Here is a 55,854-nt window from a genome sequence, read left to right on the forward strand (position 1 = left end):
GCTCAAGAACTCAACCGCACGCACTTCTAAGACCAATCAATTCAGAAAAGAAACCGAATCAGCAATCACTGCCGATGATAAACCTCGGCCCCTTTCTTAACGAACTCGATTGATTTTTCCTGCATTCCCTTTTGCAGCGCATCCTTCTCGCTGACACCCTGGGCAGCCGCATAATCACGGACGTCTTGCGTGATCTTCATGCTGCAGAAGTGCGGGCCGCACATCGAGCAGAAGTGGGCCACCTTCATCGAGTCCTTGGGCAGCGTCTCGTCGTGGAATTCCTTGGCCGTGTCCGGGTCCAGGCCCAGGTTGAACTGGTCGTCCCAGCGGAATTCGAAGCGTGCCTTGGACAGGGCGTTGTCGCGGATGGCCGCGCCGGGGTGGCCCTTGGCCAGGTCGGCGGCGTGGGCGGCGATCTTGTACGTGATGATGCCGTCCTTCACGTCCTTCTTGTTCGGCAGGCCCAGGTGTTCCTTGGGCGTCACATAACAGAGCATGGCCGTGCCGTACCAGCCGATCAGTGCCGCGCCGATGCCCGAGGTGATGTGGTCGTAGCCCGGGGCGATGTCCGTCGTCAGGGGGCCCAGCGTGTAGAACGGCGCCTCGTGGCAGTGTTCCAGCTGCAGCTCCATGTTTTCCTTGATCATCTGCATCGGCACGTGGCCGGGGCCTTCGATCATCACCTGCACGTCGTGCTTCCAGGCCACTTGCGTCAGTTCGCCCAGGGTCTTCAGTTCAGCGAACTGGGCTTCGTCGTTTGCGTCGTAGCCCGAACCCGGGCGCAGGCCGTCGCCGAGCGAGAAGCTGACGTCGTAGGCCTTCATGATTTCGCAGATTTCCTCGAAACGTTCGTAGAGGAAGCTCTCCTTGTGGTGCGCCAGACACCACTTGGCCATGATCGAACCGCCGCGCGAGACGATGCCGGTCATGCGGTCGGCCGTCATGGGGATGAAAGGCAGGCGCACGCCCGCGTGGATCGTGAAGTAGTCCACGCCTTGCTCGGCTTGTTCGATCAGCGTGTCGCGGAAGATTTCCCAAGTGAGTTCTTCGGCCTTGCCGTCGACCTTTTCCAGCGCCTGGTAGATCGGCACCGTGCCGATCGGCACCGGCGAGTTGCGGATGATCCATTCGCGGGTTTCGTGGATGTGCTTGCCCGTGGACAGGTCCATCACGGTGTCGCCGCCCCAGCGGATCGCCCAGGTCATCTTTTCGACTTCTTCGCCGATGCCGGAGCTGACGGCCGAGTTGCCGATGTTGGCGTTGATCTTCACCAGGAAGTTGCGGCCGATGGCCATCGGCTCGACTTCGGGATGGTTGATGTTCGCCGGGATGATCGCGCGGCCGCGGGCGATCTCGTCGCGCACGAATTCCGGGGTGATCGCGGCGGGGATGGCGGCGCCGAACGATTGGCCGGGATGCTGGCGCAGCAGGCGCTTGACCATCTTTTCGCCGTCCGGGCCGCTGTCGCGCAGCGTTTGCAGATAGTGTTCGCGGCGCAGGCTTTCGCGGATCGCCACGTATTCCATTTCCGGCGTGATGATGCCGCGGCGGGCGTAGTGCATCTGCGAGACGTTGGCGCCGGCCACCGCGCGGCGGGGCGGGCGTTGCAGGTCAAAGCGCATGGCCGTCAGCTTGGGATCGGTCAGGCGTTCCTTGCCGTAGTCGCTGGTGGGGCCGGACAGCACTTCCGTGTCGCCGCGCTCCTCGATCCAGGCGCGGCGCAGTTCGGGCAGGCCGCGGCGGATGTCGATCTTGACGTCGGGGTCGGTGTAGGGGCCGCTGCAATCGTAGACCGTCAGCGGTGGGTTCTTTTCACCGCCGAACATGGTGGGGGTGTCGTCTTGCTCGATCTCGCGAAAGGGCACGCGGATGTCGGGGCGGGAACCGACTTCGTAGACCCGGCGGGATTTGGGCAAGGGGGCGACCGCGGCCGCGTCGACTTCGGCGGTGGCGGCCAGGAATTTGGGATTGGCGTTCATGGAAAGCTCCAAGCGAATGGTTTGGAGCCGATCGGGAATGGACTCCCGCCATGCGGGCATGGCGGGAATACGGCTCCCAGCATCGGCATTATCCGTACTGGTACGAAGGGACTCTCTCAACACGTCGGACCATCAAGGCGCGACGAGTACCCCTGCGCGAAAGCGAAGTATAGAGCCTGCCAGGGCCGCAGGCGAATGGAGAGCGATGCTGCATCGCGGTAAGGCGGGCGTGGCCGGCAGGCGCCAAGCGCCGGGCCTTCCGGCGCAGGCCCGAGTACAGGCGCAGGACGCGAAGCAGGTGCGTGTCATGGCGCTGGCCGTAGTACCGGTTTACATTTGGAATCAGTCTGCGGAGACACTGCCATACATGTTCTGTACACTTTTTCCCGTCAGCCGGGGGTCAGTCCTTCGGCTCCAGTCCACTTAAGAAGGAATCGAGCATGCAACTGACCCTACGCAAATTGGCGCCTGCACTGGTCGTCATGACCCTTGCGCTTGCAGGTTGCAAGACCGCCCCGACCAAATCCGGCGCCGCCGCCACGCCCGACACGGCGGGCCAGCAGCAGCCTTCCGCCCAGCAACCGGCGACCGCGTCGATCGTCGAGTTCTACGTGGCGCAGAGCCAGCCGGGCGCCGGCCTGGTTGAACTGAACCTGCCTGACGGCAAGATCTATCTGCAACAGCAACCGGTGTTGACCCGCGCTGACCTGACCGAAGCCGCGGCCCTGGTCGACCGTCAAGGCGCCAACTTCGTCGGCCTGCGCTTCTCGGACGCCGGCACCCGTAAGCTCACCGAAGTCAGCACCCAGAACGTCGGCAACATGCTGGCGCTGGTGATCGATCGCGAGCTGATCGCTGCGCCCCGTATCGGCGAGCCCCTGAACCGCGGCGTGCTGGCCTTTGGCGTGCCTTCGGCGCAGGCCGCGTCCGACATCGCCGCGAAGATCCGTGGCGAGAGCGCGCCGGCTGCTGGCGCTGCGCCGGCACCCGCACCCGCCAAGCCCTGATCCCAGGCGCGCGCAAACAAGAAGCCCGGCAATGCCGGGCTTTTTTCATGCGGCCGGGTATTCGCCCGAGGGCATCAACTGATCTTGCGGCCGCGCGGCTTGATGCCGCGGCGCGCTTGCACCGTTTCAATGAAGGTCTGCGTCAGGGCTTCGAGCATGGCCCTGTCGTCCGGGGTCAGTGTGTCGAACTGCGCGGGAGCGATGTTGGGGAAAGGCCAGGGCGCCTGCGGACGAGGGCGACGGGCGGCCGGGCGCGGCAACGATTCGGACACGCCGGTGGACGGCGGCAGCGTATCGCTGAGATCGTAGCCTTCCATGGGCAGCTCCATGGGGCCTTTGCCGGTTTCAAGCCATTCGAGCTCGACCTTGAGAACCTGGGCCAGCTTGCGCAGTGAACGGCTGGAATGACGCAGCCCGCTTTCATAGCTGCCAATCGCGCTTTGCGAGAGGCGCGCCAGGCGTGCGACGGTCTTTTGCGTGTGGCCACGCAAAAGACGGGCGTGCTTCAGTCGGTCTGAAAATGTTTTCACGCGTCGATTGAAGCTTGCGCCTTCGGCACTTTGGTAGCTATAAATATTACTTACGTGATACGTTGGGGGAGACGATCGCATGCAGGAAGTAGGTCACGTCCTCGTCGTGCAACTTGATGGAATAGCGTGCAATAAGTTCGTGCTTACCTTACGCCAATTCCGCTGGCGGGTCAGCCTGTGCGAGTCGCCGGATCATCTGTTGGCACGTCTGGACGACGAGTCGGCTGACGCGATTGTGCTGTTTGGCGCAGGGCAGGGCCTGTCGGCACTGATCCTTTCGCTGCGCCTTGCGGCGCCTGCCACGCGGGTGGTCTGGCAGCCGTCTTCGGACTGTCCGCGGGCGCGGATTGCCGCGCTGGACGCCGGCGCGCACGCGTGCGTGCCGCCCAATGCGACGGACGAAGAATGGGATGCGGTGCTGCGCAACTTGATTCGCGGCGGTCGTCCAGCGCTTGCCTTGCGGCCGCGGTGGCGTGTCGATGCACGAGGCCGCATGCTCGCGGGGCCGGGCGGCGAACGCCTGCCACTGACGCACACCGAGCGTGCTTTTTTTGTCAGCCTGTTGAGCGCACCGGGGCAGTGCTTGCCGCGCGAAGGGTTTTTTCCCGATGCGGCGCGGGATCCCCAGGACGGTGCGCGGCGGGTGGACGTGCTGGTGTCACGCTTGCGCACCAAGGCGCGGCGGCGCAATTTCGAATTGCCGGTGCTGGCGGTGCGCGGGTGGGGCTACATGCTGCTGCCGCACGCTGCGGCAGGGCCGGGGTAGCAGAGGCCCGCAGGCCGGCGCAAGCCAGCCTGCGCGGCGGCTGGCTACAGTACGACCAGGTTGTCGCGGTGCATGAGCTCGGGGTCGGTCATGCTGCCCAGGATGCGGGCGATCTGCGATGAAGGCTGACGCAGGATGCGGCGGGTGTCGGCCGACGAATAGTTGATCAGGCCGCGGGCACATTCGCGGCCCTGGCTGTCGACGCAGGCGACGACGTCGCCGCGGCCGAATTCGCCTTCGACCTCGACGACGCCGATCGGCAGCAAGCTCTTGCCTTCGCGCAGCAGCGCTTGCACGGCGCCGTCGTCCAGCACCACGCGGCCCCGCAAGCGCAGGTGATCGGCCAGCCATTGCTTGCGGGCTGACCACACGGGCAGCACGGCACGCAATTCGCTGCCGATGCATTCGCCTTGCGCCAGACGGGTCAACACATTGGGTTCGCGGCCCGAGGCAATGATGGTGTGCGCGCCGCTGTGCGCGGCGCGCTTGGCGGCCAGCACCTTGGTCAGCATGCCGCCGGTGCCGATGCCGCTGCCGGCGCCGCCCGCCATGGCTTCCAGCGACGCATCGCCGGCCTGGGCGTGCGCCATGAACTTGGCGTCGGGATTCTTGCGGGGGTCCGAGTCGTACAGGCCGCGCTGGTCCGTCAGGATGATCAGCGTGTCGGCTTCGATCAGGTTGGTGACCAGGGCGCCCAGCGTGTCGTTGTCGCCCAGGCGGATTTCATCGGTGACGACCGTGTCGTTCTCGTTGACGATGGGCACTACGCCCAGGCGCAGCAGCGCGAAGATGGTGCTGCGCGCGTTCAGGTAGCGGTGGCGGTCGGCCAGGTCTTCGTGGGTCAGCAGGATCTGCGCGGTGCGCAGGCCGTATTCGGCGAAGGCGGCTTCATAGGCCTGGCACAGGCCCATCTGGCCGACCGCCGCGGCGGCCTGCAGCTCGTGCATGACCGACGGGCGCTTGCGCCAGCCCAGCCGCGCCATGCCTTCGGCGATGGCGCCGCTGGAAACCAGCACGATCTGCTTGCCCTGCTTGTGCAGGGAAGCGATCTGCGCGGCCCAGTGGGCGACGGCGGCGCGGTCCAGGCCGCGGCCTTCGTTGGTGACCAGCGACGAGCCGACTTTGGCGACCAGGCGCTGGGCGTGGGTGACGACGGAAACGGCGGGTGATTCAGCAGACATGTTGGGGCCCGGCTGCGGCGAGAAAAGACGTAATCGGAAGGACTGCGATTATGGCTTATTCGTCACCGCCACGCGGCGCCGCGGGCTTGTCGGCATCGGAACGCTTGTCGTCGAAGCGGGGGTCCGGCGCCACGTAGGTGCCGTCGGCCTGGTCTTGCGACACGTGTTCCTTTTCGCGCTCGGCGTCCAGGTAGTCTTGCAGTGCGTACAGCATGTCCTGCGTCCCTTCGCCCGTCAGGCCCGAAATGGCGAACACGGGGCCCTTCCAGTCGTAGAGTTCGAGGAAGCGGCGCTTGGTGTCTTCGGGGTCCGGCACCATGTCCAGCTTGTTCAGGACCAGCCAGCGGGGCTTTTCGGCCAGTTCCGGATCGTAGCGGCGCAGCTCTTCGACGATGGCGCGCGCGTCCTTGACCGCTTGCTCGACCGGATCGGCGTCCGGGTCGGGGGTGGATACGTCCACCAGGTGCAGCAGCACACGGGTACGCGCCAGGTGGCGCAGGAACAGGTGGCCCAGGCCCGCGCCTTCGGAGGCGCCTTCGATCAGGCCGGGAATGTCGGCCACGACGAAGCTGCGCGACGGCGACGTGCGCACGACGCCCAGGTTGGGGTGCAGCGTGGTGAAGGGGTAGTCCGCGATCTTCGGCTTGGCATTCGAGATGCGCGTGATCAGCGTGGACTTGCCTGCGTTGGGCAGGCCCAGCAGGCCCACGTCCGCCAGCACCTTCAGTTCCATGCGCAGGTAGCGATGTTCGCCTTCCTTGCCGGGCGTCCATTGGCGGGGCGCACGGTTCAGGCTGGACTTGAAGTGGATGTTGCCCATGCCGCCCTGGCCGCCGGCGGCCAGCACGACTTTCTGGTCGTGCGTGTTCAGGTCGAACAGGACTTCGCCGGTTTCGGCGTCGTGGATGACGGTACCGACGGGCACGCGCAGCGTGATGTCCGGGGCGGCGGCGCCATATTGGTCCGAGCCGCGGCCGTTTTCACCGCCCTTGGCGCGGTGCAGGCGCGCGTAGCGGAAGTCGATCAGCGTGTTGATGTTGCGGTCGGCGACCGCGTAAATCGTGCCGCCGCGTCCGCCGTCGCCGCCGTCCGGGCCGCCTTTGGGGATGAATTTTTCGCGGCGAAAGCTCGCCACGCCATTGCCGCCTTTGCCGGCGACGACTTCAATGGTGGCTTCGTCTACGAATTTCATGATGTCTGCGCGTGTATGAATTAAGAGGCCGCGCCGCGGTTGCGGTGGCCTGGAAGGAAAAAAGCCCTGCCGCGTGCGACAGGGCTTTTGCCGTTCTGGCGTGGGGCAGGTCGCCAGGGCGACCTTGCCGTTTGCCGGATCGTGCTGCGTCCGCCGCGTAGGCCGCGGACGCGATTGCCGATTACTCGGCGGCGACGATCGAAACGGTTTGCTTGTTCAACGCGCCCTTGAAGCCGAATTGAACCTTGCCGTCGATCAGCGCGAACAGGGTGTGGTCCTTGCCCATGCCGACGTTCACGCCAGCGTGGAAACGGGTACCGCGCTGACGCACGATGATCGAACCAGCGGGAATCAGTTCACCGCCGAAAGCCTTGACGCCCAGACGCTTCGATTCTGAGTCGCGTCCGTTTCGCGTAGAGCCGCCGCCCTTTTTCTGTGCCATTTTTAGCTCCTGCTAATGTGGTACCGAGTCGCTTCTCAAGCCGTGATGGCTTCGATGCGGATTTCGGTGTAGTTCTGACGGTGGCCCTGACGCTTCTGATAGTGCTTGCGACGGCGCATCTTGAAGATCTTGACCTTGTCGTGGCGGCCTTGCGCAAGAACCGTTGCCTTGATCACGGCGCCCGAGACGAGGGGCGTGCCAACTTTGAGTTGGTCGCCTTCGCCCACGGACAGCACTTGATCCAGGGTGATTTCTTGCCCAATGTCTGCCGGTATCTGTTCTATCTTGAGTTTTTCGCCAATGGCAACACGGTACTGCTTGCCACCGGTTTTTACGACCGCGTACATGGGGTATTCCTTAAATAGGTAAATGGGCTTATTCGCAGCCGGCCCTGCTGGGCTGGCGGTACTTGCCTGAAGCGGTTTTGTCTATTCTTGCCGGCCTGGGTGTTCTGGCGGGCTGCATAGACGCGCAAGACAAGTGCGTAATTCACCGACGTAATTCGGCCATCACTGACCGAATCCGGGATATTAGCGTGGGGCTGGGGAAAAGTCAAAAAGCGCTTGCAGGGTAAGGGTTTAGGTGTCGTACGGACGCCGCGCAAGAGGGGGGCTGCCGGGGAAAAACGGGGTCTGATCCCTGTTCCTGAGGGAGGCCGGGCGGCGTCCGGACCTTGGCCGCCGGGCGCCGCCCGGCCCGGCTACGGTTCGTGACACCCCGTATAATCGCTGGTCGAATCCCCCCCTGCCTTCCTGGCGGGCCCAGCGGTAAGAGCTGTTACACGCGGCTCGTTTCACACTCCGGATACGTCTTGAATCTCCCCGCGCTCATTGCCCCCATAGCTGACGATATGAAAGCCGTCGATGCGGTTATCCGCGAGCGGCTGAATTCCGAGGTGGTGCTGATCCGTACGATCGGCGACTACATCATCGGGGCGGGCGGCAAGCGCATGCGCCCGGCGATGGTACTGATGGTGGCGCGCGCCCTGGGCTATGAAGGGACGCATCACCAGCTGCTGGCCGCCGTGGTGGAATTCATCCATACCGCGACGCTGCTGCACGACGACGTGGTCGACGAATCCGACCTGCGTCGTGGCCGCGACACCGCCAACGCAGTGTTCGGCAACGCCGCCAGCGTGCTGGTGGGCGACTATCTCTATTCCCGCTCGTTCGAGATGATGGTCGAGGCCGACTCGATGCGCATCATGAGCATCCTGTCCGAGGCCACCACGGTGATCGCCGAGGGCGAGGTGCTGCAGCTCTTGAACGTGCACGACCCGGACGTGTCGCAGGAACGCTACCTGCAGGTGGTGCGCTACAAGACCGCCAAGCTGTTCGAGGCCGCCGCCCAGGTTGGCGCCGTGCTGGCGGGCGCCACGCCCGAGCAGGAAGCCGCCGCGGCCGCCTACGGCCGCCATGTGGGCACGGCCTTCCAGTTGGTGGACGACGTGCTGGACTACAGCGGCGACGCCACCGCGCTGGGCAAGAACGTGGGCGACGACCTGCGTGAAGGCAAACCCACGCTGCCGCTGATCCGCGTGATGGAAGTGGGTACGCCCGAACAGCAGCAACTGATCCGCGACGCCATCAAGACGGGCGACGCCGACTTCGCCGCCGTGGCCGCCGCCATCCAGGCCACCGACGCGCTGGACCACGCCCGCCAGGCCGCCGTGGCCGAGGCAGACCGGGCCCGCGAAGCGTTGTCGAACTACCCCGTTTCCCCTTTTCTAAATTCTCTGTTAGAATTCTGCGCTTTCGCGGTGAATAGAGATCGCTAACCGAAAGGCAGCGAAATAAGTTCACCAAAACCCGAGGATCTTGGAACCCCCAAGCCCTTTGGTGGAAAGCGAAAAATGATTTGGTTGCACTGAGCGCAACGAAGTCAGTAGTCGAAAGACTAGATGTAGTAAGACTCGGGGCGTAGCTCAGCCTGGTAGAGTACTGCGTTCGGGACGCAGGAGTCGGAGGTTCGAATCCTCTCGCCCCGACCACTTGATGTGGTCGAATTCTTGAAAGTGTTTCCCGACACTTTTGGCTGAAAGCCGGTATCGCGAAAGCGGGCCGGCTTTTTTGCGTTTGCGCGGCCCACAGGGCAGACCGGTGGCTGGCGTGGCGCGCGCCGGCTCGGCTCGCCCTGATGATGGCCCTTGATGATGCGCAGGAAAGGATGCGCAGAAAAGCCGGCAGAAAAGCGGGCAGAAAAGCGGGCAGAAAAGCGAGCGAAAAAAGGGCAGCCAAGAGCCAGGATCAGTCCGCCGCGGCGTCGGACGAGCCGTCGACCTGCAGATGCGATTCTCGCAACAGGCTTTTTGCCAGCAACCGCAAGACGCGTGCACAGGCGCTGGCGGCCTTGGACAGGTCGGCGTCGCGTCGATGGACGAGACCCAGGTCCATCGACGGAACGGATCCTGCCATCACCGTCCTGCGTATTCTTCCCCCGTCGTGGGACCACGGCCTGAAAACGAGGTCGGAAAGAATCGTGACGCCGACATTCTGCGCGACCAGGCTGCGCACCGCTTCGATCGACTTGGTACGGAATATGACGTTGGGCTTGAGTTTGCTGGCGCCCCAGTAGCGATTGACGGTTGCCACATGCTCGTCCATGTCCAGCAGGATGAACGGCTGGTCTGCCAGTTCGGACAACGCTACCGACGGGCGGCCGGCAAGGGGATGATCCAGCGACGTCCATAGCCGGCGCTCGGATTTCAGCAGTTTTTCCTGGTGAAAGTCCGCTGTGGGAGTCAGGTTTGAAACGAGGACGACGGCCAGGTCGAACGACCCGTTGCGTATGCCGTTTTCAATTTGAAGGCGGTTGCGTTCAACGGGTTCAAACGAGACGAGCGGCAGTTGCCGGCGCATCGCCCCGATGATCTTGGGCAGCACGTACTCCGACACCGTATCCGTGATGGCCAGTTTCACGCGGCCTTCGAGCGAGGAGATCGAATCCTTGGTCTCGGCGATGGCCGTTTCCAGCGATGCGAGCACGTGTTCCGCATGGCGCAGAAATCCTTCCCCCTGCAATGTCAGTCTCAAGCCCGCGGCGTGCCGCGTGAAGAGCGGAACGCCCAGGAGGGCCTCAAGATTCTTCAACGACGTCGTGAGCGACGGTTGGCTGACGTAGCAGCGTTGGGCCGCCCGGGACACCTGGCCGGTCATGGCGGCCGCCACAAAGTGTTCCAGCTGCTTGATCGTGACTTTCATAGATAAATTATATATTGCTGCATTCAATAAAAGAATTATGAATACTGCGTGACGATCAATAGCATGCACATTCGCGCGTCGTCGGATGTGTCTCGAGGAACGCCAACATTTCCGAGAAATGGAGACTCCCATGCAATCGTCATCGAGCATTCCTGCCCATCCTGCTGCGCCAGGCGACGCACCGCCCGGCACGCCGCCTGACATCGAACGCAGCACGGGCCTGCTCAGCCGCCTTGGCCTGCGTTTCACTGCGTGGGCGGAACGCTGGTTTCCCGACGCCTTTGTCTTCGCTGCCATCGCCGTGATCGTCGTCGCGGGCGCGGCAATGGCCAATGGGTCGACCCCCCAAGCCGTGGCCAGGGCGTTTGGCGATGGGTTCTGGAGTTTGATCGTCTTTACGATGCAGATGGCGGTCGTTGCCATTGGCGGTTACGTTGTGGCGACGTCGCCGCCTGCCGCTCGCCTTATCCAGCGATTGGCCGCGGTGCCCAGGTCCGGCAGGCAGGGGATTGCGTATGTGGCGCTGATCAGCATGATCCTGTCGCTTTTCAACTGGGGCGTCTCGCTGATCTTCAGCGCGCTCTATGCCCGAGCCTTGGCCCGCCGTGCCGACCTGCGGGTGGATTATCGGGCCGCTGGCGCCGCGGCGTACCTTGGCCTGGGCGCAACCTGGGCGTTGGGCTTGAGTTCGTCTGCCGCCCAGTTGCAGGCCAACCCAGGCAGCCTGCCAAAGAGCATCCTGGATATCACCGGCGTGATCCCGTTCAGCCAGACCATCTTTCTTTGGCAGTCCATGGTCATGGCCGCTGTGCTGATCGTCGTGTCGGTGGCGATCTGCTTTTTTTCGGCGCCTACCGGTGCCAATGCCGTCACGGCCCAGGATCTGGGTGTGGACCTTGCCGAGTTCAAGCCGGCTGCCCAGGATCCGGCCAAGCGTCGCCCCGGTGAATGGTTCGAGCGCAGCCCCTTGCTGACAATTCTTCTGTGTGCGCTTGGATTTGGCTGGTTGGCACAGGAATTCATGGCAAAAAGTCCGCTCGTGGCCATTTCAGGGCTCAATACGTACAACCTGCTGTTCCTGTTGCTCGGCTTGTTGCTGCATTGGCGTCCCCGGAATTTCCTCGATGCCGTGACGCGCGCGGTGCCTTCCACCGCGGGCGTCATCATTCAATTCCCCTTGTACGGCGCCATCGCGGCAATGCTGACGACCGCCAAGGGGCATGATGGCATTGCGTTGTCGGACCGCATCGCGCACCTGTTCGTCAGCATCTCCAACACCGACACCTTCGCGGTGATGATGGGTGCGTATTCCGCCGTCCTGGGCTTCTTCATTCCGTCGGGCGGCGGCAAGTGGATCATCGAGGCGCCTTACGTCATGCAGGCCGCCAACGCGCTCAAGGTGCACCTGGGTTGGGCAGTGCAGGTCTATAACGCCGCGGAAGCGCTTCCGAACCTGATCAATCCCTTCTGGATGCTGCCGCTGCTTGGCGTCCTGGCGCTGAAAGCACGCGACATCGTGGGCTTTACGTTCCTGCAATTGCTGGTCCACGCGCCGCTCGTGCTCTTCATGCTCTGGTTCCTGGGGCGTACGCTCGACTACGTTCCTCCGGTCATGCCCTGACCCTCGACGAGCACGCTTGATCGTGATGCCGACAGAATCCAAGCAGGGGTATTGCACGCTTTGCCGTTCGCGATGCGGTACGGTCAACGAGGTGCGCGGAGACATGTTGATTTCCGTTCGCCCGGATCCGTCGCATCCGACGGGCGAAGCGATGTGCATGAAGGGCAAATCAGCGCCTGAGCTGGTGCACAGCCCCCACCGCCCGCAATACCCTTTGCGTCGCACCAATCCGAAAGGAAGTCCCGATCCGGGCTGGGTGCGCATCAGTTGGGAAGAGGCGCTGGCCGAGACGGCGCGGCGGCTTGGCAGCATTCGCGCTGAAAGCGGTGCGGAGTCGGTCGTGTTCTCCGTCACGACGCCCAGCGGCACGCCGCTGAGCGACAGCATCGACTGGATCGAGCGCTTCGTTCGCCTGTTTGGCAGCCCCAATATCTGTTACGCGACGGAGGTCTGCAATTGGCACAAGGACTACGCGCATGCGTTCACCTTCGGCTGTGGCATGCCGCCTGCCGATTACGCCGAGGCCGACCTCATCGTCCTGTGGGGGCATAACCCTGCGAACACGTGGCTCGCGCAGGCATCGGCCATTGGCAAGGGCCGCATGCGTGGCGCAAAGATGGTCGTGGTCGATCCCCGGCCCACGGCACTCGCCCGCCAGGCCGACGTTTGGCTGCCGGTACGTCCGGGCACGGATGCGGCAGTGGCGTTGGGCCTGGTCCACCTGCTGATCGCGCAAGGCCGGTACGACGAGGCGTTCGTGCGCGATTGGACGAACGGCCCGCTGCTGGTGCGCAGCGACAACGGGCAGTTCCTGCGCGAGCAGGATGTCTGGCCTGATGCGGTGCGCAACCGCTTCCTGGTATGGAACGACGCACGCCATTGCGTCTGTCCATACGACACCGAGCAGGCTGCGCAGCCACAGCAGAGCGCGGATTTTCGCTTGCGCGGCGCGGTGACTGTCGATGTGTGCGGCGTCGCGGGGCTGGTCTGCCATCCTGCGTTTGAATTGCTTGCCCAGGCCAGTGCCCATTACGGGCCGAGGGAAGTCGAGAGCATTACCGGCGTGCCCGCGGCCTCGCTGCACGCGGCAGCGGCGCTTTTCGGTTCGCTCGGACGCATCGCGTACCACGCCTGGACAGGCATCGGCCAACACGCCAATGCCACGCAATCGGAGCGCGCGGTGGCCACGCTGTACGCGCTGACCGGCAGTTTTGACCGTATTGGCGGCAACCGCGTGCGCATCGGGCCGCCCATCAACGCGGTAAACGCGCTTTCCCTGTTGAGTGAAGCGCAGAGGATGAAGGCGCTTGGCATTGATGAGCGGCCTATCGGCCCGCCGGCCCATGGCTGGGTGACGGCACGCGACACCTATCGGGCGATTCTGGAAGGACAACCGTACAAGGTGCGCGCCATGGTGGCGTTCGGCACGAACCTGCCGGTTTCACAGGCGGATACCTCGCAGGCGCGCCAGGCGCTTTCCGAACTCGAGTTTCATGTGCATTGCGACCTGTTCGAGACCCCGGCGGCCAGGTACGCGGACATTTTTCTGCCCGTCAACACGCCCTGGGAGCGCGAGGGGCTGCGAGTCGGCTTCGAGATCAGCGACCGTGCCGCGGGATGGGTCCAGTTGCGCCAGCGAATGGTGCCGCCGCGCGGGGAATCTCGCTCGGACAACGACATCGTGTTCGATCTCGCATGTCGGCTCGGCTTGGGTGACGAATTCTTCGGCGGCAGTGTGCAAGCGGGGTGGGACCACATCCTGGAACCCTCGGGAATCTCGGTGGAACAGTTGCGTCAACGCCCGGAGGGCATCGCCTGCCCGGTCGACGCGGGCGAAAGGAAGTATGCGCGCCCGACAGCCACTGGCGTGCGTGGGTTCGCAACGCCCACGCGGCGCGTCGAGCTTTATTCGGAAAACCTGCTTCGGCACCGCCAGCCGCCATTGGCTGCATTTGTAGAGCCCGCCGATACGCCATGCGATCCGAACGCGACGCGCCAGGGCCGCTTTCCTTATGTGTTGAGCTCGGCCAAGAACGGCTTCTATTGCCACAGCCAGCATCGCAGCCTGACATCGCTGCGCAAAAGGGCGCCGGACCCCATCGCCGAACTCAGTCCCGTGCTTGCCAATGCAAAAGGCATTCTGGATGGGGATTGGATACGCATCCGCACGCGTGTTGGGCAGGCCCGGTTCGTCGCCCGCATTACCCCCCAACTGGCCGATGGTGTCGTCGTGGCGGAGTTCGGGTGGTGGCAAGGCTGCCCGGAACTCGATCGCGATGGCCTGTCCACAGAGGGCTTGGCCAACAGCAATTTCAATAGCTTGATCTCCGCGGACCACCACGACCCGGTCAGTGGATCCTCGCCGTTACGCTCGTTTCTGTGCGACGTCGAGTTGGACCCGCTCATCGAGGTGCGCCAGCGAAAGTGGCCGGGTTATCGCGACTTTCGCGTCAGCGAACTGCGTCGGGAAGCCGACGGCGTGCTGGGTATCCACTTTGAACCCCTGGATGACGTCGAATTGCCCGACTACCGCCCGGGACAGCATATCGAGATGAAACTGGACGGAGGGGACGGCATCCCGATCTCGCGTGCGTACTCGCTGACGGGCCCGGCCGTCGTGCCGCATCGGCGCCGTTACAGCATCGCGGTACGCCATCAAAAAGGGCAGTCAGCCGATGGCACGCCCTTTGAAGGGCGCATGTCAGGCTTCTTGCACCGCAGGCTGCGCGTGGGTGATGTCGTGTCGCTGCGATCTCCCTCAGGAGGTTGGGTCCTTCCGCGCCAATCGCCGCAGCCGCTTTTGTTGTTTGCCGGCGGCATAGGCATTACGCCGTTCTTGAGCCTGCTCGAGTCGTTGCCGGATGGCGCGGACGGGCCGGACATCTGGCTCTACTACGCGAACCAGAACAGCGGTACACACGCGTTTCGCGAGCGTATTGCCCATCACCGTGCTCGATTGCCTCGGCTGCACGTCTACGACTATTACGCAGCGCCGCTTCCAGGCGATCGGGAAGGCGTCGATTTCACGGCCAAGCGCTACGTCGATGCAAGCGTCGTTGACGATGCCCTGATCGCACGACGGGCTCGCGTTTACCTGTGTGGACCGCCCGCGATGATGGAGGCCGTGACCAACGGACTCGTGGCGCGCGGCGTTCCGCGTTTCGACATGTTCAGCGAGCTGTTCCGCTCTCCGTCCACGCCGCCCTCGGGCAACGAAGCCTTCAACGTGCGCTTTTCCCGTTCGGGGCGGGATTCAGTGAAATGGACGGCCGGGCAAGGCACGTTGCTGACGTTTGCGGAATCCCTGGGTGTGCAGATGGCAAGCGGCTGCCGCGTTGGGCAATGCGAGAGCTGCGCGGTGCGGTTGGTGTCCGGCAAGGTGCGCCATCTGCATGGCAGCGAGCCCGATGATCCGGGCGTTTGTCTGGCCTGTCAGGCCATCCCTGTCGAGGACGTCGTGCTGGATGCATGACCCGATGCAAGTTTCCATTCCAGGCTGAAAAGGACTAGTCATGAAAATCATCAATGCTGCGGATACGCAGCGGGCGCTGCCTTTCGAGCGTCTCATTCCGGCGCTCGAAGCCATGTTCATCTCTGGATGCGAGGTGCCCTTGCGGCATGTGCACGCCCTGCACGAGACGCCCGAGGCGTCTCCCATGACGGTGCTGATCATGCCGGCGTGGCAGCGTGACCGGTATTTGGGAATCAAGACCGTCAACATCTATCCCGCCAATGCCGCCCGCGGCCTGCCTGGCCTGTACTCAACCTATGTTCTCTATGACGCCAGGACGGGGGAGCCGCTGGCCCTGATTGACGGCAACGAAATCACATCGCGTCGCACCGCCGCAGCGTCCGCGCTCGCCGCGTCCTACCTGGCTCCGGCGACGGCAAGCCATTTGCTGGTGGTCGGCTGCGGGCGCGTGGGTAGCCTCATTCCCGAAGCGTATCGAGCGGTCCGGCCTATCGAGAAGGTCCAGGTATGGGACCGGAATGTCCAGGCGGCCAGAGCCCTTGCCGAAACGCTGCGAGCCCAGGACATTGACGCAAGCGTTGCGCCTGATCTGGCCGGTGCGGTTCGTGAGGCCGATATTGTCAGTTGCGCGACGCTCGCCACCGAACCGCTCATCCAGGGCTCGGCGCTGCGTGCATGCAGCCACCTTGATCTCATCGGCAGTTTCACGCCACAGATGCGAGAAGCTGACGATGCGTGCTTCAGCCATGCGCGCCTGTTCGTCGATACGCAAGAGGCGCTGCAAAAGAGTGGTGAGCTGCTCGGTCCGATGTCGCGGGGTGTCTTTTCTCGGGACGATATCGCCGGAGATTTGGCGGATCTGGCCAACGGGAGAATTGCAGGCCGCGGGGATTCATCGGGCCGCACGGTCTTCAAAGCCGTCGGTACCGCGCTGGAGGATCTGGCCGCGGCGATTCTGGTGTACGAGAGCGCCACGCAGTCAGAATCCTGAATCGCACGGATCCCTGCGCTCGCGGCGCGGGCGCAGAAGGTTGACGGTGGCGGTGGCCGTTATCTCAAGATCACCGTGTAGCGGCGCATCGGCGCTTTGAAAAAGACGTAGCCGATTTCGTTCACCCGGCCGCGCAGCACGATGTCCCTGGCTTGCGTGGCGACATCCTGGCCATCGCTGGCCTGGATGGTGGCTTCGATGCAGTCCCCGGGCCGATAGCCGGTCGTCTTGATGACCACGTCCAGGTCGACGTAGTGGTCGACCTCGTCGGTGTTGACGCGTGCGTGGTAGGGGCCGTTGGTCCAGTAGATTTCCTCGACCTTGCCGCTGCGCCTGGCCGTTGTGACGTCGCAGGGCGCGGACGGGGCAAGGATCCGGATAGGCGCTTGCGCACCGGAAGCCGGCGACGGCGTTTCTGCCATGGCCGAAGACGCCATGACGCTGAGGGCAATTGCGAGAAGCTGGCTTGAAAACGGCATGGTCCGTCGGGAGCAGGAATGCAGCGCCGGCAGGGGCAGGCGCCTTGTTCGCGCAGTTGTAGCCTAATCTGCGCCGATCCGCATGACCGCCTTGCCGATCTGCTGGCGCGATTCGATCCGCGCATGGATCCGTTGCACATCGTCCATGGCGTAGCGGCCTTCGATGTCGATGCGCAGCGAGCCTTCCAGAATGGCGCCGAAGACGGCGTCTGCACGGCGCTGCACGGTGGCGCCGTCCTGCAAGTGGTCGGCCAGGCGCGGACGGGTCAGGAAGAGCGAGCCGGCTTCGCCGAGTTCGATGGGGTCCAGGTCGGTGACCGAGCCCGAGACGTTGCCGTAGTTGATGACCAGGCCGCGAGCGCGGCAGGCGCGCAGGCTGTGGCGCAAGGTGGCCCTGCCCACCGAGTCGAATACGACGTCGACGCCCTGGCCGCCGGTGGCCTCGCGGATGCGGTCGGCAAAGCCGCCGTTGTCATACGGCAAGGCGTGGTCGGCGCCGCGTTGCAGGGCGATGGCGCATTTTTGCGCGGTGCTGCCCGTGACGAAGACCGTGGCGCCGCGGCGTTTGGCCATCTGCACCAGCAGTTGGCCGATGCTGCCCGAGGCGGCGTGGATGAGGCAGCTGCTGCCGGGTTGGAGCCGGGCGATGTCTTCGACCAGGTAATGGGCGGTGGCCCCCTGGAAGATCGCTGCGGCGGCCAGGTCGAAAGGAATGGCATCGGGAATTTTGGCGACTTTGGACACCGGCACGCTGGCGTATTCGGCATAGCTGCCCCAGGCGATGCACCAGGCCACGCGGTCGCCCGGGGCCAGGTGCGTGACGTCCGCAGCGACCTGGACGACCTCGCCTGCGCCTTCCATGCCCAAGGTGCAGGGCAGGCGCACGGGGTAGGTGACGGACGTGGCGTATTTGCCCTGGCGCGTGTGCACGTCCATGAAATTGATGCCGGCGTAGGCAACCTTGACCAGGACGTGGCCGGGGGCGGCGGCGGGCCTGGGCAGGTCGGTGCGCAGTTGCACCACGTCGGGGCCGCCGTAGCTTTCGATGAAGAGGGCTTTCATGGCTGAGAAGATCCTGAGGTTGCCTGTCGGGTCGCGGTGGGCAAGCACCGGCTGTGAGAAGTCGGGGAAGAATCTGGACTGACCGCATGGTAAAAGGGCCAGAAAGGTTAGAAAATTCCCCAATAATTCACCTTATCCGTTCGAAAACAACCCGATGTTCGATTGGCAAGACCTGTATTGCTTCACCGTGCTGGCGCGCACCGGTTCGCTGTCGGCGGCGGCCCGCGAATTGCAGGTCGAGCATGCGACGGTCGGGCGGCGCATCGATGCGCTGGAAAAGTCGCTGGGCCTGCGCCTGGTGGACCGCCTGCCTCGCAGCCGGCCATTGACCGAGGATGGCCTGGCGCTGGCCCGGCTGGCCAGCGGCATGCAGGACATCGGCCATGGCATCGGGCAGTTGGCGCGCGTGGCGTCCATCGAGGTGGCCGGCACGGTCAAGGTGAGTGCGCCGCCGTCGCTGGCCAGTCATTGCATTGCACCGCGCATGGCCGCGCTGCGCGAGCCGTACCCCAAGCTCAATGTCGTGCTGCTGCCATCGCTGTCGCTGGTGGCGCTGGATCGGGGCGAGGCCGATATCGCCCTGCGTACGGTGCGGCCCGAGGCGGCGGCGTTGATGCGCCGGCGCATCGGCGCGGTGCGATTCGGCCTGTACGCCAACGCGGCGATGAGCGAGCTGCCGCCCGAACAGTGGCGCTTCATTGCCTATGACGAAAGCGTCGACCATCTGCCGCAGCAGGCCTGGCTGCACCAGATCCGTCGGCACCGGCCGGTGGTGTTCACGGCCAGCGACCTGACGGCGCAGCAGATGGCGGCCCGGGCCGGCGTGGGGGCGGTGGTGTTGCCGACGATCGTGGGCGACGACGATGCGGCCTTGCGGCGCCTGCCGGTGGACCGCGCGGCGCCGGTGCGCGATATCTGGCTGACCGTCTACCCGGACCTGCGGCGTTCGCCGTCGGTCAAGGCGGTGATGGATTTCCTGGTGGCGTGCGTGCAGCAGGAGCCGCGTTTGCAGGCGTGACCGGCCGGGCGGGTCGTCGCCTTGGACGGCTTGTGGATCGCCGTGCGGCCAGGGCTACTTTGGCGCCGTCGACGCGCCTTCTGCCAACATTTGCCGCAGGCGTGCGCGGCGCCGTTCAAGTTCGGCGATCTGTCGTTCGACCGACGCGAGGCGCTGGCGCTGGGCGGCCGAGGTTTCGGAGCAGGCGGCGGCCCCGTCGATCATGCGCATGCAATCTGGAAAGCCGCGGATCTCGGCCAGGCTGAAGCCGGTGGCGATCAGGCGCTGGATCTGCCGTACCTGCGTCACCGCGACGGCCGAAAAGGTGCGATAGCCGTTGTCGGCGCGGGCCGAGGCCAGCAGGCCGTGGTCGTCATAGTGACGGATCGAGCGCAGGCTGGCGCCGGTCGCTCGGGCAAGCGCACCGATCGACATCGCCGGTGACGTCGCGTCTGGCTGGGGGGCTGGCTTGGACTTCATGGCGGGCAGGGCGGGCGACGCCCGACGTGGCAATAGGTGGCTTGACTCTAACACTGGTGTGAGGGTCGAGACTGGAAACCCCTTACGGAATCCAGGAGTCAGCCTTGATGCTGCATCACCCCTCATTTCATGGTTTGCGTCCCACGCTGGCGGCATTGGCCTTGACCGTCGCCGCGGCGGCCGGCCTGGCGCCGGCCGGCGCCCATGCGGCGCCGACGCAGGCCGAAGCCAAGCCCGCCGTCGCGACGTCGCCCGCCCTGAGCAGGCAGTACCGCGTCACCGCACCCGACGGCGTCACGCTGGCGGTGCAGGAATCCGGCAACCCCGACGGTCCGCCCGTGATCTTCGTCCACGGCTTGCTGGGCAGTCGCCTCAGCTGGGATGCCCAGGTGGCCAGTGCGCGGCTGCAGCGCTACCGCCTGATCACGTATGACCTGCGCGGCCACGGCTTATCGGGCAAGCCCGTGGCGGCAGAGGCCTATACCGATGGCCGCCGCTGGGCAGACGACCTGGCAGCGGTGATGGCCGCATCGGGGGCGCGCGATCCGGTGCTGGTGGGTTGGTCGTTGGGCGCGGCCGTCGTGACGAATTACCTGGCCGCCTACGGCGACGGGCGTATTGCTGGCGCCGTCTATGTCGGGGGCGTGATCGAGCTGGCGCCGACGCAGATCGCGCCCCATCCCGACGTGTATCGCGACCTGGCGTCGACCGACTTGAGGACGCAGCTGGACGCCGAGCGGGCCTTCCTGGCGCTGTGCTTCCAGACCGAGCCCGAGGCGGTTACGTTTCAGCGCCTGCTCGCCAACGCAGCGCTGGCATCGTCCGAGATGGTGGCCGCCGTGCCGTCGATGTCGATCGCTGCCCGGGAGGGGTTGGGAGAAATGCGCAAGCCGCTGCTATTGGTCTATGGCGCGCGTGACGCGCTGGTGCAGGCCGGGCCGTCGATGGAACGCGCCAAGCACCTGAATCGGCGGCTGCGCGGCATCGTGTACGACGGCGCGGGCCATGCGCCGTTTCTCGAAGAGCCGGATCGCTTCAACGGCGATCTGGCTGCGTTCATCGAGGATGCGATCCGGCGCTGAGCCCGGCAGCCGCCGGCCGCCCATCTGTCGCGCATCGTCGTCTCACGCGGTGAGCACGGCGCGCACGGCGTCGGGCGTGAAGGGGGCGGCATAGAAGCGCCGGCCGGTGGCGTCGAACAGCGCGTTGGCGATGGCGGCGGGCCCCGGGACCGAGGCGGATTCGCCGGCGCCCATCGGCGGCTCGTCCTGGCGCGGCATCAGCAGCACGTCGATGGGCGGCAGGTCCTTGAAACCGATGATCGGATAGCCGCCCCATTCGCGGCTGGCCACGCCGGCGTCGTTGAAATCGACCTTTTCCAGCAGGCACCGGCTGAGCGTCTGGTTGATGTTGCCGTGGATCTGGTGGCGCACGCCGGCGGGGTTGACCACCATGCCGGTGTCCTGGCCGACGACGAGACGGTCGATGCGGATGCGGCCGCTGTCGGGGTGCACGCTGAGGTCGATGACCCAGGCGGCCCAGGCGGCGCCGAAGCCGGGAAACTTGCTGTGTACATAGCGGGCGTAGGCCACGCCGCGGCCATGCAGCAAGCCGTCGGCGCCAGGCTGGCCGCGGCTGCCGGGCGACAGGCGGCGCCAGCCGGCGCGGGCGGCGGTGGCCTCGATGAGCTCGACGGCGCGGCGGTCGTCCAGGTGGCGGGTGCGGTAGTCGACGGGATCTTCGCCAGCCGCGTGGGCCAGTTCGTCAATCATGCCGTCGTGCGCAAACGAGTTCGGCAGCGCGGACACGCCGCGCAGCCAGGACGCGCGCATGATCGGCGCCATGTCGTGGCAGACGATGCGCCGATGCGCGTAGCGGTAGGGCGGGGCGGCGGTGCGGTCGCCCATTTCCAGGGTGCGCGGTTCGCCGGACACGCCGCCGGTCAGCAGCAGCGCGAGCAGCGGGGCGTCGTTGGACGGGTAGCGCACGCCGAAATCGTAGGTGAGCAGATTGCCATCGGCATCGATGGCGGCGGTCACGTCCATGAGCTGGCCCGTGCCCTTGGGTTCCCACTGGTGTTCCTGTTCGCGGGTCAGTTGCACGCGTACCGGCGTGCCCGTTGCGATGGCCAGCAGGGCCGCGTCCGCGCAGACGTCGTCGGCGCAGTTGCGGCCGTAGCAGCCGGCGGCTTCCAGGCGGACGATATCGATGTTGCCTTCGCCCAGTTTCACCAGGCGGTCCAGGTCGGTACGCAGCATGTGCGGGTTCTGGGTGCCGGCCCAGACCGTCAGCCGGCCCTCGCGGCAGTCGGCCACGGCGCACGACGGGCCGATGGACGCATGCATCTGGTACGGCCAGACGTAGGTGCGTTGAAGATGCCGGGCCGCGCCGGCACAGGCGTCGTCCAGGCCCGCGTCGTCGATCAGCACGCGGGCGCGGGCCGGGTTGGCGCGGATGGCCCGTGACAGGTCGCTCAGGTCGGGGGCGGGCGGCACGGGGTGCCAACGGACCTTCAGCGCACGCATGGCAGCGATGGCCTGTTCTTCGCGGTCGGCCACCACGCCGACAAAATCGCCCTGCACCACCACGTAGACGTGGCCGGGCAGGTGGGCGACCGAGTCGCGGTCTACGTCGATGAGGCAATGGCCGATGAAGTCGCCCGCGTCGCGGCCCGGATGTGGCGGGCGGATGACCCGGCCGTGGCGCATGCCCGGCACGCGCACGTCGTGCACGAAGCTGAGTTCGCCGGTGGCCTTGGCGGGGATGTCCACGCGGGCAGCCCCCTGGCCGACGAGGCGGTATTCGGCGGCGGGTTTGAGCTTGACGGGCTGGTCGGGCGCGGCCAGTTCCAGCCGGACGTGCTGGCCGCGCAGCAATGCGCCGTAGGGCAGCGTGCGCGGGTCGTTGCCGTTCGCGAAGTGCACGACGCCGTCGCGCACGCGCAGCACATCGGCGCTGACGCCCCAATGCCTGGCCGCGCGCGTCAGCAGATGTTCACGCGCCTGGGCCGCGGCGCGGCGCAGCGGCACGGCGGATATCTGGATGCTGGCGCTGGCGATGGTCGGGCCCTGATTGGGGACGGCGCTGGTGTGCCCCAGCACCATATCCAGTTGCTCAAGCGGCACCTCCAGTTCTTCGGCCACGATCTGGGCCAGCGACGTGCGTATGCCCGTGCCCAGGTCCACATGGCCGTTGAAGGCGGCGGCGCGCCAGCCCGGCGGCGCTTCCTGGGCGACCAGGGCCACGAAGATCTCGGGCGTGGCCTGGACGTAGTCGGAGGCCGTCCCCGGTTGCCCGGGGGCGGGCTTGGGCGGGGCCGAGGGCTGGCGCACGACCAGCAATGCCTCGGGATGGTCGAGCAAGGCGGCGTGCAGCGCGTGGGGCTGGGGCAGGTTCATGGGGCGGCGACGTTCCGGGCCAGGGGCTGATTATGCCGACAATTGCGGGCGCCAGAATCGGGGTCAACCCGCCACGGCGCGCGTGTCGGCCAGGGCCTGGGCCAGCGGCATGACCGCGGCGTATTTCTGCGCCATGTCGAACAGATTGCTTTCGTGCGGGCCCAGGGCGCGGTCGCCGCAGCAGTCGGACACGACCAGCGGCCGGAATCCGGACTGCATGGCGTCGACCACGCTGGCGCGGACGCAGCCGCTCGTGACGCAGCCGGCGACCAGCAGGGTCTGCACGCCGCGCTGGGCCAGCCACGGCGCCAGCATGGTGCCGAAGAACGCGGAAGGCGTGCTCTTGCGCACCACGTATTCGCCGGCGGCAGGCGTCAGCTCGGGCACGATGGCGCTGTGGGGGCTGTCTTCCTTGAGCGTGAGCATGCCGGGCACTTTCAGGCAGAAGATGTTGCTGTCGGCGTCGTCATCCGAAAACACGATGCGGCTGTGTGCCACCGGCCAGCCTTGTTCGCGTGCGTGGGCCAGCAGGTGGCGGGTCTGGGCGATGGCCGGGGCAATGTTGCCGCCACCGAATACGGCGGGGTCGGCAAACCCGTTGACGAAGTCAATGATAAGCAGCCCGAAGGGCGCCTTCAGCGGCAACGGCGTGCCGAAGCCCTGGCGGGCATAGGCCGAGATGTCACCGGCTACGCCGTCGGCGGGGATGGTCTGGGTCGAGGAGGTCATAGGGTTTCCTTGCGGCGGGCGGCGCGCGCGAGGCCGGCTTCGTCCTGGACGACGCCGTCGATGACGACGGGGCGGCCATCGAGCGCGACACTGCAATGGCGCATCGGGATGTCGATATGGCAGGCGGTGGTGCGGTGGCCGCCGGCCTCGTTGTTGGGGCCCATGGACCACAGGAAGTTGCCTTCGAAGGCGCGCGCGTCCATGCCGATGTGGGTCTCTTTGTTGTAGTGGGCCAGCATCGACCAGTGCGCGCGGGGTTGCAGGCCCCAGCCGATGTGCGAGACCGCATAGGCCTCGGGGTCCTCGTAGGACGCCATGTATTCCTTGAGCAGGTCGGCCTGCAGGCCGCCTTCGATGCGGACCACGTAGCCGTTTTCGATGGTGAGCGTGATGGGGTCGGTGACGTAGTCCTTCATGGGCAGCAGGATGTCGCCGCGGTCGAGCACGACGCGGCCCTGGCTCGCGCCTTCGTCGGGCCAGGTCAGCACGAAGCCGCTGGGCCAGTGGTCCCAGCGGCCAGGCTGGTCGACAAAGCCGTATTCGCTGATCGCCGGAAAGCTGCCCAGGCGGCACACCAGGTCGGTGCCGGCGCGGGACGTGATGCGCATCTGGCTGGCTGCTTCGATCTGCTTGGCAGCGGCCTGCACCCGGGCCCGGTCCGCCTCGGTGGGCACCAGCCGGCACAGCACTTCCGGCGGTTCGATGGCCAGCAGGATCCTGGTGCCGGTCTGCAGGATTTCATGCTGTTCGGGCGAGAACAGCAGCGTCATCAGGTCCAGCACCAGGTCGCTGGCCTTGAGTGCGGCGATGGCGGCCGGGTTGCCGGTCAGTGGCGTGGTGCCCAGGTAGGCCAGCGAGTCGCGGCTGAGCGACTTCTCGGCGTTGACGGGCGGCAGGTCGAGCCGGTTGACGCGGGCCTGCATGTCGCTGGCGGCGGCGATGGCGCAGCGCAGGGTCTGCGGGTGCGTGTCCGCGCCGGTCAGCACGGTGACGATCTGGCCGGGCTCGAGCCGGGAAAGGGACAGTACCTGCTTCCAGGCGTGGATCAGGTCGGTATCGCTGACGGACATGGCGGGCTCCTTGGGTCGCGAAGAAATGGGGGGCGGTGCGGCGTCAGGCCACCTTGGCGCCCAGGAAGTCGCCCAGGGCGGCATGAAAGCCCGCTTCGTTGTCCCAGGGAATCATGTGGCCGGCATCGGGCACCCGGACGTGCCGGGTCTGCGGCGCCAGTTCCTGCCATTCGGCCACGTCATCGTCGCCGACCACGCCGCCGCGCTCGGCGGTCATGAGCAGCAGTGGCACCGTGACGCCGGGCAGGTTGGCGTGGATGTCGTCGCGGCCGAAGTCTTCGAAGCTCTGGACGATGGCCGGTTCGAAGCAGGTGTGCAGCCATTGGGCCCGCAGGGCGCGCTGTTCGTCGGTCCAGGTGGGGCAGAACGCGCGCATGTCCTCGGCGCTCATGCCGTGCGTGGCCTGGCGGATGGAATCCACGTACCAGGCCAGGTTGGCGGGGTAGGCGCGCCGGCCGGGGCCGGATACCGGCGGGTCGACGATGACCAGGCGCGTCAGCCCCTGCGGCGCCTGGCTGGCGGCGCGCACCGCGATGCGCCCGCCCATGGAATGGCCGACCAGCGCATAGCGCGCCAGGCCCAGGGCGTCGGCCAGTGCGACCACGTCGGCCGCCTGCGCGTCCAGGCCGTAGTCGAGGTCGGGGCCGGATGAGGACAACCCCCGGCCGCGCACGTCCAGTACATAGGTGTCGAACTGGCGGCCCAGGCGTTCGGCGACGAAGCCCCAGGTGGCGGCGGGGCTGGTGATGCCGGGAATGACGATGACCGCGTCGCGGCCCGCGCGTTCGCCGCCGTAGCGCAGATAGTGCTGGCGGATGCCGTTGGCGTGGACGTGGGCGCCGTAGAGATAGGTGCTGGTGGGCGGATTCATGGAAGGCCTCGGTAAGCGGGCTAGGGTTTTCGATTAATTGAAAAACAGCGTATACGCTCTATTCTTGCAGGCATCGAATCGAATCGCCAACATGAGTTTCATCATGGTTTTCACCTAATTCGCCCTTTATTGGTGCAAATTTGGAAGGGTAAACACTATGTGGGCACGATTAACCTGGTTCTCTGCCTGACCCGAAAATTAAAGCGTGTACGGGCTAATTTTCAAAACGCTACAAGGAGATATCCGTGTCCAAATTCCCTCGAATCGCTGTCGTCGGCGCCGGCCTTGGCGGCGCGGCCACCGCGTCGCTGCTGCTCCAGCAAGGCCTGAACGTTCGCGTCTATGAGCAGGCGCCGGGCTTTTCGCGCCTGGGGGCCGGCATCCACGTGGGCCCCAACGTCATGAAGATCCTGCGCCGCATCGGCGTCGAAGACGCGCTGAATGCGCAGGGCTCGCATCCGGATTACTGGTACAGCCGTCACTGGGAAACGGGCGACGTGCTGGCGCAGATTCCCTTGGGGGACTACGCGGTCAAGCACTACGGTGCCTCGTATCTCACCGTGCACCGCGGTGACTTCCATGCGCTGTTGATCGATGCGCTGCCGTCCAGCGTGATGGCCTATGGCAAACAGCTGACTCGGGTTGAGGACCGCGGTGACGTCGTGGTGATGCACTTCGCGGACGGCACCTCGGAAGAGGCCGACATCGTCATCGGCGCCGATGGCGTGAATTCGTGCATTCGCGAAGCGCTGCTGGGGCCGGAGTTGCCCAAGTACGCGGGCTACCTGGCACATCGCGCGGTGTTCCCGACCCCGCAGGTCAAGGCCGGCATGCTGCCGTTCGACGACTGCGTGAAATGGTGGAGCGACGACCGCCACATGATGGTCTACTTCGTCACCAGCAAACGCGACGAGCTCTATTACGTGACGGGCGTGCCGGTCGAGCACTGGGACTTGAACGACCGCTGGCTGGCCAGCAGCAAGGAAGAAATGCGCGAGGCCTTCCGGGGCTGGCACCCGACGGTGCAGGCGCTGATCGATTCCACCGTGGAAGTGACCAAGTGGTCGCTGCTGGAACGCGATCCGCTGCCGCTCTGGAGCCGCGGCCGCCTGGTGCTGCTGGGCGATGCCTGCCACCCGATGAAGCCGCACATGGCGCAAGGGGCGGCCATGGCCATCGAAGACGGCGCCATGCTGGCGCGGTGCTTCCAGGAGGTGGGCGTGCACAACCACGAGCTGGCCTTCGCGTTGTACGAGGCCAACCGCGCCGAGCGCGCCAGCAAGGTGCAGCGCATCTCGCACGACAATACGTGGCTGCGCACCAACGAAGACCCGTCTTGGTGCTTCGGCTACGACGTGTTTTCGGTGCCGCTGGTTGACCCGGCAGCCAAGGCCGTGGCCTGATATTTTTACGGGTTCGAGGAAAACGGGTTTTTCCCCGAACCGCGCAGCCGCCGCCCACCGCCATCCTGAAGACCTGCCACGCCATGGGAACCCCCGCCAATTCCGACCGAGCCGTGTCCCCGATCCGCCTGCGGGTCAACGGCCGCGCCTGCGAAGTGCCGGCCGCGCCCGACACGGCGCTGCTGCACGTGTTGCGCAACGACCTGGAATTGAATGGACCCAAGTACGGCTGCGGCCTGGGTGAATGCGGCGCCTGCACGGTATTGATCGACGGGGTGGCGGCGCGTTCCTGCGTGATTCCGGTGCGGGCCGCGCAGGGGCGACAAGTGACCACGCTGGAAGGCCTGGGCACGCGTGAACAGCCCGGCCCCACCCAGCAGGCTTTCATCGAATGCCAGGCGGCGCAGTGCGGTTACTGCCTGAACGGCATGATCATGACGGTGGAAGCGTTGCTGCGTCGCAATCCGCAACCGTCCGAAGCGGACGTGCGCAGCGAGCTGCACCACAACCTGTGCCGCTGCGGCACGCATGTGGAAATCATGCAGGCCGCATGGCGGGCCGTGCAATTGAAGGCGGAAGCGGCCAAGGCCGCGCTGGCCGGCACCTCGGGCGGGGCGGCATGAATCAGCCCTTGCACGCCTCGATGACGTCGGTGGGTGGCCTGCCCGCCACGTTGCCGCCCGACACGCTGCATGGCCTGGCCCTGCGTGCCCCCGATGCGGCCTGGGACGGTGCGCGTTATCGCGGGCGCGGCCTGGCCAGCATCGATCTGGCGGGTGCCAGGAAAATGGCGGGCGTGGTGGCGGTGGTGCACCAGGGGCACTTTGCCGGCGTGATCGCCGCGTCGCCGTTGCAGGCACGCCAGGCGGCGGCCGGCTTGAATCCGGTCTGGGTTGCCGCCGACAGAAATCCGGCCAATCATGCCCCGGCGGGCGACGTCGACGCGGATGCGTATCGCTGGAGTATGCCGGCCGATGACAATCATCCCGTTGCGCGCGTCGCCGTCTGGTGCCTGAACGGTCACGTGGGCGCATGGCTGCCGGCCTGCTCGCCGGACGTGCAGCGTCAGGTTCGGCGCGAACTGGCCCAGTTGCTGCAGTGTCCCGAAGCCGCCATCGGCCTGACCGTATGGCAAGACGATGCGGCTGCCGCCGACAGCCAGCCCCCGCATCCGTTGAGCGTGCTGGATGCCGCCGCGGACGCGGCGCTGCTGTCACAGGCCATTGGCCGGCCGGTGAGCGTCGCGTGTGTTGCCGTCGCGGGCGGGGAACTCGCGTTGCGGATGGTGCAGGCGGCTGCGCCAGCGACCGTCATCGATCCCACGAACAGTGACGCCGCAGACGTTGCCCCGGCAATGCCGACCGATGCGGCGCGCGGCGCCGTCGCCGCGCCGGACATGCCGCGTGGGCAACCGGCACACCAGGGTTTCGTGGCGAACGCGCCGTGGGCCGTGCGCCCCAGCCTGGCCCGCCTGCTGAGCCAGCCGAGCATCGCCTCGGCCAGCGCGCAGGCCACGGTACGCACCGATTTCGCCGTGCAGTCGCCCCGGTCGGCTTCGGCACCCGTGCACGCCGGGGTGCACGACCTGAATGCCGCGCAGGTGTTCGCACAGGAAAGCCTGTGGCACGAGCAGGCGCTGGCGCAGGGCGTGGACCCGCTGGCGTGGCGGCTGCAGCAACTGCCGGAAGGCCCGGGCCGCGATCTGGCCATGCAGGTGGCCGAGCAGGCGTCGGTCATCGGCGGCGGCATGGCCCAGGGGGCCGACGGCCGCTTGTGGGGACGCGGCTTCGCCACCGCCGCGGCGCAGGGCGTGGATGACTCGGGCGCCGACCAGATGGTGTGGAGCGCCTGGGTGGCCGAAGTGGCCGTGCAGCCGCAGACCGGCCATATCGAAGTGACCCGCGTGGTGGCCGGCCACGACAGCCGGCATCTGCAAGCGGCGCAGGGCGCGCCGGTGCAACGAGAGATCACGCATCAAGCGCCGCAATGCCTGCAAGACGCGCGGCGGCTGCTGGCTGCACCCGCAGCCTTTGACGATTGGGGGGCTGCGGCAGCGTCGGCGCCAGACCCGGCCGCGTCGGCAACCCACGCGCTGACCGCCCGCGAGGCGCGCAACGACCTGACCGGCCTTGACGCCAACACGGTGGGCCCATTGACGCAGGGGCGTCTGGCGCTGGATGGCGTGATGACGTTGCCCGCCGCGGCCGCCATTGCCAATGCCATCCAGGATGCCACCGGTGTGCGCCTGCGGCAGGCGCCGTTCCGGTCCGAGCAACTGCGCCTGGCGCTGGCCGGACGCGAGACCGCGCCCGCGGGCAAGCTTTGGCGCCGCAGCTGGGGCTGGGCCACGGCCGCAGCGGCCGGGTTGGCGGGCCTGGCCGTCATGGCGTGGCCGGCCAAGCCGGCGTTGCCGCTGACGGCAGGGCCGGATGTGTCGCTGTATTCCCCGCAGGCCATCGCGCGCGGCCGGCTGGTGGCGGCGGCTGGCGATTGCGTGGTCTGCCATACGGCGCCGGGCGGCGCGCCCAACGCCGGTGGCTTTGCGCTGGAAACGCCCTTCGGCACGGTGTATTCCACCAATATCACGCCGGACCATGACACCGGCATCGGACGCTGGTCATTTGCGGCCTTTGATCGCGCCATGCGGCAGGGCATCCACCAGGATGGTCGCCAGTTGTACCCCGCGTTTCCGTACACGGCTTTCGCCAAGCTCACCGACGCCGATATGCAGGCGTTGTATGGCTACCTGATGTCGCAGCCGGCGGTGGCATCCACGCCGCCCGAGACGCGGCTGGCGTTTCCGTACAACCTGCGCCCGATGATCGCCGGCTGGAACCTGCTGTTCCACGACGCCGCGCCGTATACCCCCGATCCCGACTACAGCTTTGAATGGAACCGCGGCGCCTACCTGGTGCAGGGCGCCGGCCATTGTGCCGCCTGCCATTCGCCGCGCAACGCGCTGGGGGCGGAAAAGGGCGGCCTGGATTACCTGGCCGGCGGCGAAGCCGAAGGCTGGACCGCGCCGCCGCTGAACCGGCTGGCCGACGGCAAGCTGCCCTGGACCCGCGAAGGCCTGACCCAATATCTGCGCACGGGCTATTCACCCCGCCATGGCGTGGCCGCGGGCCCGATGGCGCCCGTGATCCACGGGTTGGCGCAGTTGCCCGAGAGCGATGTGCGGGCGATCGCGACGTACTTGATGGACCTGCCCGGGCCGGCCACCTCGAATGCGCCGGAGCAAGCAGTGGCAACCCGCGCCCCGACGCAGGCAGCCACCATGCAGGCGCCACCCCAGCCCGCTCCCGCACCGCAACCCTTCCCCGCGTCCGGGCCCGCCGTGGTCACGGCCCAGGCTGCGCCGCAGCCGGCGCGCTTTGCGGAGCTGTCCGGCCAGGTGCGCAACGTCAAGGGCGAACGCCTCTACCAGAATGCCTGCGCCGCCTGCCACGAGGCAGGCAGCGGTCCCACGCTGTTCGGCGCCAAGCCGCTGCTGGGCCTGAACACCAATCTGCATGCCGCCACGCCCGACAACCTGATCCAGGTGATCCTGCACGGCATCCAGGCACCCGCCAACGACGAGCTTGGCTACATGCCCGGCTTCAAGGACAGCCTGGACGATCGGCAGGTGGCGGACTTGATCGAATATTTGCGCGAGCGATTTGCGCCGGAGGAAAAGCACTGGCCAGTGGATTTGAAGATGATTAGCACGCTGCGCGAGCACGCGCCGTAGCAGCAAGGGGAAGCACCAGGGCACATCTGCCCGCCACTGTGCACATGCCGCCGGCCATGTTGCACAGCCATGAACATGCGGCTCGTATCGGCCCGGATTTGGCGCCGAGGGGAACGCTTGCGCCGTTGAATTCGCTCAATACAAGGGGAGTCCTCTCATGACAGGTTCATTTGTTTCCGTGGAAAAAGGCATCCAGCTAGCGGGTGTCGGGAAGTTCCAGTACCGCTTGTTCGTGATCTTCGGCCTGGTCTGGCTGGCCGACGCGATGCAGGTGCTGTCCATCGGCTTTTCGGCGCCGTCGATCGCCAAGACGTTTGGCGTGACGGTGCCGCAGGCCTTGCAGACCGGTACCGCCTTTTTCGTCGGCATGCTGATCGGCGCCTTTGTCTTCGGCCGCCTGGCCGACCGCATCGGCCGCCGGCCGGTGCTGATGATGGCCGTCATCATCGATGCCTGCGCGGGCGTCGCGTCGGCCTTTGCGCCGGAACTGAGCTGGCTGCTGTTGCTGCGTTTCGTGACGGGCATCGGCGTGGGCGGCACGCTGCCGGTGGACTACACCATGATGGCCGAGTTCCTGCCCAGCGATCGTCGCGGCCGCTGGCTGGTGCTGCTGGAATCGTTCTGGGCCGTCGGCACGATCTGCCTGGCGCTGCTGGCGCTGGCCGCCGTGTCGTGGGGCGATGACGCCTGGCGCGTGATCTTCTTCGTGACCGGCCTGCCGGCCTTGATCGGCGTGGTGCTGCGCTTCTACATCCCCGAATCGCCGATGTACCTGAACCGCAACGGCAAGTCCGACCAGGCGCGCAAGGTGCTGGAACGCGTGGCCCGGGTCAATGGCCGTAACGCCGAGATTCCTGCGCTGCAACCCGAACTGCAGGCCCGCAAGCCGCTGTCGGCCTTGTTCTCGGCCGATTACCGCCGTCGCAGCCTGGCGTTGTTCCTGGCCTGGGCGTTGATTTCCATCGCCTACTACGGCGTGTTCGTCTATCTGCCGGTCAAGCTCAGCAGCGAAGGCTTTGCCTTCATGCGTGGCCAGGAATTCCTGGTGCTGCTGGCGCTGGTGCAGTTGCCCGGCTTTGCCCTGTCGGCCTACGGGGTCGAGCGCTGGGGCCGCAAGCCCACGCTGGTTGGCTTCCTGCTCTTGAGCGCGGTGGGCTGCATGCTGTACAGCCTGGGCACGGCGCCCGCGGTGGTGGTGGGGTCGACCTTGCTGATGAGCTTTTCGCTGTTGGGCACGTGGGGCGCACTGTATGCGTTCACGCCCGAGGTCTATCCGACGGACCTGCGCGCCAGCGGCATGGGCATGGCGGGCGCCGTGGCGCGTTTTGGCGGACTGTTCGCGCCGGCCATCATCGCGCCGCTGATGGCCAATCATTTCACGCTGTCGCTGGTGGTGCTGGCCAGCATGCTGCTGGCAGGCGCCGTATCGATCTGGGCGGTGGACGTGGAGTCGCGCAACCGCGCGCTGGACTAAGGGGCCGGGGCCCGCGCGGCGTCTTAACCGGCGTCGTCGGGTCCTGCGTCGTTCTCCAGCATCTTCTTGAGCAGGAACACCAGTGCCAGGCGTTCGGCGGGATTGAGCTTGCCGAAGGTGCCTTCGGTGATCTGCTTGGCAAAGGGTTCCATCTGCCGCACCAGCTCGTGGCCGGCGGGCGTCAGGTTGATGACGACCTTGCGGCGGTCTTGCTGGTCGTGCTCGACCTGCACCAATTCGCGTTGCTTGAGCCGGTCGACCACGCCCCGCACGGTGGCCTGGTCGATCACGGTGGACTTGACCAGGTCGACCAGCGAGCTGGCGCCGTTGTCCCGCACCGAACACAGCACCACGAACTGCGCGGCGGTCAGCTGCGAGTCCGGGATGAACTGCTGGAACAGAGCGGTATGCCGTTGATAGACACGGCGCAGCAGGTGACCGATCTGATCGGAAAACAAATAGCCATCCTTGGTCGGCGCGGACTTGCCTTTCATATTGCACTCAAGCCTATTCGAAGCGGTGCGGTGCGCACCATGATCTTGCTCAATGAATCTTGTGCAAGTTTACGGGCACCGCCGTCGGCCGGCACGCGCGTCAGCTTCCTGGCGGGGTCGAACGCTTGGTCGGACGCGTTCCCCAGTCGCTCGACGCCGTGCCTTCGTCGTCCACCGTCAGTCCATCGCCGGCCATGATGCCCTTGGCGATCTCTTCGGCCGACTTGCCCGCAAAGCCGTGCTCGCCCGCCGTGATGCGAAAGCTGTCGCCCTCCAGCGGGCTTTGCAGCGTGGCCGACGACAGCAGCACGCCGTTCGAGCGCAGCTGCACGCGCTTGCCCACGCGGTTGCGGGTGAAGTCGGCCAGGGCCTGGCGGCTGCCGGGTTTGAGCACAACATCGACGAAGCGCATCGACGTGACCTGATCCGTGCCGGCGGTGGCGCTTTCGGCTTGCAGTGTCACGGTCTCGGCCAGGGCGGCGGCGGGCGCCAGCATCAGCAGCGCGGCGCAGGCGAGGGATCGGAAACCGGTCATGGGGGATTCTCCAGGAAGCGTACGGGCAATGCCGGCATCCTAGCCGGGCCGGGCGGGGCAGGGCATTACGAGTTGTATTCAGCCGTTGGTTTCATCGGCATTCGCCCGCTACTATGGCGGCTCATCCAGGGCGGCCGTGGATCGGCCCGGCCGCCGCAAGGGAACCCTGCCCCATGAAACTGCGCGTCTCTTTCTTCCTGTCCGGCCTGTTGCTGGCGGGCGTTGCCCACGCCGGCTCGGCGCCGGCCGAACTGTCCTGTGTCTCGGAAAGCGGCAAGGTCGCCCTGCGGGGCGTGGTGCCGTCGCCGTCGTCTGACGAGCTCAACGTGGTCCTGACCTACGTCGGGGCCAAGATGACCTTCGACATCGAAAAGCAGCCGGGCTACGTGGTGGCCGATTTTCCGCAGGGCATCTTCACGCTGGTCGCGCCGTATGAGGATTGGCCGCTGACGCTGTACGCCTTGCCGGCCAGCGTCACGGTGAAAAAGCAGGACAACGGCGACGTGGCGGGCACCTTCCAGGCCAAGCTGTCGGGGCCGCGCCCGGGCGTAACCGTCGCGCCAGGCGCCGCCAATCCGCTCAAGGCCACGTTGAACTGCAAATACAAATACTCGCTGTAGGGCCGTCTTCAGGGCGGTCGCCCGCGGCCTGGCTTTCCGGGTAATCCCGCTATCGGGATTTTCGGCAAGATTTGTATGATGACCATATGACATCAGAATCGCAGGTCCGTGAAGAAATCTGCACCGTTGGCGCCAGCCTGTACCAGCGCGGCTACACGGTGGGGGCCGCCGGCAACATCAGCGTCCGGCTCGACGATGGCTGGCTGATCACGCCTACCGATGCGTGCCTGGGCCGGCTCGATCCGGCCGACCTGGCCAAGGTCGATCTTGCCGGGCAACACGTATCGGGCGGCAAGCCGTCCAAGACATTGGCGTTGCACCAGGGCATCTACCAGGCCGACCCCGCCACGCGTGGCGTGGTGCACACCCATTCGACCCATCTGGTGGCGCTGACGCTGGCCGGCGTGTGGCGCCCGGACGAGGTGCTGCCGCCGATCACGCCGTATCAGGTGATGAAGGTGGGCCGCATTCCGCTCATTCCCTATCGCCGGCCGGGCGATCCCGTTGCGGCGGCACAGGTGGCGGCGCTGGCGGCGCAAGTGCGCGGCGTGCTGTTCGAACGCCTGGGGCCGGTGGTGTGGGAACGCTCGGTGTCGCACGCCTCGTTCGCGCTGGAAGAACTGGAAGAAACGGCGCGCCTGTGGCTGATGTCCGACCCCAGGCCGTCGCCCTTGTCCGAGGCCGCCATTGAAGAATTGCGCACGGTGTTCGGGGCGCGCTACTCCCAACCCCCACTCGCGGGAGGCAAGGCATGAAAATACTGATCACCGGCGGCGCCGGCTTCCTGGGCCAGCGCTTGGCACGCAAGCTGCTTGAGCAGGGCCGCCTGGCGCTGGGCGGCGCGGCGCCTGAACCCATCACGCAGATCGACCTGCTGGACGTCGTGCAGACCGACGCGATCAACGACACCCGGGTGCGTTCGGTCAAGGGCGACGTGGCCGACCCCGCGGTGCTGGAATCACTGATCGACACCGACACCGCCGCGATCTTTCACCTGGCCGCGATCGTCAGCGGACAGGCCGAGGCCGATTTCGACCTGGGCATGCGCATCAACCTGGACGCCTCGCGCGCGCTGCTGGACACCTGCCGCTTGCGAGGTCACCGGCCGCGCGTGGTCTTCACCAGTTCGGTCGCCGTCTACGGTGGTGCGTTGTCCGACACGGTGCGCGACGATACCGCGTTGAATCCGCAGTCTTCCTACGGCACGCAAAAGGCCATTGCCGAACTGCTGCTGGCCGACTACACGCGCCGCGGCTTCGTCGACGGCCTGGCGTTGCGCCTGCCCACCATCAGCGTGCGACCGGGGCGGCCCAACGCGGCAGCGTCCTCGTTCGCCAGCGGCATCATCCGCGAGCCCCTGAATGGCGAGCCGTCCGTGTGCCCGGTGGGCGCGGGCACGCGCCTGTGGCTGCTGTCGCCGCGCCGTGCGGTGCAGGCGTTGATCGTGGGCTGCGAACTGAGTGCCGAAGCCGTGGCGGACCGCCGGCCCATCAACCTGCCAGGCGTGTCGGTGACGGTCGCCGAGATGACGCAGGCGCTGCGCGACATTGCGGGCGACGCCGTGGCCGACCGCATCAGCTGGAAGGCGGATCCGCGGGTCGAAGCCATCGTCGGCAGCTGGCCTGGCCGCTGGGATACGGCGCGCGCCGCCCGGCTGGGGCTGACGGGCGACGCCAGCTTTGGGGACATCATCCGCGCCTACATCGGCGACGACCTGCGGGGAACGTTATGACAACAGATGTGCCATCCCCGCGCCCTGTCGGCGTGATCGGCCTGGGCGCCATGGGCGCGGGCATCGCCGCCAGCCTGCGGCGCGCCGGATGCCGCGTGCATGCCTACGACATCCGCCCCGGCGTGGCCGCGGCGTTTGCCGAACAGGGCGGCGTGGCGTGTGCGACGTTGGCGGACTTGGCGGCCGGCTGCGACGTGGTAGTCAGCGTGGTCGTGAACGCGCAGCAGACCGAAGCCGTGCTGTTCGGCGAAGGCGGCATCGCGTCGACGCTGCGGCCGGGCGGCGTGTTCGTCATGTGCTCCACCGTGGACCCGACCTGGTCGGCCGCGCTGGAAGCGCGTCTGGCGGCGCTGGGCATCCACTACCTGGATGCGCCCATCTCGGGCGGCGCGGCCAAGGCCGCCGCGGGCCAGATGACGATGATGACGGCGGGCACCGCCGCCGCCTATGCGGCCTGCGGCGACGTGCTGCAATCCATGGCGGGCAAGGTGTACCGGCTGGGCGATCGCGCCGGCGCCGGCAGCAAGGTCAAGATCATCAACCAGTTGCTGGCCGGCGTGCATATTGCGGCCGCCGCCGAAGCCATGGCGCTGGGCCTGCGGGCGGGCGTGGACGCCGAGGCGCTGTACGACGTCATCACTCACAGCGCGGGCAACAGCTGGATGTTCGAGAACCGCATGCCGCACGTGCTGGCGGGCGACTACACACCGTTGTCGGCGGTGGACATCTTCGTCAAGGACCTGGGCCTGGTGCTCGATACCGCGCGCCACAGCAAGTTTCCGCTGCCGCTGGCGTCCACCGCGCACCAGATGTTCATGCAGGCCTCGACGGCCGGCCACGGCGGCGAAGACGACAGCGCGGTCATCAAGATTTTCCCGGGCATCACCTTGCCGGAGTCGCCATGACGATCAGACTGGGCTGCATCGCCGATGACTTCACCGGCGCTACCGACCTGGCCAACAACCTGGTGCGCGCCGGCATGCGTACGGTGCAGGCCATTGGCGTGCCGGCTGCGCCGCTGGACGACCCGGCGGACGCAGTGGTGGTGGCGCTGAAGACGCGTACCATCGACCCCGCCGAGGCGGTGGCGCAGTCATTGGCGGCCCTGGCGTGGCTGCGGTCGCAGGGCGCGGAGCAGATCTATTTCAAGTACTGCTCCACCTTCGACAGCACGCCGCAAGGCAATATCGGGCCGGTCATCGACGCCCTGATGACGGCGCTGGATACGCCCTTCACCATCGCTACCCCCGCCTTTCCGGACAACAAGCGCACCGTGTTCAAGGGCTACCTGTACGCGGGCGACGTGCTGCTGAGCGAATCGGGCATGCAGAACCACCCGCTGACGCCGATGACCGACCCGAACCTGGTACGGGTGCTGTCCGCACAGACGCGACGTCGTGTCGGGTTGATCGACTACACGGTGGTGGCGCGCGGCCGTGACGCCATCCGTGTGCGCATCGGCGAACTGCAAGCCGAGGGCGTGGAGATCGCCATCGTGGATGCGATTTCCAATGACGACCTGCTGGTCTTGGGCCCGGCGCTGCAAGGCATGCCGTTGGTCACGGCCGGTTCCGGCGTGGCCATCGGCCTGCCTGCCAACTGGGGCTTGGCCCCCGGCTCGGCGGCCGGCCTGGCGCGCGAGCCCGGCTTGCAAGCCGTGGTGGCGGGCAGTTGCTCCACCGCCACGCAGGGTCAGGTCGCGGCCTTTATCGAAACCGGGCGGCCGGCCTGGGCGCTGGATCCGTTGCGCATCGCGGCCGATGGCGGCGTCGCGGCGGTCGTGGCCGAGGCCCTGGCCTGGGCCACGTCGCGGCTGGCGGACGGACCGGTGCTGATCTATTCCACCGCCCGGCCCGACGCCGTGCAAGCGACGCAAGCCGCCCTGGGCGCCGCGCACGCCGGGGCGCTGATCGAGACGGCGCTGGCGCAGATCGCCAAAGGCCTGGCGGCGCAGGGCGTGCGCCAGTTGATCGTCGCGGGCGGCGAAACCTCGGGGGCGGTGGTGCAGGCCTTGGGGTTGACGCAGTTGGCCATCGGCGAACAGATCGACCCGGGCGTGCCCTGGTGCGCCGGCCACGCCCAGGCGGTGCGGGCGCGCCTGAGCGTTGTCTTGAAGTCCGGCAATTTCGGCGCGGCGGACTTCTTTACGCGGGCCTTTCAACAGGGAGTGCGATAGGGCGTGCGCCCGGTGCTCGATCGCAGCCGGCGAGATGAACAATGAACGGCTAGCGGTGCGCTTGCCGCAGCCGCTTGGCGGCGTTGACCATATGGATGCGCGCCGCCTCGCGTGCGCCTTCGACGTCTTGCCGGCGAATGGCTTCGGTGATGGCCTGGTGTTCCTGCAGCACGGCGCGCATCAGGTCCGCATGGCGCGCTTCGTTGCCGCGCGTGACGCGGGTGGCGGCTTCCAGGAACTGGCTGACGAACGCCAGCGTCGTGAGGAAGTACGGGTTGCCGGTGGCGCGGGCAATGCTGCGATGGAAGGCGACGTCTTCCTTGACGCCGTCACCGCCGCGCTCGACGGCCTGCGAAATGGCCGCCAGCGCGTTGTCGATGGCGGTCAGGTCGCGTTTGCTGCGCTGCGCGGCGGCCTGGGCCGCGATCTCGGTTTCCAGCGCGCGGCGCAGGTCCACGATGTGCAGCACCGCGTCCAGTGACGACAGCTCGGTGGCATCGATGCGCAGCGCGCGGTTGCCGCCCTGCGCCGTGACGAACACGCCGCTGCCCTGGCGCGCCTCGACGATGCCATCCTGGCGCAGGCGCGACACGGCCTCGCGGATCACGGTGCGGCTGACGCCGAACTGTTCGGCCAGGCGAGTCTCGGTGGGTAGCTTTTCACCGGGCAGCACGCGGCCTTCGTCGATTTCGGCGCGCAGTTGCTTGGCGACGGTGTCGGTCAGCGTGGGGGGCGTGTGCAGTCGGGGAAACGCCATGGAGGGGGGCGGCTGGGAAGGACTTTGCATGATACCCCGCAGCGTCAAGCGGCCGCGCGCGCCGCGTTCAGGCAATCGATGAAACACTGCGCCGCCGGCGTCGGCGGCGATTCGGCTCGCGTCAGGATCGATACCCGCGCGGCCGGCAGCGGATGCGCCAGCGGCATCACGCACAAGGGGTGTGGCACCAGCTCGCGATGAAAGCCATTGCGCACGAAGAACCCCACCGCATCGCTTTGCGCCAGGATCGCCAGCGCGATGGCGATCGACTGGCACGGAATCACGTCCGTCGGCGTGGGCAGCCCGCGCGACGCGTAGGCCAGGTGCAGCAGGTTGGTGGGCGCCTGCGTATTGCCCGGCATCAGCCACAGCAGGTCGCGCAGCTCGGCCAGGTCGGTCGCGTGGCGCAGCGGGTGGTCTGCCCGGGCGCCCACCACCAGCGGCAAGGTGAACAGGGTGGTGCGTGCAAAGCCGTCGTAGATGTCGCCGTCGTATTCGGTCTGCACCACCAGGTCGTAGCGGCCGGCGTCCAGCTGTTCATGGCTGTAGGGCGCCGCGACCTCATGGAACGCGACCGCCACCCGCGGCATGCGGGCGCGAAACGCGGCCAGCGCGGCGGGCAGCACCGTCAGCGCCGACGAACTGATGGCCAGGTTCAGCGTGCCGCCTTCGCCGTCGCGCATCTGGTCGATGTCTTCCTGCGCCCGCCGGGCTTCCTGCAGGATCAGCACGGCGCGCTTGTGCAGGGCCTGGCCATAGGGGGTGAGTTCCACCCCCTTGGCGCTGCGCCGCACCAGCTCGGCCCCCAGGCTTTGTTCCAGTTCGCGCAGGCTGCGCGTGGCGGCCGGTTGGGTGACGCACAGGGCGCGGGCGGCGGCGCGGATGCTGCGGTGTTCGGCGATCAGCACGAAGGCGCGTAACTGGCGCAGGTTCATTGGGGGCTACCGTCCGGCAGAGGGTATAAGAAAAAGGCATCGCTGCGCCAAAAATACTGTCTTTCGCGTTTCAAGGGCCATCCGTATATTCACTAGCACCGCACGGCGCCCGATACAGGGGCCGGCGGCCAAGGATCGGACATCAAGGGGAAAACATGTCTATCGCCATCGCAGCCGGCGCCCGTGCGCCCAGCCTGCACACGCCGTCCATGCGCCGGCGCGTCATTGCCGGCACCACCATCGGCAATGCACTCGAGTTCTTCGACTTCACCGTCTTCACCTTCCTGATGCTGGTGATCGGGCCGCTGTTCTTTCCAGCGGCCTCCAGCTACGGCCAGTTGCTGTTGACCACGGCCACGTTCGGCGTGGGCTTCCTGATGCGCCCGGTGGGCGGCATGCTGATCGGTTCCTACGCCGATCGTCATGGTCGCCGCGCCGCCATGACGCTGACCCTGTGGCTGATGGGGCTGGGTTGTGCGCTGATCGCCGCCGCCCCGACGTATGCGCAGATGGGCCTGGCGGGTCCGGTCATGATGGTGCTGGCGCGGCTGATCCAGGGTTTCGCCGCGGGCGGCGAGGTGGGCGCGTCGACCACGCTGCTGGTCGAGCACGCGCCGGCCTCGCGGCGCGGCTTCTATTCCAGCTGGCAGTTCGGCAGCCAGTCGCTGGGCGTGGCGCTGGGCGCGCTGGTGGTGGGCGGGTTGACGGCCGCGCTGACGGCCGAGCAGATGCAGGCCTGGGGCTGGCGCCTGCCGTTCGTGATCGGCATCCTGACCGTGCCGGTGGGCGCTTACATTCGCCGCAACCTGGAAGAGACGCTGACCCCCCAGGACGAGCCGGACCGGCCCCGTGCCACCGCCCATCAGCCGCTGCGCCGTATCTTCGCCGAACACAAGGCTGAAGTGGCCAAGGGCATCCTGCTGATGATCGGCGGCATGGTGTGCGCGCAGATCATCGGCTTCTACATGCCGGCCTATGCCCACCGCGAGCTGGGCCTGCCCGCCACGTCCACGCTGTCGGCCAGCGTGGTGGTGGGGGCCGTGGGCTTTTTCTGCGCACCGCTGGTCGGCATGCTGGCCGACCGTGTCGGGCGCAAGCGGGTTATCTTCTGGTCGAGGGTGGTGACGGTGGCGGTCTTGCTGCCATGCTTTCAATGGCTGGTGGCCGAACCCGGCAGCGCGCGGCTGATGACGGTGGTGGCGCTGTTGTCGGTGCTGCTGGCATTGCAGTCCGCGCCAGGCATCACCATGCTGCCCGAGCTGTTTCCGAAATCCGTGCGCACCACCGGCATGTCGGTCGTGTACGGACTGGGTATCTCCGTGTTCGGCGGCTTTGCCCAGTTCTTCGTGACCTGGCTGCTGCACGTGACCGGCAACCCCATGGCCCCCGCCTGGTACCTGATGGTGGCGGTGGCGATTTCCACGGTGGTGCTGTTCTGGATACGCGACCGCACCGGTGACGACATCGACAACCAGGAGACGTGATGCAATCCGCAACCCCTTATTTTTCCCGCAGCTACGCCCAGGCACGCGAACGCTTCACGGCCGCCGCCCGGCCGCTGGCGGCGCACTTCACGTCCTACGCCATCGACCCCAAGGGCTCCGAGGGCGAGGCCCTGGCGACCGACGTGGCGCTGATCGGCGACCCGGACGCGCAGCGGCTGCTGATCATGACATCCGCCACGCACGGGGTGGAAGGTTTTTGCGGCTCGGGCTGCCAGCTCGCGCTGCTGGATGACGCCGACATGCTGGCGCGGGCCCGCCAGGCCGGCGTGGCGCTGCTGCTGGTGCACGCGGTAAATCCGCATGGCTTTTCCTGGATTGCCCGCACCGACGAGGGCAACGTCGACCTGAACCGCAATGCGCAGCCGTTCGGTGCGCAAGCCCTGCCCGCCAATCCCGGCTACGCGCAGATCCATGACTTGCTGCTTCCCGCGCAATGGCCGCCCACGCCAGCCAACCGCGCGCAGATCGCCGCCTATGTCGCTCAACACGGCATGCCCGCTCTCAAGCAGGCGGTGACCCGGGGGCAATATACGCACCACGACGGCCTGTTCTATGGCGGCGATCGTCCCGCCGCGTCGCTGCTGAACCTGCGACGCATCCTGACCGAGCATGCTGCCCGCTATGCCCAGATCGGCTGGATCGACGTGCATACCGGCCTGGGGCCGCGCGGACATGGCGAAAAGATCTACGCAGGGCGTCGTGACGAAGCCGAAGTCGCGCGCGCCCGCCGCTGGTGGGGGGCCGACATCGCGGTTCCTTACCTGGGCACGTCCGCGTCGGTGGACATCACCGGCCATCTGGCGGGCCTGATCTACGACGCCTGCCCGGCCTCGGTGCCGACGCTGATGGCGCTGGAATTCGGCACGCTGCCGTCCGAAGACGTGGTGGATGCGCTGCGCGGACGCAACTGGCTGCGCGCGCATCCCGATGCGGATGCCGCACGGCGCGATGCGATTCTGCGGGCCACGCTGGACGCCTTTTACTGCGACGCGCCGGACTGGCATGGCGCCGTGCTGGGGCAAAGCCGCGTGGCGGTGCTGCAAGCGTTGTCCGGGCTGGAAGGCACGGGTGCCTGAAGGCATGACGGCCTGACGTCGCATCGGCCGATCCTCCGCGGATCGGCTTGATTTACTTTCAGAATGTTATATCATCCTTCAGCTATTTGTAATGATATAACATCTAAGAGAGTAACGATGAAAGGCAAAACGCTGGGGATGGCGCGAGCAGACGGCAAGCGAGGAGGCGGCAAGGCCACGGGGCGGCGAGCCGGCCGCAAAAGCGCGCTCAAACCCCTGATGTGTTCGCTGATGCTGGCCGCGCCGATGGCGCAGGCCGAAACCGAAGCGGACCCCACCCGCACCAAGACCCTGGCGCCCATCACGGTGTCGGCCAATCCGCTGGGGCTGGACTTGAACAGCACCACCTTGCCGGCTTCCGTGCTGGAAGGCGACGCGTTGATCGAGCGCCGTGCCGGCACCCTGGGCGAATCGCTCAAGAGCCTGCCGGGCGTCAACAGCGACACCTTTGGCGGCGGCGCCAGCCGTCCTGTGATTCGCGGTCAGACGGCGCCGCGCGTGAAGGTGCTGTCCGATGGGTCCGAAGTAATGGATGCCTCCGGCATTTCGCCGGACCATGCGGTGACCGTCGAACCGCTGCTGGCCGAGCGCATCGAGGTGCTGCGCGGCCCGGCCACCTTGCTGTATGGGGGCGGTGCGATTGGCGGCGTGGTCAATGTGGTGGACAAGAAAATCCCCACGGCCGTGCCGGAAAAGGGCGTGGAAATGGAAGGCGAACTGCGCGGCGCCACCGGAACCAAAGAACGCGCGGGTGCCATCGGCATCACCGCCGGCGAAGGCCAGTTCGCGGTGCGGGTGGAAGGCATGAAGCGCCGCACCAGCGACTACGACGTGCCGGACTGGCCTGGCGGCAAGCTGGCCGGCTCGTACAGCGAATCCACCCAGGGCTCGGTCGGCCTGTCCTGGATCACGCCGCGCGGCTACGTCGGCCTGGCGTTCACGCACCTGGAAAGCAAGTACGGCCTGCCTGGCCACAACCACGAATACGAAGGCTGCCACCCGCACGGCACGCATCTGCACTGCGGCGGGCACGATCATGATCACGGCGACGAAGAAGCGGGCCACGACCATGACCATGAGCATGGCGGCGTGCCTTACGTGAAGCTGCGCAGCGACCGCCTGGACCTGCGCGCCGAATACCAGGACCCCTTTGCCGGTTTCGAGAAAATCCGCTTGCGTGGCGGCCTGACCGATTACCAGCATGAGGAAATCGAAGGCGGCCAGGTCGGCACGCGCTTCAAGAACAAGGGCTATGACCTGCGCGTGGAGTTGCAGCACAAGCCCATCGCAGGCTGGCGCGGCGTGATCGGCCTGCAGAATGCCTACAGCGACTTTCGCGCCGACGGTGAAGAAGCCTTCCTGCCGCGCAGCCGCACGCGTTCGAACGGCCTGTTCGTGCTCGAGGAATACCAGCTGAATGACTGGCGCTTCGAGGTTGGCGCCCGCCAGGACTGGCAGCGGATTTCCCCGTCGGGCGGCGCCTCGCGCAGCAGCCTGTCGGGCACCTCGCTGTCGGCCGCCGCCATCTGGGACTTCGCGCCGCAGTACTCGGTGGCCCTGTCCCTGTCGCGCTCGCAGCGCCTGCCGACCGCGCAGGAACTGTATGCGGATGGCGTGCACCTGGCCACCAACACCTACGAACTGGGCAATGCCGGCCTGGGCCGGGAAACGTCGCACAACATCGACCTGACCCTGCGCAAGCATGCGGGCGACACGACGTTCTCGGCCAGCGTGTTCCACAACCGCGTCAAGAACTACATCTACGCCGACACGCTGGACCGCTACGAGGATTTCCGCCTGATCGAATACACCCAGCGCGATGCGGAATTCACCGGCGTCGAAGGCGAGATACGGCACCAGTTCACGCCGGTGTTCTCTGCCGCGGTGTTCGGCGACTACGTGCGCGGCAAGCTGACGGGCGGTGACGGCAACCTGCCGCGCATTCCGGCGGCGCGCGCCGGGGTGCGTGGCAATGTGAAGTGGCAGCAGTGGTCGGGCGGCATCGAGTACGCACGCGTGTTCTCGCAGAAGGACATCGCGTCGTACGAGAACAGCACGCCGGGCTACAACCTGGTCAACGCCGTGGTCGCCTACCGCGGGCGCTACGCCGCGACGGGCTACGAGGTCTACCTGCGTGGCACCAACCTGTTGAACAAGCTGGCCTACAACCACGCATCGTTCATCTCGTCGGTGGCGCCGCTGCCGGGCCGCAGCGTGATGCTGGGCGTGCGCCTGACGTACTGAGTTCGGGCCGAGCCCTGCGCTGCCGGTTCGGGCGCGCAGGGCGGTCAGGCGCGCGGCAGGGGCCGCCGGGGCGGGCAGGTGTGCTAATTTCCAGGCATGCCGCCCGTCACGGAAACCGCCATGCTGAAATTCGCCGCCAACCTGTCGATGATGTACACGGAACACGCCTTCCTGGACCGCTATGCGGCCGCCGCCGCGGATGGCTACGCGGGCGTGGAATGCATGTTCCCCTACGAGGCGCCCGCCGCGTTCGTGCGCGAGCGCATGGACGCCGCCGGCGTGTCGCAAGTGCTGTTCAACGCCCCGCCCGGCGTGGCCTCGCGCGGTGAACGCGGCCTGGCTGCGTTGCCGGGCCGGCAAGACGAATTCCGCGCCGGCATCGAACAAGCGCTGGGCTATGCCACCGCACTGGCCTGCGCCCAGGTCCATGTCATGGCGGGCCTGGCGCCCGAGGGCGCCGAGCGCGGCGCCTTGCTGGATTGCTACCGCGAGAACCTGGACTGGGCTGCCCGCCAGGCACGCTCGGTCGGTGTGACCCTGCTGATCGAACCCATCAACACCCGCGATATTCCCGGCTATTTCCTGAACCGGCAGGACGAGGCGCATCAGGTCGTGCAGGCCGTCAATGCGCCCAACCTGAAAGTGCAGATGGACCTCTACCACTGCCAGATCGTCGAAGGCGACGTCACCGCCAAGCTGCGCCAATACCTGCCCACCGGGCGGGTGGGCCACGTGCAGATCGCCGGCGTGCCGCTGCGCCAGGAGCCGGACCGCGGCGAACTGGACTACGGCTGGATCTTCTCGGTGCTGCGCGAGCTGGAATACAACGGCTGGATCGGCTGCGAATACCGCCCCGCTGCCGGTACGTCCGCCGGGCTGCGCTGGCTGGCCGCGGCGCGCGCCTGAATTGACCCGATGCCCCCGTGTAATGGTCTTTCCGGATGTCAGGCGCTTGCTGCGTCGAAATATAATTAATGTGTTAACTAAATAAAGAACATCAGGAGACAACCCCATGTCCAGACGAGGCTTCATCCGCCGCACGCTGGGAATCGCGGCCGCCTTGGCGCTGGCCACGGGCGCCGGCCCCGCGGCCGCGGAATACCCTGACCATCCCATCCGCTGGCTGGTGCCCTTCAGCGCCGGCGGCGGCAGCGACCTGGCCACCCGCATCGTGGCGCGCCACGTCAGCCAGACGCTGGGCCAGCCCGTGGTGGTGGAAAACCGCCCCGGCGCCGCCACCATCGTGGCGGCCCAGGAAACGGCCCGTGCCGCGCCCGACGGCTACACGCTGATGACCGCGGGCATGAGCACGCTGGCGCTGAACCCCTGGTTGTACAAGCAGTTGCCGTACGACCCCTGGAAAGATCTCAAGCCCGTCTCGACGCTGGTGGCGCTACCCATCGTGCTGGTGGCCTCGCCCGCGTCCGACCTGGACAACCTGCCCGAGGTGATGGCGTACCTGAAAGGCGGCAAGCAGGCCAGCTACGCGTCATTGGGCGTGGGCAGCCCGCACCACCTGGCGATGGAATTGTTCCTGTCCCTGTTCGGCGGGCAGGCCACCGCCATTCCGTACAAGGGCACGCCGCCGGCCTTGCAGGACGTGGCGTCGGGCGTCGTGCCGCTGATGATGGCCGACCTGGCTGCGGCGCGGCCGCTGATCCAGGCAGGCAAGCTGCGCGCCATTGCGGTGCCGGCGATTCAGCGGTCGGAGCAGTTGCCGGACGTGCCGACCTTCGGCGAAGCCGGCGGTCCGCCGCTGGAGGCCACCGCCTGGCAAGGCGTGGTGGCGCCGCCGCGCACGCCCAAGGCGGTGGTGGACAAGCTCAGCCAGGCCATCGTGGCGGCGTTGCAGTCACCGGACGTGATCAAGCAGTTGAAGCTGCAAGGCATGGAGCCCATGGGCAGCACGCCCGACGCGTTCTTCGACTATGCCCACCGCGAATACACCAATTGGGGCGCGGTGATCCGGCAGAAGCATATTTCGGTGGATTGACGCGGGTCGGGCCCGGGCGATTGCCCGGGCCGCCCGCTGTGGATTCAGCCCGCGGCGGCAGCGCGGTTCTGGCGGCGGGCAGTGGCCGCGCAGCCGGCCGAGGCGATGATGATGCCGCAGATCGCCAGCCATTGCGTGCTGGACAGGTGTTCGTTCAGCACGATCACGCCGGCCAGCGCGCCCATCGCGGGTTCCATGCTGAGCAGCACGCCGAACGTCTTTTGCGGCAGGCGCCGCAGCGCCACCATTTCCAGCGAATAGGGCAGGGCGCTCGACAGGATGCCGACGCCGATGCCGGCCAGGATCAGCTTGGGGTCCAGCAGCGCCATGCCGGCATGCGCCGCGCCCACCGGCAACGCCACCATGGTGGCAGCCAGCAAGCCCAGCGACGTCGCCTGGCCGCCGTGCACATTGCCCGCCATCTTGCCGAAGATGATGTACAGCGCCCAGCAGACGGCGGCGGCCAGCGCGAAGCCGATGCCGGCCGGGTCCAGGTCGTGCACGGATTGGCCGGTGGGAATCAGCAGCACCAGCCCGGCCAGCGCGCAGGCAATCCAGACGAAGTCGATGGCGCGGCGCGACAGCACGACGGCCAGCGTCAGCGGCCCGGTGAATTCGATGGCGATGGCCACGCCCAGGGGCAGGGTCCGCAGCGCCAGGTAGAACAGCAGGTTCATGCATGCCAGCGTCACGCCGTACAGGGCGATCTTGGCGGCATTGACGCGCGTCAGCGGAAACCGCCAGGGGCGCCAGAACGCCAGCAGGATGATGGCGCCGATGACGATGCGGTACGCGGTGGTGCCTTGCGCGCCCACCTCGGGAAACAGCGACTTGGCGAACGAGGTGCCCACGCACAGCGACGCCATCGCAGCGATCAGCGACAGCGTCGGCATCAGGGTGGAAGCGGACGCGTTGTGTCCGGGGTTGATCGTGGCGGCGGTCATGGTGCTGCGTCAGGAAAGGGGCGGAAGATCGACATCAGGGATTCAACGTCACGGCGGTGGAGTGGAGCACATACAGTGCCAGGCCCAGCATGATGGCGCCCAGCAGGCCCTGCTGCATGCGCAGGAACCACGGGTTGCGTCCCACCCAGCCGCGGATGCGCGACGCACCGTAGGCAAAGCAACTGCCATACGGCAGGCTCAGCGCCTTCATCGTCACGCCCAGGACCAGCATCTGGATCCAGACGGGTCCGTTGTCCGGCGTGGTGAACTGCGGCAGGAAGGCGATCATGAAGAGCAGTACCTTCGGGTTCAGCAGATTGGTCATGAAGCCTTGCCAGAACGCATCGCGGGCGTCGCCAGGGCGCGCGGTGAGCGACACGTCGGCGTCGCGGGCGCAGCGCAGCATGGCCTTGATGCCCAGGTAGCCCAGGTACAGCCCGCCCGCCGCCTTGATGGCCAGGAACAGCGTGGGAAACGCTTGCAGCACCGAGGCCAGCCCCAGCACCACGGCCGGCACCTGGATGAACCCGGCGGCTACATTGCCCAGCACGCTGTGGAAGGCGGGCCGGAAGCCCTGGGTCATGCCTCGCGACAGCGTCAGTGCCATGTCCGGCCCCGGGGTGAGTTTGAGCGCCGCGTCGGCGGCCAGGAAAAGCAGGAAAAGCTGGAGTGACGGCATGGGAATCGGGCTGCGCCTGGCCGCGAGGTCGACCAGAGGGTTCCCAGTGTAAGCAAGCCGGCTGATTATTTCCTGCAGTCGGCGGGTCGGAAATGAAGTTTCCCGTCAAATTTGGGGGCAGGTCAGGGGGGCGCCCGATTAGAATCCTTCCACAGGCCCGCCCCGCCTGGACTGCCGCCGTTCGAGACCCCTCATGGAACTAGACGATTTCGACCTTCAGATCCTGCAGAGCCTGCAGGAAGACAACCAGCGCACCAGCCAGGAAGTGGCCGAACGCGTGAACCTGTCGCCGGTATCGTGCCTGCGCCGCATGAAGCGGCTGCGTGAGTCGGGCGCGGTGCTGGGCGATGTGTCGGTGGTGGATCCGGCCGCGGTGGGGCGGGGCATCATGATGGTGGTGCTGGTGTCCCTGGAAAGCGAGCGCGCGGACAAGCTCGACCACTTCAAGCGGGCCATGCAGAACGCCCCCGAGATCATGCAGTGCCTGTCGGTGACCGGCGAAGTCGATTTCGTGGTCAACATCACCGTGCGCGACATGGCCGAATACGACGCCTTCGCCCAGCGCCACTTCTGGGGCAATCCCAACGTGAAGCGGTTTTCCACGTTGGTGGTGATGAACCGGGTGAAGTACGGCCTGACGGTGCCGGTGGGGCAGTCGGACGCGTAACGGGTCGTCCGGCGGTGCGCGTTGTCCCCGCAGCCTGACGCCGGCGCTCAAAGAGCGCAGCCGTCCATGTCGCCAGGCTGCGGACGTTCACGCCGCTTCGCGGGCCCCCAGTTCCTGCGCCAGCGCTTCCATGGCCGGGGTGCGGGGCGCGCCCTTGCGAAACACCAGCTCATAAGGTTCGCTGCGCGAGCGCAAGGGTAGCGGCAGCACGCCCACCATGCCGTGGCTGGCGCAATAGTTGGCTACGTCCACCGACACCAGGGCCACGAACGTGGCGTTGCGGTGCAGGAGCGACAACGTGGCCAGCACCGATGTGGTTTCGACCAGGTGCAGCGGAAATGGCAGGCCGGCCTCGTGGAATTCGCGTTCCAGCAGGCGCCGCATGGGCATGTTGGCGCGATACACCACCCAGCGGCTGTCGGCCAGGTCGGCCAGCGACAGCGGCGCCGCGCCCAGTAACGGGTGCGCCACGTTGGCGATCACGGCCAGCGACTCTTCTTTCACATGGAGCGACTGATAGAGCTGCGGCGTGCCGCTGACGGTGGTGCGGCACAAGGCGGCATCCAGGCGGCCGCTGTCGATCATGGCCAGCAGGGTTTCGCTGGTGTCTTCCACCACTTCCACCGACATGTCCGGCTGCGCGGCCAGCAGCGCCGACACCGCGTCCATCAGCAGCGGCACGGCGCCCATGATGCTGCCCACCAGCAGGCGTCCGCCGACGCCGCGGGCGATGGCATTCAGTTCAAACCGCAGGTGTTCCAGGTCGGCCTGGATGAGGCGGGCGCAACGCGCCGCGCTGCGTCCGGCCGCGGTCGGCATCAGTCCGCGATTGGTGCGGGTGAACAGTTCCGCGCCGAACGTGGTCTCCAGTTCCTTCAACGCCTTGCTGGCGCCGGGCTGCGTCAGGCCGACTTTTTCGGCCGCGCCCAGGAGGGACCCTTGTTCTTCAAGCGCGACCAGCAGGCGCAGTTGCTTGGCGTGCAGCCGGGACATGACGGAGTTCAGCGTGGGGACCATTTGACTTGAGTAAAAGTTATAGCGCTATGGAATATTGTCAGTATCTCGTGTTCTTTGCGCTACGTAAAATTTTCCTCGTTGCCTTGGTATGAGGCGTTGTTATGAACCACGAGGGGAAAGCATGTCGCTCATCGCTTATGTCACGCAGATCCAGTTCGGGCCGGGCGTGTTGTCCACGTTGCGGGAAGAATGCGCCCGGGTGGGTATCCGCCGGCCGTTGATCGTGACCGACCGCGGCGTGCGCGCCAGCGGCATCGTCGACAAGGTGCTGGCCGCACTGGGCCAGCCGGATGCGCCGGTGTACGACGGCACGCCATCCAACCCCAACGAGGCGGCGGTGCGTGACAGCGTGGCCGCCTTCGCGGCGGGCGATTGCGACGGCATCATCGCCGTGGGGGGCGGCTCCCCCATCGACCTGGCCAAGGGCACGGCGGTCTGTGCGCGCCATCCGGGGCCGCTGCGCAGCTTCGCGCTGATCGAGGGCGGCCTGCAGAACATCACTGCGGCGACCGCGCCGGTGATCGCCGTGCCGACCACCGCCGGCACCGGCAGCGAAGTCGGCCGGGGCGCGATCCTGATCCTGGACGACGGCCGCAAAGTCGGCATCCTGTCGCCTTATGTCGTACCGCGCGCCGCGATCTGCGACCCGGAACTGACGTTCGGCCTGCCCGCCGGGTTGACCGCTGCGACCGGCATGGACGCCATCGCGCACTGCATCGAAACCTTTTTGTCGCCGGCCTTCAATCCGCCGGCCGAGGGCATCGCGCTGGACGGTCTGCGCCGGGCCTGGCGCCATATCGAGACCGCCACCCGCGAACCCGGCAATGTCGAGGCGCGCATCAACATGATGAGTGCATCGCTGCAAGGCGCGCTGGCCTTTCAGAAAGGGTTGGGCTGCGTGCATAGCCTGAGCCACTCGCTGGGCGGCATCAACCCGCGGTTGCACCACGGCACGCTGAACGCGATCTTCCTGCCGGCCGTGCTGCGCTTGAACCGCACAGCCGCCAGCGTGATCGCCGACGACAAGATGGCGCGCCTGGCGCAGGCCATGGACCTGGCCGGCGGCGACGCGCTGGAACAGGCGCTCCAGGACAAGTCGCGCGCGCTGGGCTTGCCCCAGGGACTGGCCGCGCTGGGCGTGACCGAAGACCTGTTCCCCCGCATCGTGGCCGGCGCGCTGGCTGACCACAGCCACCGCACCAATCCGCGCGACGCCAGCGCCGACGACTACCTGCGCATGCTGGCCGAATCGATGTAGCGCCAGGCCCGCGCCGCGGGCCCATAAAAAAACAGAATTCAATTGGAGGAGACATGAGCAATCTCGACGCAGTCGCGGGCTATCTGCCCAAGGAACGGCAGATCACCGACCAGGACCGACGCCGCGCGCTGTTCGGCAGCGCAGTGGGCAGCACCATCGAGTGGTACGACTATTTTCTGTACGGCACGATGTCGTCCATCGTGTTCGCCAAGCTGTTCTTTCCCACCACCGATGCGCTGACCAGCCAGCTGCTGGCGCTGGCTTCGTTTGCGCTGGCCTTCCTGGTGCGGCCGCTGGGCGGCATCATCTTTTCGCACATCGGCGACCGCATCGGCCGCAAGAAGACGCTGGCCGTCACGCTGTCGATGATGGGTCTGTCGACGGTGTTCATGGGCCTCTTGCCTACTTACGACCAGATCGGCGTCTGGGCGCCGGTGCTGCTGACGGTGCTGCGCCTGATGCAGGGCCTGGCGCTGGGCGGCGAGTGGGGCGGCGGCGTGCTGCTGGCGGTGGAGTATTCGCCGCGAGAGAAGCGCGGCCTGTACGGCGCCGTGCCGCAGACGGGCGCGGTGCTGGGCCTGGCGCTGGGCAACATCATCACGTCGGCGCTGGCGTCGTCGATGCCGCAGGAGGCCTTCCTGGCCTATGGGTGGCGCATTCCGTTCGTGGCCTCGATCGTGCTGGTCGTGCTGGGCATGTGGCTGCGCAACCGCGTCGATGAAACCCCCTCGTTCAAGAAGATCCTGGCTACGCACGCCGCAGCCAAGGTGCCGCTGGCGCAGACGCTGCGCTATCACTGGCGCGAAGTGCTGATCGCGGTGGGCGCCAAGGTCATCGAAACGTCCACGTTCTTCCTGTATGCCACCTTCTCGGTCGCCTACATGATCGGCCTGGGCTATCCGCAGGCGCAGGTGCTCAACATCGTGCTGGTCTGTGCCTTGCTGGCATTTCCGGTGATGCTGTTCTTTGGCCGGCTGTCCGACCGCATCGGACGGCGCAAGGTGTTCATGTTCGGCACGGTCGCGTTCATTGTCTGGGTCATGCCGTACTTCTGGCTGCTGAACCAGCACTCCGTTGCTGCCGCCATCCTGGCCATCGGCGTGGGCTTCACGCTGATCTGGTCGTCGTACGGCGCCATGATCGGCACGCTGCTGGCCGAGGCCTTTCCCGCCGCGGTGCGCTACACCGGCATGTCGCTGGGTTACCAGATCGGCGCCGCGCTGGTGGGCGGGCCGATGCCGCTGATCGCCACCGCGCTGGTGGCGCATTACGGCGGCAGCTATGTGCCGGTGGGCGTGTTCCTGATCGGCTGCGGCGTGGTGTCTTTGATCGCCGTCGGTCTGACACGCGACCGCAGTGGGCAGGAACTGGACGACTGAGCCGCTTTTTCCGATACCTGAACGTCGGGGCGCCGCGATCGGCGCCCCTTTCCTGGAGCCTGATGATGAACCGCTACCCCAATTACATCGCCGGCGAGTGGACCGCCGCCGACGAATACGCCGTGAACCGCAACCCGTCCGACCTGGACGATGTCATCGGTGAGTATGCCCGGGCCTCCGAGGTCCAGGCCGCGCTGGCCATCGATGCGGCCGACGCGGCCTTTTCGGCCTGGTCGCGCACGACCGGCCAGCAGCGCCACGACCTCCTCAAGCGCATCGGCGACCAGATCCTGGCGCGCAAGGAAGAACTGGGTCGCCTGCTGGCGCGTGAAGAAGGCAAGACCCTGCCCGAGGCTATTGGAGAGGCCGGCCGCGCGGGCCAGATATTCCTGTTCTTTGCCGGCGAAGCGCTGCGCCTGGCTGGCGAGAAGCTGCCGCAGACGCGTCCCGGTGTGGACGTCGACGTCACGCGCGAACCACTGGGGCCGATCGGCATCATCGCGCCATGGAATTTTCCGCTGGCCATTCCCGCCTGGAAAATCGCGCCCGCCCTGGCGTACGGCAACACCGTGGTCTTCAAGCCCGCCGACCTGGTGCCCGGATCGGCGTATGCGCTGGCCGAGATCATTGTCCAGGCCGGCGTTCCGGCCGGCGTGTTCAACCTGGTCATGGGGCCCGGTTCGCGCATCGGCCAGGCGCTGATCGACAGCCCAAAGCTGCGCGCCATCTCCTTCACCGGCTCGGTCGACACCGGCCGCAAGGTGGCCGCCGGCTGCGTGGGCGGCCCGCATATGAAGAAGTTCCAGCTGGAAATGGGCGGCAAGAACCCGCTGGTGGTGCTGGATGACGCCGACCTGGCCACTGCCGCCGAATGCGCCGTCAATGGCGCGTTCTTTTCGACCGGCCAGCGCTGCACCGCGTCGTCGCGTCTGATCGTCACCGACGGCATCCATGATGCGTTCGTTGCCGCGGTCAAGGCACGCCTGGCGCAGCTCAAGGTCGACCATGCGCTCAAGGCCGGCACCGACATCGGCCCGGTGGTGGACGAGCGCCAGCTGGCGCAAGACCTGGAGTACATCGCCATCGGCGGCCGCGAAGGGGCCGAGCTGGTCTGCGGCGGCGAGGTATTGACGCGCGACACCCGGGGCCACTACCTCAGTCCGGCGCTGTTCACCGGCGTGACGGCGGGCATGCGGATTGCGCGCGAGGAGATCTTCGGACCCGTCGCCACCGTGACGCGCGTGCGTGACTACGACGAGGCGCTGGCGCTCAGCAACGACACGCCTTTCGGCCTGTCTGCGGGCATCTGCAGCACCAGCCTCAAGCACGTGACGCATTTCAAGCGCCACGCCGAAGCCGGCATGGTCATGGTGAACCTGGCGACAGCGGGGGTGGACCATCACGCGCCTTTCGGCGGCCGCAAGGATTCGTCGTATGGGGCACGAGAGCAAGGTCGGTACGCGGCGGAGTTCTACACCACGGTGAAGACGGCTTATACGTACGCGGGGTAGGGGGCACAGGTCGGTGTGAGGGGTGGCAGGCATTGCGGTCGCTACGTCATTGCCGGCCTGCCGGGGCAGCGCTAGACTGGCCGCTTCCATTTCTCTTGCCTCTCGCGCCATGGCCCTGCATAGCTGGCTCATCTACCTGGTTGCCGTCACCGGCCTGTCCGTCACGCCCGGCCCCAACACCCTGCTTGCGCTGACCCATGGCGCCCTGCATGGCCATCGCAAGGCCCTGTGCACCATTGCCGGCGGCGCGGTCGGCTTCATCCTGCTCATCGCCTTGTCGATGCTTGGTATCAGCGCGCTGCTCAAGGCCTGGGGGCCGGCGCTCACGGTGCTGAAGTGGGCCGGCGGCGCCTACCTGATCTGGCTGGGCATCCAATTGTGGCGCGCGCCGGCGGTGCAACTGCGCCCGGCGCCCGACATGCCTCGCCTGCGCGGCACGCGCATGTTCAGCCAGGGTTTCCTGTCGGCCATCTCCAACCCCAAGGCCTTGCTGTTCTATGGCGCCTTCCTGCCGCAGTTCATCGACCCGGCGCGCAGCCTGTTTGCGCAATTCGTGATCATGGCCGCGACCTTCGCGGTGATCGAATTCGTGGTCGAGTACGTCCTGGCTCGCCTGGCACACCGCGTGCGTCCGTGGCTTGAACGCTGTGGCCGGCGTTTCAACAAGGTGTGTGGGGGTTTGTTCGCAGCGATGGGCGTGGCGTTGCCGGGCTCTTGAAAGTCATGATGCTCTCGCCGCCGGTAAATTTTCGAATATTTCGAGTATTTCGAGAGCATGCTACGATTCAAAGCATGACTCGCAAGCAGATATCCGCCTCTTCAGGCACGCGTAGCCCTTCCTCGTCCCCCAGGCGTTCGGCCGGGGGCTTCGAGGCGCACGCCCACGCGATGCCGATGTTCGAGCTTTCGTTCGATGTGCAGCCGGTCGTCTCCGTTGTGCGTCGCCACGTCAAACTCAGCAAGGCGGCTGACGAGGCCATCACCCGCGACCTGATTGAATTGTTGGGCCGTGCGATCGTGCAGTTGCGAACGGCAAGCCACAAGCCGGCAGCTCGGCAGGTAGAGGGCGGGCAAGACGACGCGCTGCTCACCACCGAGCAGGCGGCGCGGCTCGCAGGCGTCAGCAGGCCCTACATGGCCAAGCTGATCGACGCGGGTGACGTGATGCTGCATCACAAGGTCGGGAACCAGCGCCGCGTCTTGCGCAGCGCCGTGCTCCATTGGCAGGCTGTCGAGCGGGCTCGGCAGGCCAAATCGCTCAAGCGTCTTGGCAAGGATCTGGACGAGGAAATCTTTTCGTCTTGACCATTCCCGTCGTGGCTGATGCCGATGCGCTGTTTCAAGCCACGACGCGCGGGCTGCTGATCTTTCTCGATTACCAAGGCCTGATCAAGCTCCATTGGTCGCCCCTTATCCTTGACGAAGTCAGTCGGGCCTTGGTGGATTCAGGTCGTAAGAACACGCTGGACGACGCCAAAGCCCATGGGGCGCGCATGTGTGATGCCTTGCCCAATGCACAGGTATCAGTGGCTGACGTGCATTCCGCTTTCGAGGCGGTCGCCTCGGCGGTCCGGTCGGCGAAGGACATCCACGTTGCGGCTTGCGCGCATTACTTGATCGCAGCGCGTGCCTATCCCAACGCGTTGCCGATTGCGTTGGTCACACGCAATATCAAAGATTTTAAGAAAGACGCTCTAGCCGGCCTGGGCATTGTGTTGATGAGGCCGGACGACTTCCTGGACGGATTGACTTCGGTACAGTCGACGGACGTCGCACGAGCGTTTCGCTCATTCCGACTGGATTTGAGTTCGCAGCCTGATCCCGAAGCGTTATTGATTCGTCTGGAGCGCGACGGACTGGGAAAGACGGTGCGGCGGTTAAGGGCCTTGGAGCAGACGGGCCAAGTCGCGCTATGACGTGGCCTCGTTGGGGAGGCTCTGCGATCTGTATGAAACATCTGTATGAAACCTTGGCCCGGAAATGCAAAAGCCCGGCTCCTTGGAGCCGGGCTTTTTAATTCTGGTGGCCTGGGGCGGAATCGAACCACCGACACAAGGATTTTCAATCCTCTGCTCTACCGACTGAGCTACCAGGCCAACGAAGTCCGCAACTATACACAATTTTTTGGACTTGTGCCAGTCGGCGCGAAAAAACTTCAAATATTTTTCGCATCGGTCGTGAGGGGCGGCGATTGGGCGGCGCAGGTGGACCGCGGAGGGTTGCGGGATCGGCGCCGGATGGCGACTGAACGCCCGCCC

At 66.6% G+C, this 55,854-nt stretch carries 50 protein-coding genes and 2 tRNA genes; 30 read left to right on the forward strand and 22 right to left on the reverse strand.

Annotated elements, in window-relative coordinates; all coding sequences use genetic code 11:
* Window positions 1-65: 65 nt before the first annotated feature.
* Window positions 66-1,979, reverse strand: coding sequence for a phosphomethylpyrimidine synthase ThiC (thiC, locus tag AC6LJ2_RS10965; RefSeq protein WP_263915133.1), 1,914 nt, complete (start codon window positions 1,977-1,979; stop codon window positions 66-68).
* 440 nt (window positions 1,980-2,419) lie between these two features.
* Here thiC and AC6LJ2_RS10970 point away from each other — a divergent pair, with 440 nt between their 5' ends.
* Entirely contained in the window at window positions 2,420-2,986 is a 567-nt protein-coding gene (locus AC6LJ2_RS10970) for a SecDF P1 head subdomain-containing protein (protein WP_263915134.1), read from the forward strand.
* A gap of 74 nt (window positions 2,987-3,060) precedes the next feature.
* Here AC6LJ2_RS10970 and AC6LJ2_RS10975 read toward each other — a convergent pair whose 3' ends face one another.
* Window positions 3,061-3,516 carry a helix-turn-helix domain-containing protein gene (locus AC6LJ2_RS10975; protein WP_263915135.1) on the reverse strand — a complete coding sequence of 152 codons (456 nt, stop codon included), beginning with the start codon at window positions 3,514-3,516 and terminating at the stop codon, window positions 3,061-3,063.
* A gap of 79 nt (window positions 3,517-3,595) precedes the next feature.
* Here AC6LJ2_RS10975 and AC6LJ2_RS10980 point away from each other — a divergent pair, with 79 nt between their 5' ends.
* The gene (locus AC6LJ2_RS10980) at window positions 3,596-4,282 is read left to right on the forward strand and encodes a winged helix-turn-helix domain-containing protein (RefSeq protein WP_445657743.1); all 687 of its coding nucleotides are present in this window, start codon (window positions 3,596-3,598) and stop codon (window positions 4,280-4,282) included.
* A gap of 44 nt (window positions 4,283-4,326) precedes the next feature.
* On the opposite strand, the gene proB is transcribed toward AC6LJ2_RS10980, so the two are convergent.
* The 4 genes from proB to rplU form a co-directional block, all read right to left on the reverse strand.
* Window positions 4,327-5,463: a glutamate 5-kinase gene (gene proB / locus AC6LJ2_RS10985; RefSeq protein ID WP_025138399.1), complete on the reverse strand. Its 1,137-nt coding sequence runs from the start codon at window positions 5,461-5,463 to the stop codon at window positions 4,327-4,329.
* Window positions 5,464-5,518: 55 nt separating this feature from the next.
* Window positions 5,519-6,655, reverse strand: coding sequence for a GTPase ObgE (gene obgE, locus AC6LJ2_RS10990; RefSeq protein WP_263915137.1), 1,137 nt, complete (start codon window positions 6,653-6,655; stop codon window positions 5,519-5,521).
* 181 nt (window positions 6,656-6,836) lie between these two features.
* A complete protein-coding gene (gene rpmA, locus AC6LJ2_RS10995) occupies window positions 6,837-7,097 on the reverse strand; it encodes a 50S ribosomal protein L27 (protein WP_006216229.1) in 261 nt (86 codons plus the stop codon).
* A 35-nt stretch (window positions 7,098-7,132) separates the two neighbouring features.
* A complete protein-coding gene (gene rplU, locus AC6LJ2_RS11000; protein ID WP_025138401.1) occupies window positions 7,133-7,444 on the reverse strand; it encodes a 50S ribosomal protein L21 in 312 nt (103 codons plus the stop codon).
* 464 nt (window positions 7,445-7,908) lie between these two features.
* On the opposite strand from rplU, the gene ispB reads away from it, so the two are divergent.
* A complete protein-coding gene (gene ispB / locus AC6LJ2_RS11005; protein WP_025138402.1) occupies window positions 7,909-8,874 on the forward strand; it encodes an octaprenyl diphosphate synthase in 966 nt (321 codons plus the stop codon).
* Between the two features lie 136 nt (window positions 8,875-9,010).
* A tRNA-Pro gene (locus AC6LJ2_RS11010) sits at window positions 9,011-9,087 on the forward strand.
* A gap of 256 nt (window positions 9,088-9,343) precedes the next feature.
* Here the strand turns inward: AC6LJ2_RS11010 and AC6LJ2_RS11015 are convergent.
* Window positions 9,344-10,297: a LysR family transcriptional regulator gene (locus AC6LJ2_RS11015; RefSeq protein ID WP_445657740.1), complete on the reverse strand. Its 954-nt coding sequence runs from the start codon at window positions 10,295-10,297 to the stop codon at window positions 9,344-9,346.
* 130 nt (window positions 10,298-10,427) lie between these two features.
* Here AC6LJ2_RS11015 and AC6LJ2_RS11020 point away from each other — a divergent pair, with 130 nt between their 5' ends.
* The 3 genes from AC6LJ2_RS11020 to lhpI are packed head-to-tail and all read left to right on the forward strand — an operon-like array spanning window position 10,428 to window position 16,381.
* The gene (locus AC6LJ2_RS11020; RefSeq protein WP_263915139.1) at window positions 10,428-11,918 is read left to right on the forward strand and encodes a TIGR00366 family protein; all 1,491 of its coding nucleotides are present in this window, start codon (window positions 10,428-10,430) and stop codon (window positions 11,916-11,918) included.
* A gap of 25 nt (window positions 11,919-11,943) precedes the next feature.
* Window positions 11,944-15,390: a molybdopterin-dependent oxidoreductase gene (locus AC6LJ2_RS11025; RefSeq protein WP_498151387.1), complete on the forward strand. Its 3,447-nt coding sequence runs from the start codon at window positions 11,944-11,946 to the stop codon at window positions 15,388-15,390.
* Window positions 15,391-15,430: 40 nt separating this feature from the next.
* Window positions 15,431-16,381: a bifunctional Delta(1)-pyrroline-2-carboxylate/Delta(1)-piperideine-2-carboxylate reductase gene (gene lhpI / locus AC6LJ2_RS11030; RefSeq protein ID WP_445657738.1), complete on the forward strand. Its 951-nt coding sequence runs from the start codon at window positions 15,431-15,433 to the stop codon at window positions 16,379-16,381.
* 59 nt (window positions 16,382-16,440) lie between these two features.
* On the opposite strand, the gene AC6LJ2_RS11035 is transcribed toward lhpI, so the two are convergent.
* Both AC6LJ2_RS11035 and AC6LJ2_RS11040 read right to left on the reverse strand, forming a co-directional pair.
* Window positions 16,441-16,803 carry a hypothetical protein gene (locus tag AC6LJ2_RS11035; RefSeq protein ID WP_263915141.1) on the reverse strand — a complete coding sequence of 121 codons (363 nt, stop codon included), beginning with the start codon at window positions 16,801-16,803 and terminating at the stop codon, window positions 16,441-16,443.
* A 120-nt stretch (window positions 16,804-16,923) separates the two neighbouring features.
* Complete coding sequence (locus tag AC6LJ2_RS11040; RefSeq protein WP_263915142.1) at window positions 16,924-17,922, reverse strand: zinc-binding dehydrogenase; 999 nt, start codon at window positions 17,920-17,922, stop codon at window positions 16,924-16,926.
* A 154-nt stretch (window positions 17,923-18,076) separates the two neighbouring features.
* Between AC6LJ2_RS11040 and AC6LJ2_RS11045 the strand changes: the two genes are divergently transcribed.
* Window positions 18,077-18,940 carry a LysR family transcriptional regulator gene (locus tag AC6LJ2_RS11045; RefSeq protein ID WP_263915143.1) on the forward strand — a complete coding sequence of 288 codons (864 nt, stop codon included), beginning with the start codon at window positions 18,077-18,079 and terminating at the stop codon, window positions 18,938-18,940.
* Between the two features lie 54 nt (window positions 18,941-18,994).
* Here AC6LJ2_RS11045 and AC6LJ2_RS11050 read toward each other — a convergent pair whose 3' ends face one another.
* On the reverse strand, window positions 18,995-19,399 hold the full coding sequence (locus tag AC6LJ2_RS11050; protein ID WP_263915144.1) for a MerR family transcriptional regulator: 405 nt from the start codon (window positions 19,397-19,399) through the stop codon (window positions 18,995-18,997).
* A gap of 107 nt (window positions 19,400-19,506) precedes the next feature.
* Here AC6LJ2_RS11050 and AC6LJ2_RS11055 point away from each other — a divergent pair, with 107 nt between their 5' ends.
* Window positions 19,507-20,481 carry an alpha/beta fold hydrolase gene (locus AC6LJ2_RS11055; protein WP_498151360.1) on the forward strand — a complete coding sequence of 325 codons (975 nt, stop codon included), beginning with the start codon at window positions 19,507-19,509 and terminating at the stop codon, window positions 20,479-20,481.
* A gap of 42 nt (window positions 20,482-20,523) precedes the next feature.
* Here the strand turns inward: AC6LJ2_RS11055 and AC6LJ2_RS11060 are convergent, their stop codons facing one another.
* The 4 genes from AC6LJ2_RS11060 to AC6LJ2_RS11075 form a co-directional block, all read right to left on the reverse strand.
* Window positions 20,524-22,797, reverse strand: coding sequence for a xanthine dehydrogenase family protein molybdopterin-binding subunit (locus tag AC6LJ2_RS11060; protein WP_498151361.1), 2,274 nt, complete (start codon window positions 22,795-22,797; stop codon window positions 20,524-20,526).
* A gap of 63 nt (window positions 22,798-22,860) precedes the next feature.
* Complete coding sequence (locus AC6LJ2_RS11065) at window positions 22,861-23,526, reverse strand: isochorismatase family protein (RefSeq protein WP_263915147.1); 666 nt, start codon at window positions 23,524-23,526, stop codon at window positions 22,861-22,863.
* On the reverse strand, window positions 23,523-24,596 hold the full coding sequence (locus AC6LJ2_RS11070; RefSeq protein ID WP_263915148.1) for a 2,5-dihydroxypyridine 5,6-dioxygenase NicX family protein: 1,074 nt from the start codon (window positions 24,594-24,596) through the stop codon (window positions 23,523-23,525). The genes AC6LJ2_RS11065 and AC6LJ2_RS11070 overlap by 4 nt, the downstream gene beginning before the upstream one ends.
* A gap of 43 nt (window positions 24,597-24,639) precedes the next feature.
* Window positions 24,640-25,467 (reverse strand): alpha/beta fold hydrolase, encoded by an 828-nt coding sequence (locus AC6LJ2_RS11075; protein WP_498151362.1) that lies wholly within the window; start codon window positions 25,465-25,467, stop codon window positions 24,640-24,642.
* Window positions 25,468-25,712: 245 nt separating this feature from the next.
* Between AC6LJ2_RS11075 and AC6LJ2_RS11080 the strand changes: the two genes are divergently transcribed.
* From AC6LJ2_RS11080 to AC6LJ2_RS11095, 4 genes are all read left to right on the forward strand, one after another.
* Entirely contained in the window at window positions 25,713-26,870 is a 1,158-nt protein-coding gene (locus AC6LJ2_RS11080; RefSeq protein ID WP_263915150.1) for an FAD-dependent monooxygenase, read from the forward strand.
* Between the two features lie 83 nt (window positions 26,871-26,953).
* Complete coding sequence (locus AC6LJ2_RS11085) at window positions 26,954-27,493, forward strand: (2Fe-2S)-binding protein (RefSeq protein ID WP_498151363.1); 540 nt, start codon at window positions 26,954-26,956, stop codon at window positions 27,491-27,493.
* Window positions 27,490-30,600, forward strand: coding sequence for a c-type cytochrome (locus AC6LJ2_RS11090; protein ID WP_498151364.1), 3,111 nt, complete (start codon window positions 27,490-27,492; stop codon window positions 30,598-30,600). Before AC6LJ2_RS11085 ends, AC6LJ2_RS11090 begins: the two co-directional genes overlap by 4 nt.
* Before the next feature lie 157 nt (window positions 30,601-30,757).
* Complete coding sequence (locus AC6LJ2_RS11095) at window positions 30,758-32,074, forward strand: MFS transporter (RefSeq protein ID WP_263915153.1); 1,317 nt, start codon at window positions 30,758-30,760, stop codon at window positions 32,072-32,074.
* A 23-nt stretch (window positions 32,075-32,097) separates the two neighbouring features.
* Here AC6LJ2_RS11095 and AC6LJ2_RS11100 read toward each other — a convergent pair whose 3' ends face one another.
* The gene (locus tag AC6LJ2_RS11100; protein ID WP_263915154.1) at window positions 32,098-32,568 is read right to left on the reverse strand and encodes a MarR family winged helix-turn-helix transcriptional regulator; all 471 of its coding nucleotides are present in this window, start codon (window positions 32,566-32,568) and stop codon (window positions 32,098-32,100) included.
* 100 nt (window positions 32,569-32,668) lie between these two features.
* The gene (locus AC6LJ2_RS11105; RefSeq protein ID WP_498151365.1) at window positions 32,669-33,103 is read right to left on the reverse strand and encodes a SecDF P1 head subdomain-containing protein; all 435 of its coding nucleotides are present in this window, start codon (window positions 33,101-33,103) and stop codon (window positions 32,669-32,671) included.
* Between the two features lie 173 nt (window positions 33,104-33,276).
* Here AC6LJ2_RS11105 and AC6LJ2_RS11110 point away from each other — a divergent pair, with 173 nt between their 5' ends.
* The 5 genes from AC6LJ2_RS11110 to otnK all read left to right on the forward strand — a co-directional run bounded on the left by AC6LJ2_RS11110 (window position 33,277) and on the right by otnK (window position 37,631).
* Window positions 33,277-33,723 (forward strand): hypothetical protein, encoded by a 447-nt coding sequence (locus AC6LJ2_RS11110; protein WP_498151366.1) that lies wholly within the window; start codon window positions 33,277-33,279, stop codon window positions 33,721-33,723.
* 86 nt (window positions 33,724-33,809) lie between these two features.
* Complete coding sequence (gene otnC / locus AC6LJ2_RS11115; protein WP_498151367.1) at window positions 33,810-34,478, forward strand: 3-oxo-tetronate 4-phosphate decarboxylase; 669 nt, start codon at window positions 33,810-33,812, stop codon at window positions 34,476-34,478.
* Complete coding sequence (denD, locus tag AC6LJ2_RS11120; RefSeq protein WP_498151368.1) at window positions 34,475-35,455, forward strand: D-erythronate dehydrogenase; 981 nt, start codon at window positions 34,475-34,477, stop codon at window positions 35,453-35,455. The genes otnC and denD overlap by 4 nt, the downstream gene beginning before the upstream one ends.
* Complete coding sequence (ltnD, locus tag AC6LJ2_RS11125) at window positions 35,452-36,360, forward strand: L-threonate dehydrogenase (RefSeq protein WP_498151369.1); 909 nt, start codon at window positions 35,452-35,454, stop codon at window positions 36,358-36,360. Before denD ends, ltnD begins: the two co-directional genes overlap by 4 nt.
* Entirely contained in the window at window positions 36,357-37,631 is a 1,275-nt protein-coding gene (gene otnK / locus AC6LJ2_RS11130) for a 3-oxo-tetronate kinase (protein WP_498151370.1), read from the forward strand. The genes ltnD and otnK overlap by 4 nt, the downstream gene beginning before the upstream one ends.
* A 49-nt stretch (window positions 37,632-37,680) precedes the next feature.
* Here the strand turns inward: otnK and AC6LJ2_RS11135 are convergent, their stop codons facing one another.
* A complete protein-coding gene (locus tag AC6LJ2_RS11135; RefSeq protein ID WP_263915161.1) occupies window positions 37,681-38,388 on the reverse strand; it encodes a FadR/GntR family transcriptional regulator in 708 nt (235 codons plus the stop codon).
* Window positions 38,389-38,432: 44 nt separating this feature from the next.
* A complete protein-coding gene (locus AC6LJ2_RS11140; protein WP_263915162.1) occupies window positions 38,433-39,323 on the reverse strand; it encodes a LysR substrate-binding domain-containing protein in 891 nt (296 codons plus the stop codon).
* A 155-nt stretch (window positions 39,324-39,478) separates the two neighbouring features.
* Here AC6LJ2_RS11140 and AC6LJ2_RS11145 point away from each other — a divergent pair, with 155 nt between their 5' ends.
* The 5 genes from AC6LJ2_RS11145 (at window position 39,479) to AC6LJ2_RS11165 (ending at window position 46,141) form a co-directional block, all read left to right on the forward strand.
* A complete protein-coding gene (locus AC6LJ2_RS11145) occupies window positions 39,479-40,807 on the forward strand; it encodes an MFS transporter (protein ID WP_263915163.1) in 1,329 nt (442 codons plus the stop codon).
* On the forward strand, window positions 40,807-41,904 hold the full coding sequence (locus AC6LJ2_RS11150) for a M14 family metallopeptidase (RefSeq protein WP_498151371.1): 1,098 nt from the start codon (window positions 40,807-40,809) through the stop codon (window positions 41,902-41,904). The genes AC6LJ2_RS11145 and AC6LJ2_RS11150 overlap by 1 nt, the downstream gene beginning before the upstream one ends.
* Before the next feature lie 231 nt (window positions 41,905-42,135).
* Complete coding sequence (locus tag AC6LJ2_RS11155) at window positions 42,136-44,148, forward strand: TonB-dependent receptor domain-containing protein (RefSeq protein ID WP_498151388.1); 2,013 nt, start codon at window positions 42,136-42,138, stop codon at window positions 44,146-44,148.
* A gap of 120 nt (window positions 44,149-44,268) precedes the next feature.
* Entirely contained in the window at window positions 44,269-45,054 is a 786-nt protein-coding gene (otnI, locus tag AC6LJ2_RS11160) for a 2-oxo-tetronate isomerase (RefSeq protein WP_263915165.1), read from the forward strand.
* Between the two features lie 106 nt (window positions 45,055-45,160).
* Window positions 45,161-46,141, forward strand: a complete 981-nt coding sequence (locus AC6LJ2_RS11165) for a Bug family tripartite tricarboxylate transporter substrate binding protein (RefSeq protein ID WP_263915166.1) — start codon at window positions 45,161-45,163, stop codon at window positions 46,139-46,141.
* A gap of 44 nt (window positions 46,142-46,185) precedes the next feature.
* Here the strand turns inward: AC6LJ2_RS11165 and AC6LJ2_RS11170 are convergent, their stop codons facing one another.
* Window positions 46,186-47,085 (reverse strand): EamA family transporter, encoded by a 900-nt coding sequence (locus tag AC6LJ2_RS11170; protein ID WP_498151372.1) that lies wholly within the window; start codon window positions 47,083-47,085, stop codon window positions 46,186-46,188.
* 34 nt (window positions 47,086-47,119) lie between these two features.
* Window positions 47,120-47,764 (reverse strand): LysE family translocator, encoded by a 645-nt coding sequence (locus tag AC6LJ2_RS11175; protein WP_263915168.1) that lies wholly within the window; start codon window positions 47,762-47,764, stop codon window positions 47,120-47,122.
* 193 nt (window positions 47,765-47,957) lie between these two features.
* Between AC6LJ2_RS11175 and AC6LJ2_RS11180 the strand changes: the two genes are divergently transcribed.
* On the forward strand, window positions 47,958-48,431 hold the full coding sequence (locus AC6LJ2_RS11180) for an Lrp/AsnC family transcriptional regulator (RefSeq protein WP_498151373.1): 474 nt from the start codon (window positions 47,958-47,960) through the stop codon (window positions 48,429-48,431).
* An 87-nt stretch (window positions 48,432-48,518) separates the two neighbouring features.
* Here the strand turns inward: AC6LJ2_RS11180 and AC6LJ2_RS11185 are convergent, their stop codons facing one another.
* Window positions 48,519-49,424: a LysR family transcriptional regulator gene (locus AC6LJ2_RS11185; RefSeq protein ID WP_263915170.1), complete on the reverse strand. Its 906-nt coding sequence runs from the start codon at window positions 49,422-49,424 to the stop codon at window positions 48,519-48,521.
* Window positions 49,425-49,569: 145 nt separating this feature from the next.
* Here AC6LJ2_RS11185 and gbd point away from each other — a divergent pair, with 145 nt between their 5' ends.
* From gbd to AC6LJ2_RS11215, 6 genes are all read left to right on the forward strand, one after another.
* A complete protein-coding gene (gene gbd, locus AC6LJ2_RS11190) occupies window positions 49,570-50,706 on the forward strand; it encodes a 4-hydroxybutyrate dehydrogenase (RefSeq protein ID WP_263915171.1) in 1,137 nt (378 codons plus the stop codon).
* Between the two features lie 53 nt (window positions 50,707-50,759).
* A complete protein-coding gene (locus AC6LJ2_RS11195) occupies window positions 50,760-52,085 on the forward strand; it encodes an MFS transporter (RefSeq protein ID WP_175191635.1) in 1,326 nt (441 codons plus the stop codon).
* A gap of 65 nt (window positions 52,086-52,150) precedes the next feature.
* Window positions 52,151-53,596, forward strand: coding sequence for an aldehyde dehydrogenase family protein (locus AC6LJ2_RS11200; RefSeq protein WP_498151389.1), 1,446 nt, complete (start codon window positions 52,151-52,153; stop codon window positions 53,594-53,596).
* Window positions 53,597-53,705: 109 nt separating this feature from the next.
* Complete coding sequence (locus AC6LJ2_RS11205) at window positions 53,706-54,314, forward strand: LysE family translocator (protein WP_445659217.1); 609 nt, start codon at window positions 53,706-53,708, stop codon at window positions 54,312-54,314.
* A 74-nt stretch (window positions 54,315-54,388) separates the two neighbouring features.
* The gene (locus AC6LJ2_RS11210) at window positions 54,389-54,901 is read left to right on the forward strand and encodes an excisionase family DNA-binding protein (protein WP_263915174.1); all 513 of its coding nucleotides are present in this window, start codon (window positions 54,389-54,391) and stop codon (window positions 54,899-54,901) included.
* On the forward strand, window positions 54,898-55,512 hold the full coding sequence (locus tag AC6LJ2_RS11215) for a PIN domain-containing protein (protein ID WP_498151374.1): 615 nt from the start codon (window positions 54,898-54,900) through the stop codon (window positions 55,510-55,512). Before AC6LJ2_RS11210 ends, AC6LJ2_RS11215 begins: the two co-directional genes overlap by 4 nt.
* A 104-nt stretch (window positions 55,513-55,616) precedes the next feature.
* Here AC6LJ2_RS11215 and AC6LJ2_RS11220 read toward each other — a convergent pair.
* Window positions 55,617-55,692 (reverse strand) — tRNA-Phe (locus AC6LJ2_RS11220).
* Window positions 55,693-55,854: the final 162 nt, after the last annotated feature.

Source organism: Achromobacter sp. 1014246743 (assembly GCF_059760725.1).

Bases quoted from the DNA above. Each gene is read 5' to 3' on its own strand.
- thiC (WP_263915133.1), bottom strand. From the start codon at position 1,979: ATGAACGCCAATCCCAAATTCCTGGCCGCCACCGCCGAAGTCGACGCG.
- AC6LJ2_RS10970 (WP_263915134.1), top strand. From the start codon at position 2,420: ATGCAACTGACCCTACGCAAATTGGCGCCTGCACTGGTCGTCATGACC.
- AC6LJ2_RS10980 (WP_445657743.1), top strand. From the start codon at position 3,596: ATGCAGGAAGTAGGTCACGTCCTCGTCGTGCAACTTGATGGAATAGCG.
- proB (WP_025138399.1), bottom strand. From the start codon at position 5,463: ATGTCTGCTGAATCACCCGCCGTTTCCGTCGTCACCCACGCCCAGCGC.
- obgE (WP_263915137.1), bottom strand. From the start codon at position 6,655: ATGAAATTCGTAGACGAAGCCACCATTGAAGTCGTCGCCGGCAAAGGC.
- rpmA (WP_006216229.1), bottom strand. From the start codon at position 7,097: ATGGCACAGAAAAAGGGCGGCGGCTCTACGCGAAACGGACGCGACTCA.
- rplU (WP_025138401.1), bottom strand. From the start codon at position 7,444: ATGTACGCGGTCGTAAAAACCGGTGGCAAGCAGTACCGTGTTGCCATT.
- AC6LJ2_RS11015 (WP_445657740.1), bottom strand. From the start codon at position 10,297: ATGAAAGTCACGATCAAGCAGCTGGAACACTTTGTGGCGGCCGCCATG.
- AC6LJ2_RS11020 (WP_263915139.1), top strand. From the start codon at position 10,428: ATGCAATCGTCATCGAGCATTCCTGCCCATCCTGCTGCGCCAGGCGAC.
- AC6LJ2_RS11025 (WP_498151387.1), top strand. From the start codon at position 11,944: ATGCCGACAGAATCCAAGCAGGGGTATTGCACGCTTTGCCGTTCGCGA.
- lhpI (WP_445657738.1), top strand. From the start codon at position 15,431: ATGAAAATCATCAATGCTGCGGATACGCAGCGGGCGCTGCCTTTCGAG.
- AC6LJ2_RS11035 (WP_263915141.1), bottom strand. From the start codon at position 16,803: ATGGCAGAAACGCCGTCGCCGGCTTCCGGTGCGCAAGCGCCTATCCGG.
- AC6LJ2_RS11040 (WP_263915142.1), bottom strand. From the start codon at position 17,922: ATGAAAGCCCTCTTCATCGAAAGCTACGGCGGCCCCGACGTGGTGCAA.
- AC6LJ2_RS11045 (WP_263915143.1), top strand. From the start codon at position 18,077: ATGTTCGATTGGCAAGACCTGTATTGCTTCACCGTGCTGGCGCGCACC.
- AC6LJ2_RS11050 (WP_263915144.1), bottom strand. From the start codon at position 19,399: ATGAAGTCCAAGCCAGCCCCCCAGCCAGACGCGACGTCACCGGCGATG.
- AC6LJ2_RS11055 (WP_498151360.1), top strand. From the start codon at position 19,507: ATGCTGCATCACCCCTCATTTCATGGTTTGCGTCCCACGCTGGCGGCA.
- AC6LJ2_RS11060 (WP_498151361.1), bottom strand. From the start codon at position 22,797: ATGAACCTGCCCCAGCCCCACGCGCTGCACGCCGCCTTGCTCGACCAT.
- AC6LJ2_RS11065 (WP_263915147.1), bottom strand. From the start codon at position 23,526: ATGACCTCCTCGACCCAGACCATCCCCGCCGACGGCGTAGCCGGTGAC.
- AC6LJ2_RS11070 (WP_263915148.1), bottom strand. From the start codon at position 24,596: ATGTCCGTCAGCGATACCGACCTGATCCACGCCTGGAAGCAGGTACTG.
- AC6LJ2_RS11075 (WP_498151362.1), bottom strand. From the start codon at position 25,467: ATGAATCCGCCCACCAGCACCTATCTCTACGGCGCCCACGTCCACGCC.
- AC6LJ2_RS11085 (WP_498151363.1), top strand. From the start codon at position 26,954: ATGGGAACCCCCGCCAATTCCGACCGAGCCGTGTCCCCGATCCGCCTG.
- AC6LJ2_RS11090 (WP_498151364.1), top strand. From the start codon at position 27,490: ATGAATCAGCCCTTGCACGCCTCGATGACGTCGGTGGGTGGCCTGCCC.
- AC6LJ2_RS11095 (WP_263915153.1), top strand. From the start codon at position 30,758: ATGACAGGTTCATTTGTTTCCGTGGAAAAAGGCATCCAGCTAGCGGGT.
- AC6LJ2_RS11100 (WP_263915154.1), bottom strand. From the start codon at position 32,568: ATGAAAGGCAAGTCCGCGCCGACCAAGGATGGCTATTTGTTTTCCGAT.
- AC6LJ2_RS11105 (WP_498151365.1), bottom strand. From the start codon at position 33,103: ATGACCGGTTTCCGATCCCTCGCCTGCGCCGCGCTGCTGATGCTGGCG.
- AC6LJ2_RS11110 (WP_498151366.1), top strand. From the start codon at position 33,277: ATGAAACTGCGCGTCTCTTTCTTCCTGTCCGGCCTGTTGCTGGCGGGC.
- otnC (WP_498151367.1), top strand. From the start codon at position 33,810: ATGACATCAGAATCGCAGGTCCGTGAAGAAATCTGCACCGTTGGCGCC.
- denD (WP_498151368.1), top strand. From the start codon at position 34,475: ATGAAAATACTGATCACCGGCGGCGCCGGCTTCCTGGGCCAGCGCTTG.
- ltnD (WP_498151369.1), top strand. From the start codon at position 35,452: ATGACAACAGATGTGCCATCCCCGCGCCCTGTCGGCGTGATCGGCCTG.
- otnK (WP_498151370.1), top strand. From the start codon at position 36,357: ATGACGATCAGACTGGGCTGCATCGCCGATGACTTCACCGGCGCTACC.
- AC6LJ2_RS11135 (WP_263915161.1), bottom strand. From the start codon at position 38,388: ATGGCGTTTCCCCGACTGCACACGCCCCCCACGCTGACCGACACCGTC.
- AC6LJ2_RS11140 (WP_263915162.1), bottom strand. From the start codon at position 39,323: ATGAACCTGCGCCAGTTACGCGCCTTCGTGCTGATCGCCGAACACCGC.
- AC6LJ2_RS11145 (WP_263915163.1), top strand. From the start codon at position 39,479: ATGTCTATCGCCATCGCAGCCGGCGCCCGTGCGCCCAGCCTGCACACG.
- AC6LJ2_RS11150 (WP_498151371.1), top strand. From the start codon at position 40,807: ATGCAATCCGCAACCCCTTATTTTTCCCGCAGCTACGCCCAGGCACGC.
- AC6LJ2_RS11155 (WP_498151388.1), top strand. From the start codon at position 42,136: ATGCTGGCCGCGCCGATGGCGCAGGCCGAAACCGAAGCGGACCCCACC.
- otnI (WP_263915165.1), top strand. From the start codon at position 44,269: ATGCTGAAATTCGCCGCCAACCTGTCGATGATGTACACGGAACACGCC.
- AC6LJ2_RS11165 (WP_263915166.1), top strand. From the start codon at position 45,161: ATGTCCAGACGAGGCTTCATCCGCCGCACGCTGGGAATCGCGGCCGCC.
- AC6LJ2_RS11170 (WP_498151372.1), bottom strand. From the start codon at position 47,085: ATGACCGCCGCCACGATCAACCCCGGACACAACGCGTCCGCTTCCACC.
- AC6LJ2_RS11175 (WP_263915168.1), bottom strand. From the start codon at position 47,764: ATGCCGTCACTCCAGCTTTTCCTGCTTTTCCTGGCCGCCGACGCGGCG.
- AC6LJ2_RS11180 (WP_498151373.1), top strand. From the start codon at position 47,958: ATGGAACTAGACGATTTCGACCTTCAGATCCTGCAGAGCCTGCAGGAA.
- AC6LJ2_RS11185 (WP_263915170.1), bottom strand. From the start codon at position 49,424: ATGTCCCGGCTGCACGCCAAGCAACTGCGCCTGCTGGTCGCGCTTGAA.
- gbd (WP_263915171.1), top strand. From the start codon at position 49,570: ATGTCGCTCATCGCTTATGTCACGCAGATCCAGTTCGGGCCGGGCGTG.
- AC6LJ2_RS11195 (WP_175191635.1), top strand. From the start codon at position 50,760: ATGAGCAATCTCGACGCAGTCGCGGGCTATCTGCCCAAGGAACGGCAG.
- AC6LJ2_RS11200 (WP_498151389.1), top strand. From the start codon at position 52,151: ATGAACCGCTACCCCAATTACATCGCCGGCGAGTGGACCGCCGCCGAC.
- AC6LJ2_RS11205 (WP_445659217.1), top strand. From the start codon at position 53,706: ATGGCCCTGCATAGCTGGCTCATCTACCTGGTTGCCGTCACCGGCCTG.
- AC6LJ2_RS11210 (WP_263915174.1), top strand. From the start codon at position 54,389: ATGACTCGCAAGCAGATATCCGCCTCTTCAGGCACGCGTAGCCCTTCC.